Genomic DNA, 55,174 nt, shown 5'->3' with positions numbered 1-55,174 from the left:
GGAGCGGGTACCCCGGCGGCAAGCCGCCGGGCAGGGAACGCCTTCGCTTCGCTTCGGCGGAATTCCCCCGCAAGCGGGGGAATTGAATTCCGCAAGCGGAATTCTAGGGGCGGGGAAAACCCGCTTCGCCGGGTTTTCCAGGATTCCCGCAAGCGGGAATCCGATGGCTGACTGAGAAGGGTGGGTGCATCACGCGCGGCACTGTGTAGTCCCAGGAATCCCGGGCTATCCCCACTCTCTCACGCTCCGTGACCTCACGCCCGGTCAAGGCCGGCACCCCCTGTCGAGCCCGGTGGACTCCGCTTCGCTCCGCCCACCCTGAACGCCCGACACCATCCACCCCGAAACCGACACCACGAGAGAAGCATACCACCGGAAGTGCGGGTTCATGCCCGAATAGCATCGCGCATCACTCCGGAGTGGGAACCTTGGACAAGCCTAGTGCATCATGATGATGCACTGTGTAGATTCAGGACTCGTAAGCCGCCCCCATTGAGGATAGGGATTCGGGCAGTTTGCTCCAGACAGAGAATCCGGATGGTGGCAGGCGGGGAGATGGAGAAAATGGCTGGTGGAACGACGTCTGAATTCAATGGGTCACCGTCGAAATGTTGGGCCAGTGCGTCGGGCTGCACTTCCGTCGGCGTGTGCGCAGCGGCCAGCGCCCGTGCCGGATCCGGCGGGGGCGGGGTCCGGAGGAGCCCCTGCCGGGGCTTCCGCGCGGCTGGAAGCCAGGCACGTCCGGCGGCAGGGCATTCCTCCCGCAGTCCGGCCGGGCGCAGCGAAGCGGGCGCGGCACTGCCGGATCGGCCCGGAGGGCCGATGTTGTGGCAAGCGCCGCGGCCCCGTCGCGCTGGCCCGCGACACCTTAGAGGGGGGAGATGCTGCATTTGCGCTGGTCAGCGTAGGTGTCGGTTCAATGATCTGTCCCCTGAGTCGGGACAGATCTCCTTCGGTGTGTCTCGACTGGGGGTGCAGATCGCCCGGGAAATGTCGGTGGGACTGACAGTAATTGCGTCAAAAGGTCGGCCTGGCTGACATTTTGACGTAGGGTGCGGTGCTTCAGCGGTGATCGGGCGGGTGCCGGCCCGGGCATACAGCGAGGCCCCGCCGACCGGTGGATCCGGTGGGCGGGGCCTCGGGCTGGGCTGCTAGCCGACGGCGTGAAGGGTGCCGCGACGCTTGGCCGCGGCGGCCTTCTTGGCGGCCGCCTGGGCCGCGCGCTTCTTGCGCTGCTGGGCGAGCTGGTCTTGGTAATTGGCAACGGCGCGGTGGTAGGAGGCGACGAAGTCCGGGGCGTCCAACCGGTCCTCCTTCGGCATCGCCGCGACGGCCGCGACGGCGTCCTCCAGGGCGTTGTACCCGGCCAGCATTGCGTTGATCTGGTAGATGCCGTTGCGGACCTTCTTGACGAGCTTGGCCAGCTCCAGGGTGCGCAGCGCGGCGTTGGCGCTGGGCCGGCTGAGGCCGAGGAGTTCGCCGACGCTGGCTTGGTCGATGTCGATGCGGCCGCCGGCCTCGCTGAGGGCGCGGAGCTTGAGGAGGGCGCGGTAGGCGGCCGGGGGGAGGTCGAGGTCGGCTAGGAGGCCGTCGGCGTTGACTGCGGCGAATCGGAGTTGGCTCACTGCAGCATTCCTTCCTCTTGGCGGGCCTCGCGTTCGAGGCGGCGCTTGGCGCGCTGCTCCGAGCGCTTCTTGCGCAGGTCCTCGATGGCCTTGCGCATGTGCTCGAGCGACGGGTACCGCACCAGCTCCGGCAGGGTCGCGTCCTTGCGGATGGTGGTGAGGGTCTCGTGCTGCTCCACGCGAATGTACTCGGGCTTGCCGCCGGCGGTCTCGGTGCCTGGGATGAACTCGGCCGCCCGGTAGGAGAAGGGTGGGTTGAACTGGTAGACGCCACGCTTCACCTTGAAGGCGATGCCATGGCCCATGATCTCCTGCAAGGCCTCGGTGGCCTTCGTGCGGGAGACGTCGAGGACGGTGGCCATCTCCTCCTGGGTGAGGTGGATGCGGCCGCCGGCGCGTTGGCAGGCGATCAGCAGCAGGATCAGGCGCAGCGGCAGGGCTTCGCGGAAGTACTGCGCGATCAGGAAGAAGAACTCCAGCGAGTCCATGGCGAAGGCGTTGGGGCGGTCCGGGGTGCCGTAGAACTCCAGCTGGTTGCGCTCGCCGTCGAGGGTGAGCTTCCGGCCGGGGTAGCGGCGGGCGACTTCGTCCAGGTCCTTCACGGGGGCCAGGGGCCTGCTCCACGCCTGGATGGCGTCGTCGGCCGGTGGCAGCGGTCGCGTTGCGCGCTTGGCGGTCGGCAGCCGGCCCTCCTTGGGCTCGGGGGCCACGTGCTGCTCCTCTCCTGGTTGATCGCGTGCGGCAGCAGTATGTCAGTCGGGCTGACAGATACGTCGGTATGGCCGACGTTTCGCGCGTGTTGTGTCCCCCCTGGGGGGACACAACATCTCGTTGTCGTCCGGCCCGTGGGTGGGTGCGGCCCGTGTACATCGTTCCCCTGGAGGGGAAAGCCGCAGGTCAAGGCGGTAGGCACTGGCACGCGGGTAGCACTGGGGGTACCGGTTCGTTCTGCTCCGGCAGAACGAACCGCAGGTCGCGTACATCGTTCCCCTTGAGGGGAAAGCCACAGGTCAGCGTGGATGCGCCGTCCTCGTCGCTATCACAGGGTTGATCGGTTCGTTCTCCGCAGCGGAGAACGAACCGAGTGCGCGGATGGCGGGTTCGGCATGGCGCCCGACGCCGTCCACGAGGTCCTCGTCGGCCTGGCCGGGGTGAGGTCGTAGAGCCGGCCTTCGCCGATCAGGCGGAGCACCTGGTCGCGGCGCTCGGTTCCGGGCGCGATGGCGTCGTTGTTCATGGGCGGTCAGCCCCTGGCCTGGCAGTAGGAGTCCCAGCGGTCGCGTTCGAGGAGCAGCGAGAGGTCGAAGGTGGCCTGGGCCTGGGCACGGTGGTCGGCGCCGGAGCAGGACTGCGGGCAGCCCGGGAGGCCGTCGGCGGTGGGGCAGGGGTAGAGCCAGGCGGCCCGCTCGCGGACCATCGTGGGCAGTTCGGAGAGCACGTGGGTGTGGGGGTTGGCGTAGCAGCCGCGGCGGTCGGTGTAGGCGGTGGCGAGCCAGGCCTCGATCGCCAGGTAGTCCTCGGTGGTCCGGATGCCCGGGATGCGGTCGGCGAGGCGGTCGAGGACCATCTCGTCGGCCTGGGTCGGGTCCAGGGTGGCGTTCAGGGCGCCGTGGCGGTGGTGGTGCTGGAGGTGGTGGAAGCGCTGGTGCAGTTGCTCGTCCAGGTCGTGGTCGTGGTGGCTGTGCCCGCAGTGGTGGTGCTGGGTCATGGTGTGGTCCTCGGTGTCGGTGCTGGTCGCGGGCGGGGTCAGAAGGACATGTCGATGTACTCGATGTCCCGGAGGTGGACCTTGAGGTTGGCGGTGCGGTTGCCTTCGTTGCGGAAGTAGGCGTCGGCGAGGGCTTCGCCGACCATGTCGGTGAGCTGGTCGTCGGTGGCGCCGGCTTCGCGGGCGGCGATGATGGCGGCCGCGTGGGTGCCGGAGATGCGCTGGGTGAGCAGGCGGGGGCGCGGTGCGTCGCTGGTGCCGGCCCCGGCGTCGAAGCCGAACACCGCGCGGGTGCTGATCGTGAACCCGGTGCCGGCCGCGCGCTGCCGGGCCTCGGCCCGCACGTCCTGCTGCCAGTGCTCGCATGTCTCGTCCTCCAGCGCCTCCCGGGCGGCCGCACGCGGCCGGGTGACGGTTCCGGCGCGGTAGCGCTGCACGGTGCGCTGGGAGACGCCCAGGCGGGCCGCCAGGGCCTTCGTGCCGCCCGTCAGCTTCCCGAGCAGGAACCCGACCCGCCCCTGGGTGGAGGCCGGGATCGGCTCGGTGAACTGGGCGCGCTCGGCGCGCTCCAGGCCGTCCGCGATCGTCCCGCGCTTCTCCCGCCCACCGGCGGTTTCATCGCTTATGCCGTTTATGTCTTCGTTTATGTCGTCTAGCACCCGAGCAGCGTGAAGCGGTCCGCCTGTGGACAGAGTTCCGCCATTCCGAGCACAAACGGCCCTGAATCAGGGCAACTTGGAATGTTCCGGCGCAGCGGGGCGAGGTCCGGGGAGAATCCCGGGGTGACTGCTATCGCGCTGTACGCGCCGGAGAACCAGGACGTCGTCGAGCCGGGCCGGTGCGCCGTGCCGTGGGGTGTGTGCCCGGACCACGGGGGTACTCTGCGCTCGAACGTCGACCGCGGCAGCTGGTGTACGGACCCGGTGTGCTTCAACGTCTGGCCGTACGACCGCCTCGACACGCCGTGCCCGGAGCCGGCCACCCACACCGTCCGGGCCGACGACGGCTCCACCGTCTACGGCGTGTGCGACGGCCACGCCATCGCCGCCCGCGCGCAGATCGTCGCGGGCCGGGTCCTGCCCGGCGCCCCGGACTGAATCGTCGATTGTCCGTTCACCAGGACGGCAGGTGAGCAAAGTCGATCGCGCTACTGGACGGGGCGGGAGGAGGATGGCGCCTGGTAGGAAGCGAGAGGATTCCCGTGATCATTTTCGACACGAACGCCATCAACCGGATCAACCCGAGAAGCCCGCGGGCGGACATCGTGCGCGCCCTACGTGCCTCAGGACAGCACAGGGTCGGCATCCCGGGAACGGTCCTGGAGGAACTGGCCGCCCACAAGGCGAAGGACTACATCGCGCAGTGCGAGACGGCCGCGTCCGCGCTCAATGCGTTGCGGCGGATGATGCCGTGGAAGCCAGTGGCCAAGTTCGAAGAGCCGCAGTTGGAGCTGGAGGAGTGCCAGGAGCACTGGCGGAAGGTGTATTCGGAGCTGTTCGAGGTGGTGCCCACCTCGGGCGAGGCCGCGCTGAAGGCGCTCTCTCGGGAGGCGCTTGCGCTGCCCCCGGCCAAGCAGGGTGAGAAGCGGGCGGAGGGCGCGCGGGACGCCGCGATCTGGTTCACAATCCTCGACTTCCTGCGGGAGTATCCGAACGAGGACGTGCACTTCGTCACGGACAACACCACCGACTTCGGTAATGGCACCGTCTACCGCTTCCCCATGGACGAGGACCTTGGGAACTGTGCCGGGCGTCTGAAGCGGCTGACGGACTTCGACGCCGTCGTGACTGCCTTCACCGTGCCCGTCGACGGCGACTCCGCCGCAGCGGACGCGAAACGCTACCTGGACTCGGAGACGGTGGCCGCGACGATCGGGGAACTCGCCCTCGCCTCACACCGCGCCGTAGTGAGCTTGCCGGGAATCACCACGACCGGCGCCCCCGTGGCATGGATCGCCTGGCTCAGGCCGCCGCGCACCACGCTGCTGAAGGCCGACAAGGTAGCCGGCCACCGCATCGGCGACGAGGTCTGGTACACCGCCGAAACGACCTGGCTGCTGTACGGCCTGGCGGCCGCCGTCGGCCAGGGGGTGGAAGGCGTCTCGTGCGCCTGGACGGTCAAGCTCCTGTTCTCCGTCGGCGGAGACGGAGGCCAAGGAGCGCCCACCCTGCTGTCACCTGAGGACCCGTCCGCCCCCGACATGCAGGACAAGCCGACCGCGGACGCCCTGGCGGCGCTCCACAAAGAAGTTCTGCGCGAGCTCATCACCCCGCGAAAGCCCGGCTCGACGGTTGACGTCAACCAAGACAACAGGCCGACCGGCCCGTCAGACGCCAGCCTTGTGGCCGCCCAGTTCGACCACGCCTCGGGGCTGGCCGATGCCGTCAGAGCGGCGGTCCTACCCAAAATCGACTATGCCTCACTGTTTCCCCGGATCGACTATGCCTCACTGTTTCCCCGGATCGACTACGCCTCGCTGCTTCCCCATATCGACTACGCCTCGCTGTTCCCCGAAGCTGCCAAGGCCGCCAACATTGCCTCCACCCTGCCCAACTACTCCGATCTTCTGCACTCGGCGAACCTGTCTCCGCATGTTCAAGCGTGGTCGCGCGGCGACGTTGACGCGGTCGACGAGTCCAGGGAGAACCTCGGCCCGGACGAGCCGGAGGCGTTGGGCGAGAACGATGGCTGACCCGACACTGGCCAGCCTCTGGGGCCGTCACCGTACGCACCGGGGCTGATCCATAGGCGTGCGGAGTGCACTGCGGGCCTGTTCCCGGCAGCTCCAATGCTGGGAACAGGCCCGCGTGCTTCTCCTACCGGCCGTGCGGTTCCATGCCGTCGGCCATGTCATGCAGGTGGTGGACCGCGTCGTCCCAGCCCTGGCCGTACCAGTACGGGCCGGTCAGCGCGGTCGGCTGGTGCGGGACGGCCGCCAGCTGTACGGCGGCCTGCCTCCACGAAGCGGCGACCACCGCCCGCATCCGGTCGAACTCGGCGACCAGGGCGGCCAGCTCCTCGGCGGGCGGCAGCTCGGCCTCGCCGCCGGCGGCCAGGGCGCGGCGCAGTCCGTGCGCGGCGAGGCCGGCCAGGCGTTTGGTGTCCCCGTCGGCGTCGGCCGGGACGGTCGGCGATCCGGCGGCGTCGGCCCGGACTTCGTCGGCGTAGGCGTCCAGGGCCTCGCGAAGTTCCTGCGGGGACCGGACGGTCATGTTGCCGCGGTCGGTGCGGACCATCGCTTCGAGGCGCTCTCGGGCGTTCACCGCGGTCCCGTTCAGGCCGTCGGGGCGGCGGCCCACGGGTCCGGGACGGGCGTGGCGGTGATCCACCCGGTGGGCGTCTCGTACGCCATCTGCGAGGTGACGTGGCAGACGCTCGGCGTCTGGTCGCCGTCGAGCAGCACCTTCAGCCGCTGCCCGGCGGTGTCCACGATGGTGCCCGCGCGGCCGTCGTGGCGGATGCGGCCGCCGAGTTCGACGCGGATGCCGAGGCGGCTCTCCAGCGCGTAGTAGGCGCGGATGTGCTCGAGGTCGGCGGCCTGGCGCTCGTCGGGCCGCCGGCGGGCGGCCGCGAGGTGCACGCTGTTGATGTCGGTGCCGGGGACGGTGTGGTGCATGATGGCTTTCTCCATCCTGGGGTCAGTAGGAAACGTCGATCGCCTGGATTCCGGTGAATTCGACTTCCAGGTTTTCGGCGCGTGATCCGCCGTTCTGGAAATAGATTTCCTGGAATCCTTCGGCCATGATGTCGCGCATCTGTTGGTCGCCGGCGCCTTCGTCCTGGGCGGCGAAGAGGCGCTCCGCGTACTCCGGGGGCAGATGGACGGTCAGGTGCCGCAGGCGGGGCTCGTCGGTAGTTCCGACCGGGGCGGTGTAGCCGAAGTACGCCCACACCTCCACCGTGATGCCGGTGCTGGCGGCGGCCTTCTTGCGGGCCTGGCGGCGGATGCCGGGCTGCCAGACCTTCTTCAGCTCGCGCAGCAGGGCCTCGCGCAGCGCGGCGCGCGGGTGCTTGCGCTCGCCCTTGAGGTAACGCCGGACGGTGTTCGGGTCGACGCCCAGGCGGTCCGCGACGGCCTTCTTGTCGCCCTTGACGGCCTTGACCAGGGCCCGCATCTGGGCCTGCGCGGACTTCGGCAGGGCCTGGGTGAAGTGCTCGGGCGCGGCCCGGTCGATGGCGTCGGTGATCTCCTCCACGGCCTCTCCTACTTCCCGTCGACGGCGTTGGCGTCGTAGCCCTTGATGTGGCGGGCCGGGTTGACGGGCTGGTCGCGCTCGAGCCAGTCGACGACGGTCAGCATCTGCTGCACGCCCTCGACCTTGGACAGGCCCGGGGTGGCGCCGAGGCGGAACGTGCCGGGCAGCACCTTGCCGGCGCCGGTAAGCGGCAGGAAGTCCAGCGGCGAGGCGCCGGGGGAGGCGTAGACGACGCAGTCGTTGTTGACGCCGAGCGGGTAGCGGCCGCTCGCGCGGGCGACGTTGACCATCTTGCGGTGCATGTTCACCCGGGCCTTGGCGATGACCGCGGCCCGGATGTCCGGGCGCCAGGTCGGCCGCTCCAGCGCCGACCAGGGCTCGCCGGACCTGTAGGTCAGGCCCTGGGGGCGCTCGCGCAGCTTGCCGATGCCGAACTTCACCGTCGACTTCACCGCGGACAGCACCATGGCGATCTGGTGGTGACGCCACGCGGCTGAAGAGAGCTGGTCGTCGCCGAGCTCCGCCAGGTGCCCCAGGCCCTCGGCGGCCAGCGCGGTCCGCAGCGCGCCGAGGTCGGTGCCCGCGCTTTTGAGGAGGCGGTGGGCGGTCATCGCGGCGAGGAACTGGCGCTCGTCGGCGTCCTTGTCGGTGGGGATGCCGGCCTCGGCCATGGTGGTCACGTAGGCCTCGCGGAGCCGGTCGTGCCACGGGTCCAGGTAGGCGCCGGCCTTCTCCCGCAGGTAGGCCTCGATCGGAGCGACGTCGTGGCCGAGCTCGACCGCGTACGCCACCGTGGCGGTGGTGTACCAGGCCGGGCCCTCGGGGGGCTTGCCGGTCGGGGTGAACGGGGAGGGCAGGCGCGGGTCGGCCGGGACGTGGGAGAGGTCGACGAACCAGGAACCCGGGACCTTCTTGTCGAAGACCGGCCGCTGGACGTGGACGGGGCCGGACAGGCCGACGGAGAGCCGGGCGGCGGCGGCGAGGTAGGCGGTGTTGATGTCGATGCCCACCGCGAACGGCTCCACCATCTCCGCCTCGGAGAGCGTCTCCACCGGGCGGATCCACTGGTACGACTCCTCGTCCAGGAACCCGCCGGTCCAGCCCTGCGCGGCCGGGTGCTCCGTCAGCACCTCCGGCGGCGCAGCCTCGTAGACCTCGGTCAGCGCGCCCGGATTCGGCGCGGACACCCACCCGCCCGTCGCCTCGTCGCGCACCGCCCGCGTCGGCGGGCGCAGCGCGGTCATCAGCTCCAGCCCGCAGGTCGCGGTGGAGCCGCGCGGGGTGATGACCCGCTGGGCGTAGATCCCGAGCACGCGGGCCAGGTCCGGGGCCGGCAGGTCCGCAGCCGCGCCCCAGGCCCGGGTGTCCAGGGCCCGCCACGGCAGGATCGCGAGCTGCACGCACTGCCGGCGCCCGTCCTTGACCGGCCGGTAGATGCGGGCCCACGGGCCGAAACCGCGGCGGGTGAGCTGCCACTTCGAGCGGGCCAGCGCCTTGACCACCTTGTGGTCCTCCGACAGCCGCTGCGAGCGGCGGGTCGCCGGGTCGTCGTCCAACGTGGCCGGCAGCCCGAACTTCTCGGCCGCTTCGGCGGTCAGCACGACCAGCGGGTCGCCGTCCCGGCCGTTGCGGTGCAACCGCGCCGTCCCCAGACCCGACTCCGTCAGCGCCCAGGTCACCAGCTGCGCCAGCGTCGTCGCCAGGCACTCCAACAGCAGGCCGCCGACCCCGTACGCGGTGCCGTCCCCGTCCAGCACCACCAGCGGCCCGTTCGGGAACTGCCCGTCGAAGTACGGCGCCGGCCGCGCCGCGCGGCGCAGCACCGGGCCGCCCGCACGCACCGCGGCGGGCCGGGACGCCGGGACGGACGGCGCCTGCGGGGCGTCCCCGGCGGCCTCCACCACCGCGTCGGCCGCGTCGGCAGCCGGCTCCGGCGCGCTCTCCACCGGCGCCGGGGCAGGCGCCGGAGCGAACGCGGCCGGCACCTGGTCGACCGTCGAGGCGGCCGGGACGCTCTCCGGGGCCGGGTACTTCGCCGCCCAGCCCTCCAACAGCCTGACGTACGCCTCCAGGCGCGGCGGCTTCGGCTGGCTACGGCCGTTCTCGTAGTTTTTCACCGTCTGCACGGTCGACTGCAGCACCTTCGCCAGCTGCGCCTGGGTGACCCCGGCGGCCTCCCGAAGGCGCGCACGCTCGGCCGGCTCCGGCAGCTGCGGCCCGGGCTCCTCTCCGGCCAGCAGCGCGTCCACCGCCGCGAACAACTCGTCCTGCGTGGGCATGAAGCCTCACCTCCAGGACCAACCTAACACATCATTACCCATCTCGATTACCCAATTTCATTGACCCATTAATTTAACCCTTGTTGAATATGATTTTCATATTGGCGCTCGCTGATCCCGCCATTGCGCGAACAGCTCCAGCCAGTGCCACCGCGCCCGGCTCGGCACCGCCCACGCCGCAGACGGCAGTGCCCCCGCGAGGTCCTCCAGCACGATCCGTACCGCCAGGTCGAGCCAGCCGGCCATGTAGCCGTAGCGCAGCAACAGCTCCCGCAGCTCTTTCTCCGTCGTCGGCAGCTCCTCGCGCTCGAGCCAGTGCGCGCCGCGGAACTGCTCCGCTGTCAGCGGCCGGCTCAGCAGCACCGGCACCGCCAGCTCGGCGAAGGCGCGGTCCCTGGCCTCGTGGCGGCTCATGTCGACGGGGCCGCGTAGCTGCTGGTGGAGCTCGCGGGCGCCCTCGGTGGAATCGGCGACCACGACCAGGGCGCGGGGCACGGGGCTGTTGACCCCGTCGTCGGGTTCGCGCGTCGCCCACACCCAGTACGGCGCGGGCCCGGCCACCAGCCGCGTCCGGTGCCGCTCGGCCTCCTCGTCGTCGCACAGCGGCCCGATCTTCGTCCACTCCCGCGTGCGGATCGTCGCCTCCCGCGTCACCGGCGCCCAGTACACGTACGGCAGCACCAGCCGCTCGTGCACCGCCCGCAGCCGCCGCTCGTACTCCCCGACCGTCAGCCCGAGATAGTCGAAGTCCCCGGCGTACTTCTCCAGCTCCACGGCCCCGGCACGCCACAGCGCCCGGTGCAGGTCCCCCGCCAGGCTCTGGAACATCCTCGCGGGCAAGCGCAGCGCCGCCTCCAGCGACCCGAGCCGGGAATTGCACCGCCGGCACAGCGCACCGCGCACCTCGTGCGAGACGTGGTCGTGGTCGATCTGCACCGACGGCCTGGCGCACAACCCGCACCGCGGGTGCTTCGCCAGGAACGCGGCCTTCGCCTCCGACGACATCCGGTGGTACTCCACGGCGACCTCCCGCAATCGTAATATGACGTTGCGTGACAAACGATGGCAGTCGGTACCGACAGCAGCATCGCCCGGCCGTGGACCGGACCCCGTCTCCCCGTTCGCGCCCGAGGCACCCCGGCGGCACCGTAGCTTGTCCGAGGGGCTGCTCTCCGACCCGGACGTGTTCGGGCGGTCCCCGGTCGAGGAAGGCAGACCAGAGCCTGAGACAGGACGATCAAGTGGCGAGTGACCAGGATCCCGCGTTGGCGGTGCGATGCCCGCAGTGCAAGGCCCAGCCGGGCCTCATGTGCGGCGGTCGCAGCAGTGTCCATCCCGTACGGCGCGGTGCGGCCCGCGGCGGCCTCCCCACCCCGCGTCCCTACCAGCCGGCCGTTCCCGCGCCCGCCGTCCGCGCGCCGTGGGACGGCTACACCGGCCCGGACACCCCGCGCTGGGACGACGACTTCAGCAGGCCCGACCCGACCGAACTCCGCGCCTCCGCCCTGGGGCCCGGCGAGCACGAGATCCTGTGCTGCGCCGAGCTACGGACCGAGGACGGCTGCCCCGTCTGCGACCGGGCCTGCTGGCTGTGTGATGCGCGCGCGGGCCGGGCCTGCCGCAGCATCCCGTCGACGCGACGGATCGCCGGCGTCGCCCACGTCGCCCGCCTGTGGGACCTCGGCTGGGAGGAGACCGAGGACTACCTCGACGCGATGACCCGCCCCTGTCCCTACTGCCGGGCCCAGACCGGGCAACTCTGCCGCTCAGTCCCCAGAACCGACACACGCGTCCACCTCGCCCGACGCCCCCACCGGCAACGCTGCTGAGCCCGCTCCGGAGCAGGCGCCGCGCACCACTCTCGACTGCTGGGACTGCAAGGCCACCATCCCTCTCCGGCACAGCCCCCGGCGGCGACCGACCGGCCCATCACAGTGAGGCCCGGCGCCCCTTCCCAGCGGCCGGGCCTCACCTTCGTGCGCCGGCCCTACTCGGCGTCGGCCTTCGGCGGAACCGGGTCCGAACCGCAACGGGGCCCGCCCTTCCGGGTCCCGCGGTCGCGCAGCGCGCGGACGGCGAGGACGGTGTTCGCCGCGCCGGTGGCGGTGAGGCCGAGGTTGCGGGCGAGGGCGGCGAGGTAGTCGGCCTGGGGGCCGGCCGGGTCGGTGAGGGCTTCGGTGAGGAACTGGAGTACGGGCGTCATCGCGCCCTCCTTCGGGAGAGGAGTCGTCCTTCACCCCTTCGAGGCGCGCGGAGTCCACTGGACAGGACCCGGGCGCGAGAAACGTGTACGGCCTTGGGCTTCCCTCAGGATCAGGCGGCGAAAATCGGTCCTGATACTGGGCGGCTCCGTCGCTGGTCCGGCGCGGGGGCGTGCCGGACCAGCGGGGTTGTCAGCTCAGGCCGGCGTATTCCTCGAGGCGGTCGGCCAGGCGGCGGTCGGGGCAGGAGACCAGGCCGTCGGTGTCGTCGCCGGTGTGCATCACCAGCCGGTCGACCTCGCGGGCCAGCGCGCCGACGGGGGCGGCGGCCGCGGCGGTGCGGGTGTCCATGGCGAGAGGGGCGGTGCGGAAGTAGTCGGGCATGTCGGGGACCGCAGGGGCGGGGACGCCGGGGGCGAGGCCTTCGGCGGCTTGGACGGCCTGCTCGAACCAGAGCCGGGCCTCGCCGATCTCCCCGCGGCCGAGGTGGTGGAGGTACAGGCACCAGGCGGAGATGCGGTCGCGGGCGCCGGCGCCGATCTTCCACCAGAACTCCGCGCTGACCGGGTGCCCGGCCAGGTAGAGGACGCAGCCGAAGAGGCGGAAGCCCTCGATCTCCTGGGTGATGTCCTCGACCCGGCCCCGGTGGCGCGCGCGCCGGCGACCGGAGCCTGCGGCGGCCGGCTGCTCCACTAGGTCCGCGAGGTCGGCGAGCGCGGCCAGGTCGGCGATCCGGGCGAGCGGCGTGGTGCTGAGCTCGGTGGCGACCACCGCCTCCAGGCACTGCCGGGCCTGCTGCTGCTCGGCCCACCAGCCCGGCGGCGGCTGCTGGCCTCGGCGGATCCGGGCGACGTCGGCGGAGATGCGGCGCAGCTCGGCGGGGACGTCGAAGGTGTCGTCCGGCTCGGTGCCGGCGGGTGTGGTGGGGGTGGGGATGAGGTCGTGGAGGAGGTGTTCGGGGTTCATCGGTCGGCTCCTTCGCGGCGGGGGCCGGGGACGGCGGCGGTGCGGCGCAGGACGTGGCGGTCGGTGAGCAGACGTTCGAGGCCGGTGAGCGCGCGGCGGTGGTGGTAGTCGACGGTGCGGGGGTGGATACCGAGGATCTGGGCGGTGTACTCGGCGGTGTAGCCCATGGTGGTGCGCAGGATGAAGGTGTCGCACTGGCGGGCGGGCAGGTCGGCGAGGGCGGCGTAGAGGCCGGCGCCGCCTTCGACGCGGGCGAGGGCCTGGTGCATCTGGTCGAGCTTGCGGCGGGTCTGGCGCAGGCGGGCGGCGAGCTCGTGCTCCCGCCGCAGGCGGTGCACCCGGTACATGACGGCGCCGGTGAGGACGTCCCAGGTGTGGGACTCGAAGTCGGGGCCGGCGAGGACCTGGTCCCAGTTCAGGGCGAGGTGGGTGAAGACCTCGCGCACCACCTCGTCGCCGACCGCCTGGTCGCCGAGCATCTCGGCGGCGTAGCGGCGGAAGCCCTTGTTCTTGACGAGGAAGTAGGCCTCGAAGTCGAGCGGGAGGTCGACGGGCTCGTGCACGGCGGGGCCTATCCCGTTGCCGGTGAAGGTGTCGTCGTTCATCGGGCCGCTCCCGCTCGGGACAGCGCCGCGGCGTCCGCGGCGCCGGGTGCCGGTCGTCGGCGGTCGCGGGTGCGGACAGGCCGCCCGAGGGCGGCGGCCGTGTCATGGTGGACGTCCATCTGACTCTTTCGGTCGGATACGGCGTCAGGTCCTGCACGCCGAGGCAACGTTGTGGTCTGCCTCCACACAACCAAATGACCCTGCCCGTTCACGCATACGGCCCACAGAAATCTCACCCTAAGATCGCAAATAGAAACTCACAGTGATGGGCGATTCGGAGGGGCGCATCAACTCCAGCCCTGGGTAGGCCAGTCGGACATTCCTTTCCGCATTCAACTAAGCACGAAGCGTAGCGAGTGTGAGCGGCATCACTTCTCCGTGCTCCGACTTCCTGACCGAGTCGATCGCCGGCCGGCAGCTCCACTCCGCCGCGCACGGGACCCTGATCGCCCGCCGCCGCCCCGGCCACCTCCCCGTCCGGCGGACGGACGCGGCCGTGCGGCAGCCGCTCATCCGGGCCGAAGATCTGCTCGTCAACCTTCAGGCTGCGGCACGCCGCCCGCCGGGTGACGGGCCACCACCGCTCCGCAGCCGGCTGCTAGCCGTAGACCATGATCACCACGAACTGGTGGCGCCGCGGCGCCACCGCGCTGACCGCCACCGCCCTCGCCCTGCTCGCCGTCCCGGCCCAGGCCGCCCCCGTACCCACCGCTGCACACCGTGTCGGCAAGACGCTGACTGTGCCCTTGCTGGAGGCGATCGAGGCGCTGCCCGTCGCCGACGAGGACCGCACTGGCTACGTCCGGACCGCCTTCCGGCACTGGATTGACGCGGACAAGGACGGCTGCAACACCAGGAAGGAGGTCATCCTGCGTGAAGCCGTCGAGGCGCCACAGATCGGGCCCGGCTGCTCGCTGACCGGCGGGACCTGGTACTCGATCTACGACGGCGTGGTGGTCACCGACGCCTCCGCCCTCGATGTCGACCATGTGGTGCCGCTCGCCGAGGCCTGGGACAGTGGGGCCTCGGCCTGGAGCGCGGCCGAGCGCCAGGCCTACGCCAACGACCTGGACGAGCCCCGTGACCTGGTCGCCGTCACCGCCCGCTCGAACCGCAGCAAGAGCGACAAGGACATCGCCGAGTGGCGCCCGATCGAGGAGGAGACGTGCGACTACCTCACCCGCTGGACCGTCTCCAAGACCCGCTGGCGCCAGAGCGTCGACACCAAGGAGAAGACCGTCCTGCGCGACCTGGGCGCCACCTGCCCCAACGAGCCCCTGACCATCACCCTCGCCCGCTGACCCCCAACCCGACACCCACACCCAGTAGGCCGTGGACCGGCACCACCGACACCGAACCGGGGCGGCCGCCGCCCCCCAGGGCGGCGGCCGCCAGCCGGGTAGCGGGTCCCCCTCCCGCTACCCGAAGGCGACAACGACGTCCGGCTTCTCCCCGCCGACGACGGTCCCGGGCGTGGCGGTGGTGACGGTGCCGTCCCCGGCAGGCAGCCACAGTTCGGCGGTGCAGGGGCGGTGCGCGCCGCCGCGCCCGGTCGCGCGAACCTCGGCCCGGCGACCGGTGAGCTGACCGAACCCGTCCCCGAGGCCGGACCACCGGGACGCGGTGACCTCCAGGCGCAGGTGGGCGCCGGGCCAGGGGCCGGGGGTGAGCAGGACGGTGCCGGTGCGCCGCAGGTGCGCGACGAGGCGGTCCAGGGCGCGCGGCGGCACGCTGGTGGGGGTGGCGGCGAGGACGACGGGGCAGGCTGCGGCGAGCGCGGTGATGACCTCGGCGGCGTGCTCGCCAGGGTGATCGGCGACGACCAGGCGGCGCAGGTCGATGCCGTAGCCGGCGGCCGCGGCCTGCCCGAGCTCGGGCAGGCCGACGGCGGCGGTCCAAGCGTGCGGGTCGGCGGTCACCGGACCGGCGGCGAGCGCGAGCAGCAGGCTCATGTCGGTGGCCTCGGTGATGGTGCCCTTCGCCAGGCCGCCGTGGGGCAGCAGGCTGGCGAGCGGGTCGAGCACCGGCAGCGTCGCGGCCTGGGCCTCGCGGGCGCGGGTCGCCGGTGATGTCGCCTCCAGCAGGCTGGCAAGCCGTGCCTGGCGGTCGACGCCGTGCCGGATGTCGGTGGCGGCCAGGGCCTTCACGCGCCGCCCGCCCGCTCCGCTGTTGCCTGCGCGCCGGTCGGGTGCCCGGCCGGCGCCGGGTCGGTGGCCTCGGACAGGGGATGGAGGACGACAGGGTCGGCGATCACCCAGGCCGCATGCCTGTCCTCGCCCCAGCGGGCGTGCGCGATCCACGGCAGACCTGGGCCCGGGCGGCGGCGGGCCGTCACCAGGGTCGAGCGCCACAGCCCTCCGGCGCGTAGCCAGGCCAGGCGCCAGCACCCGTCGGCGCCGTCCGGATCGGGTGCGCCCACCAGTTCGCCCGGCACGGCGACCGCGTCCCGCCACCGGCCGAAGTACGGGGCTGCGGCCGGCGGCGCGGCGGTCGGCTCGGGCAGCGGGCGGATCCGCTCGGAGTCGAACAGGAACCAGCCCCAGCCCTGCCCGCCGGCCGCCGGGCCGTCTTCGGCCCAGCGCACATGGACCACCCACATGGCGGCGCCGGGCGGGCGCCGCCACACCGTGAGCATCCCCGGCAGCCATGCGCCGCCGATCCGGATCTCCACCAGCCTCCACCGGCGCACATCGCGGTAGTAGCCGGGCAGCGTCATCAGCTCCCGCGGCGCACGCTCGGCATCACCCGGTGCTGGCTCGGAGCGCATGGGGCGGGAGAAGGGAACGGCTGCGGTCACACCTCCAGATTATCGCTCGAATGTTCGATTGCTTCCTCAGGAGGTCGCTCCGTCGCAGGTCACGCCCTCGTTGTACCGAAGCACGACAGGCGTCACCAAGGCAGGCTTGTTGTCACCAAGCCCAACGGGGGATCGATCGGGGCGTCACCCCGGGCGGGCGGAAGGATCGCCTCCGCGTGCAGCAACAGTGGGATCGACTGCCATGGCGCCAGCGGCTGAGCGGCAGAGGGCACACGGGATTTAGTTGCTCTAGCGTTATACAGCCGCACACTGGTATTTGAATTAACGGATATTTGAAAGGAAGGGCCTACGCGGTCGCCATGGATCCCGCGCTCACCGCCCTCGCCGGCGACTGGGCCGCCCTGTCCCTCTTGCAGGGTTGGGTCGAGGTGCGCGTCGAACATTCGCTTCAGGCCCGGCACGGCCTGAGCATGCGGGAGTAATCGTTGCTGGAGGCGCTCAGCCGCCAGCACGACGGTCTCGGTGGGCGACTGGCCGCACGGTCGGCAGGCCAACCCCGACGGCCGTGTCTCTCTGCGGAATCCCCGTGCACCCCATTGTTGACGGTGCTTACATCGCGACCTATAGTCATGTGTACACCGCTTACATGACTAGTGAGGAGCCGGACCATGTCTTCGGCGCAGAAGGACACCACCGTCAAGGTCGACCTGGGCGGCCGCACGGTCACCGTCCCCAAGGGGGGTCTGTACGACCGGTACCGGATGAACCCCGACCTGGATGAGATCGCCCGGGACCCCCGCGTCAGCGGGGTGGACTTCTTCCGGCAGCTGCCCAAGATCAAGGTCGACTCCCCGATCGGCCCCACGCTCACCCCGAACTTCTACTACAGCGTCTCGACCGCCCGGATCACCATGCTGGCGCCCTCCAGCGCGATCCGGACCCGGCTGCCCGGCGAGCTCGCGCCGCTGGAGATCGCCCCGGGCCTCGGGCTGATCTCGGTCATGTTCTTCCGCTACGACGTGTGCGACATCGACTTCTACACCGAGGCCGCCGTCGGCATCGCCGTGAAGCCCGCGCGGCACGGCAAGCTCGGATTCTTCGACCTCGTCGCCGGCCTCAAGAACGAACACCTCGACTCCTACGTACTGTCCCTGCCGGTCAGCACGGAGATCGCCCAGGTCCGCGGCCACGACGGCTACGGCTTCCCCAAGTGGGTCACCGGCCTCGACGTCGACATCGACGAGCGCCGCACCACCGCCCGGGTCACCAACGACGCCGGCGGCCTCGACCTGTCGCTCCAGGCGACCACGCCGAAGCAGACCGCCCACCTGAGCGGCGACCGCGTCAGCTCGCTCACCTCCTACACGACGATCAACGGCGCATGGCACTCCACCCTGAGCCAGACCAACGTGCTGAACGCCGGCACGACGCGCCTGCCGCGTGACGTCCGCCTCCAGCTCGGCGAGGGCCGGATGTCCGACGACCTGCGCTCGCTCAAGCCGATGCGGACCATCCAGTTCGACGTGATGACCGAAGGCCAGCTCGCCCTCCACATGCCGGTCCCCACCTCGGTCCAGCGCCGGAACAAGTAGCAAGGAACCCTCGCCATGGCCACCGCACAAACCGCCAGCCCCACGGCCGCCCGCGCCCAGGGCCTGCCCGCCTCCATCACCCCGGCGCTGATCGAGCGGCTGACCGCACGGGTCTCCGCCGCACCGAACGCCGCGCGCGTCACCACCAGCGCCCCGTACTCCGGCCACCCCCTGGGCGACTTCCCCATCTCCACCCCCGACGACGTCGAGGCCGCGTTCGCCCGCGCCCGCGCTGCCCAGGCCACCTGGGCGGCCACGCCGATCGCGGAGCGCAAGAGGATCATGCTGCGCTTCCACGACCTCGTCCTCGCCCGCCAGGAGGAGGCGCTCGACCTCATGCAGGCCGAGAACGGCAAGACCCGCCGCGACGCGTTCCTCGAAGTCGTCGACATCGGGATCGTCTCCCGCTACTACGCGCGCAACGCCGCCAAGTACCTGAGCCCAAAGCGCCGCCGCGGCGCGATCCCGCTGCTCACCCACACCACCGAACTGCGCCACCCCAAGGGCGTCGTCACGGTGATCTCCCCGTGGAACTACCCCCTGAGCATGGCCGCCAGCGACGCCATCGCCGCGCTCATGGCGGGCAACGCCGTCGTCCAGAAGCCCGACACCCAGACCGCGCTCACCGCCCTGTGGTCGCTCGACCTGATGTACGAGGCGGGACTGCCGGCCGACGTGTGGCAGATCGTGGTCGGCCGGGGCAGTGCCATCGGCGGCGCCCTGATGGCAGGCGCCGACTACATGATGTTCACCGGTTCCACCGCCAGCGGACGCCAGATCGCGAGCGACGCGGGCCGGCGCCTGATCGGGGCCTCCCTCGAACTCGGCGGCAAGAACCCGATGATCGTCCTGGACGACGCCGACATCGACAAGGCCGCCGCCGGCGCGGTCAACGCCTGCTTCCCCTCCGCCGGCCAGCTGTGCGTCTCCGTCGAGCGCCTCTACGTCGCCGAGTCCGTCCGCGAGAAGTTCGTCGCCGCGTTCGTCGAGCGCACGAAGAGGCTCAGGATCGGCGCCGCGTACGACTACAGCGTCGACGTCGGCTCCCTCACCACGCCGTCCCAGCTGGGGACCGTCACCGAACACGTCGACGACGCCGTGGCCAAGGGCGCCACCGTCCTGGCCGGCGGCAGGGCCCGCCCGGACCTCGGCCCCCTGTTCTACGAGCCGACCATCCTCACCGACGTCACCCCCGAGATGACGGTGTACGACCACGAGACCTTCGGCCCGGTCGTCTCCATCTACTCCTTCCGCCACGTCGAGGAGGCGATCGCACGGGCCAACGCCACGCCGTACGGCCTCAACGCCAGCGTCTGGTCCCGCAACGGGGCGCGCGGCCGAGCCGTCGCCGCCCGCGTGCACGCCGGCACCGTCAACGTCAACGAGGCCTTCGCCGCCGCGTGGGGAAGCATCGACGCGCCGATGGGCGGCATGGGCGACTCCGGACTCGGCCGCCGCCACGGCGCCGAGGGCATCCTCAAGTACACCGAGGCCCAGACCGTCGCCCACCAGCGCATCCAGGGCTTCTACCCGCCACAGCGCGTCAGCCCCGAGACCTGGGCCGCCCTGCTGACCGGCACGCTCAGGGCCATGAAGGCGTTCGGCGTCCGCTGAACAGTGTGGGGCCGCTCAGTCGCCGTGGAGCGCCGTCCTGAGGGCATCGATGGCGAGTTTGCGGGCGACGTTGGCGGCGCGGGTGTCGCGCAGGCTGTCCAGGAGCAGGAAGTCGTGGACCATGCCGGCCACGCGGACGGACGTGACGTCGACGCCGGCCTCGCGAAGCTTGTTGGCGTACTGCTCGCCCTCGTCGCGCAGGACATCGGCCTCATCGGTGATGACCAGGGTGGTGGGCAGCCCCCGCAGCAGCTCCAGTGGGGCCTGGAGTGGCGAGGCGTGCGGCTCGGCACGCTGGGCCGGGTCGGTGGTGTAGGCGTCCCAGAACCACCTCATCCCGTCGCGGGTGAGGTAGTAGCCCTCGGCGAACTGCAAGTAGGACGGGGTGTCGAAGTCGGCGTTGGTCACCGGGTAGAGCAGGACCTGGGCCTTGAGGCCGATGCCGCCGCGCTCCTTGTTCATCAGCGCGAAGACCGCGGACATGCAGCCGCCGACCGACTCCCCGGTGACCGCGATGCGCGAGGTGTCCAGGCCGTGTTCCGCACCGTGCTGGAGCACCCACTGGCCTACGGCGTAGTTCTGCTCCACCTGGGTGGGGTACCTGGCCTCCGGCGCGCGGTCGTAGACGGGGAAGACGCCCGCCGCGCCCGCGCCGACGGCGAGCTCCCGGAAGAGGCGGTCGTGGGTCTTGTCGTCGCCGAAGACCCAGCCCGCGCCGTGGATGTAGAACACCACGGGCAGCGGTCCGGTGACGCCCTTGGGGCGGATGATGCGGGTTCGCACGGTGCCCCACTCACCGGTGTCCACCTCGACCCACTCCTCGTCGACCTCGGGACGGGGCACGCCCGGGTCGGACTGCAGGCCGAGGAGGATCTCTCGGCCCTTCTCCGGCGGGACCTCGTAGAGCCGCGGGTGCGGATCGGTCGCGTCGCACAACTCCTTCGCGGCGGGCTCCAGGTACGGCGTGATCGGCGCAGGAAGCTCAGTCATCTTCTCTCCATGTCGCGGGCACACGTGTGCCGTGCTCGTGCGGCCTCACCGGCCGCGCCTGACGAACCCCCGGCCGAACCTCCCCTCCTCCTATCGTCGGATCCCGCGCGCGAGGCGCAACCTGTAGCCCTGGCCGCGGACCGCGGCTCTCACCGGGCGGGCGCCCACGGCGGCGCCGAAGATCGAGACAAACGGAACACGACGGCAGCCGTTCGGACGGACGGCCCCGTCATCACCCGGAAAGGCGAGAACATGACCCGTGCCCTCTTCGTCGTCACGGCGGCCGACCACTGGACGCTGAAGGACGGCACCAGGCACCCCACGGGCTACTGGGGCGAGGAACTGGCGATGCCGCACAAGATCTTCACCGAGGCCGGATGGGAGATCACCATCGCGACCCCCGGCGGGAAGCGACCCACCCTGGACAGGATCAGCATGGGCCGCACCGCCGGCCTTCCGGGCACCCTCCGCGAAGTCGCCGACTACCTCGCCACGATCCAGGACGCACTGGACGCCCCGGCCTCCCTCAGCGACGTGGATCCCGACGACTTCGACCTCGTCTTCTACCCCGGGGGACACGGCCCCATGGAAGATCTCTCCCACGACGAGGTCTCGGGAGCGCTCCTCACCAGGCAACTCGCCTCCGGCAGGCCGCTGGGTCTGCTGTGCCACGGCCCTGCCGCGCTGCTCGCGGCCAGGACCAACGACGGTTCCTGGCCCTTCGCCGGATACCGGATCACCGCGCTGTCCAACGTCGAGGAGAAGCTGAACAGCTTCGGACGCAAGGCGTCCTGGTTCCTGGAGGACCGGCTGCGCGAGAGCGGGGCGCACTACGCCAAGGGAAAGCTGCCGCTCCTGCCCCACATCGAGGTCGACCGCACTCTCTACACCGGCCAGAACCCCGGCTCGGCCAAGCAGCTCGCCCACCGTATGGTGGCCGACCTGGCCCACTGACACGGGCGCGAGCCCGGTTCTTCAGGCCGGGATCGCGAACGGTCCGAACAAGCGGAGCAGGGTGGCGGACCGCGGTCCGCCACCCTGCTCCGGCTTCGGATCCGTGCTTCAGCTCTTCGGCGCTTTGGACGCGGCGAGCTGGCCGGGCATCTCCTCCATGGACGTCTGGGCGGGCCGGTAGCGCACGACGGCTCTTGGCCCTGTCGCTGCGGAGGTCGAAGCCGATGTTGCGGCGCACGTACTCGCGCGGGAGTCCGATCACCGGCGCGAGGGCGACCGCGAGGGGCTCGGGAACGGCTCGGCGCGGCAGCCCCGGCTCGGCCCCGTGGACGGGAAGCAGCCTGCGGCCGGGGTCCACGATGTCGGTGGTCTCCGCCACGACGAGGTGGCGGCCCTCCGCCTCGGGCAGGGAGGCCGCCGTAAGGTGCGCGTACGCGGCCTCGCGGACGTCCACGACGGCCCGGGCGATGCGGGGTGCGCCGAAGCGGGCCCCGCCACTGGCCGTCTGCCCGGCGATGGCGAAGCTCTCGCTGGTGGGGTCGGGGGTGAGCGAGGGGCCGGTGTCGGTGGAGTTCCTTCGCTCAGTCGTTGACGAGGATGATCTTGCCGGTGTGTCCGCCCGCCTCCATGAGGCGGTGCGCCTCGGCGGCGTCGGCGAGCGGGAGGGCGCGGTCGACGACGAGCTTGACGGTCCCGTCCTCGATCATCGGCCAGACCCGTTCGCGCACCTCGGCGATGATCGCGGCCTTGTCGGCGGCGGGGCGGGTGCGCAGGGTGGTGCCGTGGACGGAGGCGCGCTTGAAGACCAGCTCGGCGAGGTTGAGCGGGGCCTCCAGGCCGTCCTGCAGGCCGATGACGACCAGGCGCCCGTCCGCTGCGAGGGAGCTGATGTTGCGCTGGAGGTACTGGCCGCCGATGACGTCGAGGATGACGTCGTAGGGTGCGTGCTCGGCGAAGTCCTCGGTGCGGTAGTCGACGGTGACGTCGGCGCCCAGCTCCCGGGCGCGGGCGGCCTTCTCCGGGCCGCCGACGGTGGTGACGACGCGGGCTCCGAGGGCCTTGGCGATCTGGATGGCGGCGGTGCCGATGCCGCCGGCGCCGCCGTGGACGAGGAGGCTCTCGCCGTGATCCAGGCGAGCGGTCATGACGAGGTTGGACCACACCGTGGCGACGGCCTCGGGCAGGGCCGCCGCCTCGACGAGGCTGAGGCCCTTGGGGACGGGCAGGAGCTGGCCTGCGGGAACGGCGACCTTCTGGGCGTAGCCGCCGCCGGTGAGCAGGGCGCAGACCTCGTCGCCGATCTTCCAGCCGGTGACGCCTTCGCCGATGGCGCTGATGCGCCCCGACGCCTCCAGCCCGGGGTAGGGGGACGTGCCGGGGGCGAGGGGGTACAGGCCCCAGCGCTGCATGATGTCGGCCCGGTTGAGGGCGGTGGCGGCCACGTCGATGACGACTTCGCCCGCCGCAGGGGTCGGGTCCTCGACCTCGGTCCACTCCAGGACCTCAGGGCCGCCGAATTCCTTGATCGTCATTGCCTTCATGGTGCAAGTCCGTTCGCATGAGCCAAGAAATGTTTGCACTGCACACATTAGGCTCACTAAGTGTGCAGTGTCAACATCTACCCGCCTGGCTCGGCCGCCGCTAGGCGTCGACCTGCTCGGCCGTCGCGGTCTTCGGCTGGGGCTGCGCAGGAGTCGCGGTCAGCAGTGCCTGGACGGCGGCTCGGACCTGGGCCGACACCGCCCCGGGGGTGGAGGTGTCCAGCTTCCCGTCCAGGTGCAGGAAGGCCAGGCCGTGGACGACGGCCCACACGGCGGTGGACAGGGCCTCGGGGTCGGAGCCGGCGAAGACGCCGTGGACGATGCCGCGGACGTATTCCCAGATGGCGGCGGTCGCCGCGACCCGCTCCTCGCTCGTCGGATCACAGGGCTCGGCGAACATCACCCGGAACAACGCCGGACGCTCCAGGGCGAACCGGACATAGGCGACCGCGACCTCGGCGAGGTCCTCGGGCGTGCGCGGTGACGGGTGCGCCGCCGCCAGGTGGTCGGCGAGCTCGGCGTAGCCCTCGGCCGCGACCGCCGAGACGAGCGCGTCGCGGTCTGCGTAGTGGCGGTAGGGAGCGGTTGCCGACACCCCCGCCCGTCGAGCCACGGCCCGCAGGGACAGCCCGGCACTCCCGTCCTCCTCCAGGAGTTCCCGGGCGGCGCGCAGGCATGCGGCGCGCAGATCGCCGTGGTGGTACGAGGCACTCACTTGCGGCATGGGTCACTCTCTCCAATGTTTGCGCCGCCTACATTATTGGCTTAATGTAAGCGATGTACACATCCTAGTCGATGGAAGAGGAAGAATCAGATGGCCAGCGAACTGTTCACGCCGCTGCCCCTGGGCTCCGGGGCGGTGCTGCCCAACCGGATCGCGAAGGCGGCCATGGAGGAGAACATGGCCGGCACCGGCCAGCTCCCGGACCAGCAGCTGATCGGCCTGTACCGGCGCTGGGCCGCCGGCGGCACCGGGCTGCTGATCACCGGCAACGTCATGGTCCACGCCGAGGCCCTGACCGGCCCCGCAGGTGTCGTCCTGGACGAGGCCGCGCCCCTGGAACCCTTCGCCGAGTGGGCGAAGGCCGGCAAGTCCGCCGGCGGGGCGATCTGGATGCAGATCAACCACCCCGGCCGCCAGGTCGCCTCCGACATGCCCGGCGTCGTCTGGGGACCGTCCGACCTCGGCGTCGACCTGGGCAAGCACAGCGGCCGCTTCGGCCGACCGAGCGCCATGACCGCCCAGCAGATCGAGGCCACCGTCAAGCGCTTCGCCGTCACGGCCGCGCGCGCCGAACAGGCCGGCTTCGACGGGGTGGAGATCCACGCCGCACACGGCTACCTGCTGTCGCAGTTCCTGTCACCGCTGGTCAACAAGCGCACCGACGCCTGGGGCGGCTCCCTGGAGAACCGGGCCAGGATGCTCCTGGACACCGTCCGCGCCGTCCGCGCCGCGGTCTCCCCGTCATTCACCGTCGCCGTGAAGCTCAACTCCGCCGACTTCCAGCGCGGCGGCTTCGACGCCGACGACGCACGCCAGGTGATCGAGTGGCTGTCCCTGCTCGACGTCGACCTGGTCGAACTCTCCGGCGGCAGCTACGAGAGCCCCGCCATGACCGGCCGAGCCACCGACACCCGCACGCAGGCCCGCGAGGCGTACTTCCTGGAGCTGGCCAAGGACCTGGTCACCACCAGCCCCGTCCCGCTGATGCTCACCGGCGGCATCACCCGGCGCACCACCGCCGAACAGGTCCTCGCCAGCGGCGTCGCACTCGTCGGCATGGGCACCGCCCTCGCCGTCACCCCCGACCTCCCCAACCACTGGCTCAACGGCCGCGAGGCCGACCGCCAGATGCGACCGGTCACCTGGAAGGACAAGCCCCTCGCCTCAGCCGCCAGCATGGCCCAGGTCCGCCGCCAACTGCGCCGCATCGCCCGCGGCAGCAGGCCCAGGCCCGGCATCCACCCGGCGATCGCCCTGCTCGGGGAGCAGCGTCAGCAGCGCCAGGCCCTGCGCCGCTATCGTGCGTGGCTGCCCACGCGCCTAAAGGCCGCAGGCCACCGACACCCGTAGCAGCCGGCACGCATCCTGGTCTCCGCTGTCCGGCGTCAGGGGCCCAAGATGCATGCGTATGTGCCTTTCCGGCCGAAGCTGCCATGACGGATTTCAATCCGCGTCGGCGGGTCTGATGGCTTCGACGGGGTCAATGAGCATCAACGTGATGTCACCAGGAGCGGGCGGACAACTTCCCAGCATCGCGTCCTGGATTATGAGGAGTCGCCCCTACAGCCGGTGAAAAGCAGGGGCTACTCGTCAAAGGCACTGGGCCCGCTGAGCCAGACCGTTCGACACGCGGCCGAGGATGACGGCCAAGGCGCAGGAGAAGCCCAAGACCCGGCGCCGGTGACAAGGGGGTCGTCGGCACACGCCGACAGCCTCTGCTTCGTCGCCCTTCACGTGCGGGGCGGGAGCCGGCCGCCCAGCCTGTGGGGTACGGGAATGCGCCCTCAGTTGCAGGGCCGATCAATCGCGGTGGCGAGATCGCGAGCGTACGCGTCGAGTTGTTCGGCGATCGGCCGTAGTTCCCAGGCGCGGCCGCAGCGGCGCTGGTAGCGAGTCTCCGTCAAGGATTGCAGGAGCGGGCTGCGGGCGGGAAGCGCAGCGGCGCGTGCCCGGTGAACGACGTAGGCCTGGTGGGAGTGGCTCTGGGTGATGTCCGTCCAGATCAGGACGGCGGCGGTATCGCGGCGCACGGCGTCGTCGAAGCGCCGCCCGGTGCGCTCGGGCAGGTTCTCGCTCAGGCGGCGCCAGTCGGCCTCGGAGAGAGACCAGGTAACAAGGGCCTGGCGGCGGCGGTGGTAGTCGACCAGGCATGTCTGCGCATCAAGGTGGTCGGCCAGCTTCTGGAGGCCGGCTTCCAACGCGTCAAGGGCGTCAGCGTCGGCGAGGCGGCGGCGGGCGTTGCCCATCGCCCACGCCGCCGTGCCGAACGGCACGCCAAGGCGTTCGGCGCAGTCCTGCACCGATCCGCCAGCGATCATCTTGACCAGGTGGACGGGCACGGCACGCCGCAGGGCCTCGTGTGTACCGGCGGGCGCATCGAAGTAGTGGAGCCACTCCTCGGGGAGGTACTGCGGGATGTGATGCCAGGTGAAGGCGCCGTGATGGCTGGGCGGGATCGGCGGTTGGGGCTTTCGCGGCTTCGGCCGGGGCCGTGGAAGGGAGTCGGCTTCCCGGATCAACCGGCTCAACAGGCGGACGGCCTCCCGGACATGGTCCCCCTGCGGGAAGTTCTCCCAGGGGACTTCGTCCAGCAGGAATCTGTCCTTGGCCTCGGGCCGGACCGCAGCCGCCACCGCGCGCACGTCGAACGGCCCGTCCGCGAACGAGGACAGCTCCGCCCCGTTCACCAAGGCCCGGCACATCGCGTACGTCGGGTCAGTCCGCCAGTCGCTCATGCCCTGTCTTCCGCCGTCGAGTCCGATCGGAGCAGATCATGCCCGAAGGGACCGACATCGAATGGCGAGGCACTTCCCGGACACTGTTCGGGAACGCGGTGCTTCCCCCGAACAAGCCGCGCGAACGCGTGATCGTCAGGCTCACCTGTTCGCAGCTGGACGTTAAATGACAAGCTGAGCGCCCGCCACCGAAGCTGGCGGCCGACAACGGGATCAGAGCGGGGCCTTCGGGACTGAAGCCCCGCCCCGCCGGTCCCGGTCCTGGTCCCCTACGGAGTCCGCGATATCCAGGTCCGCCACCTCACGCCTGACCAGCCCGGGCCCTGGTCAACGAGCCCGACCCGACGGCCTGAGGCGGGCTTGGCGAAAGCACCGGACCACCGCCCGCAGAGGGCATGATCCCCTCATGGGTGACAACGCGACCGCCCCGTGGGTGTACGACCGGGTGACGAAGTGGTGGGTCGACCTCTCCCAGGGCACCGCCGGCCTGGAACCCGGCGAGGCGGGCGGCCGGTACGTGTGCCGGGCCTGCCGGGAGAACCTGATCCTGCGCAGCGTCAAGCCCGGCGCCGTGAACAGGCCCGCACTTCTCCCACCAGCGCGGCACGGACTGCTCCGCCGCGTCGGCGGTGCACGAGCAGCTGGAGCTGGACGACCGGATCGTCATCGAGTTCCAGCAGCGGATCACCCGGGCGTGGCCCGGCGCGCACTGCGTGCTGGAGTTCCCCGGCGGCCTGGACGACGGCGGTGGCGCCGAGGGGCCCCCTGGGGGTGCTTCCGCCGGCGGTCGTGGTCCGCGGCGGGACGGCCGGCCGGGACGTGTCGGTGGTGGAGCGGCCCCGGTGCGCCGGGGCCGCAGAACGGGCGGGCCACTCACCAGTTGGGGTCGAGGCGCAGTACGGCTTCCTCGTCCGCCATCCAGAGGTCGAACTCGGCCTGAGTCGTGAAGACGGGCCTGCCGCCGACCGCGCGGGTCAGCTCGGCAAGGGACGTGAGCGCTCCGGCAGGGTCGCCCGACGCCAGTTCCAGGTCTACGTCCGAGAGTTGAGGCAGGATGACGGCACCCGCGGGCGTCGCCCGGACGCCGTCCAGCGTGCCGAGGGCGGTGCCGAGAAGTCCCGCGGTCGCGGCCGCGGTGAGGAGTTCGCGCTCCAGGAGGTCGACGCCGACGGCCAGGGCGCCTCTGTCTGAAGCGCCGCCGCTCTCGTCGCCGCTGTCCGCGCGGGCCGCGACCAGGGCGCCCTGGAGTCCCTGGACGATCAACACGGCGACGGCCTGGCCGACGAGCCCTCCGACCAGCGCCCCGACGACGGGAACGGGCAGGACCGCCTGCACCGCCGCGCCGCAGCCCCAGCTGAGGGCGGTGGTCAGGGTCGCCTCGCAGCTGCGTTCGGCGAACCCCGCCGCGTCGATCCGCCCGCGGGCGAGGTCCAGTCCAGCCTCCGCGACGGCGTACGCCGCGCCGACGGTCGCGGAGGCAAGTTCCCCGCCGCCGAGAACCGCCGGGAGGCGGCCGGCCGTGGCGGCGGTGCGTACCAGCGAGCTCAGGGAGGCCGCACTTCCCGAGCGGACCGCGGCCCGGGCGGCAGCGGCCGAGGCGGTGAGCGCCGCGCAGGCCGCAGAGATCTCGCCGGCGCGGAAGCGGGCGGCCTGCGTCGCGGCACTCGTGACGGCGCCGATCAGGCCGCCGACCGTGGCCGCCGCGGCTCCGGCGGCGGCCGCCTCGCCGCCCACCGCCCGGGCGGTCTGGCCTCGGGCCCAGCCAGCGGGGTCACGGGCAGCGCGGTGGGCGTCTGCGAGGTCGACCGGGGTGCTGCGCACGCCGCCGTGGTCGAGGCGGTCCGTCAGGTGAGCGCGGGCGTCCGCGAAGTCCGCGTACCGCACGCCGCCGGAGTCCATGGCCAGCCGGCGGTCCAGCAGATCCTCGACAGCCGCGGCCCGGTCGGCAGCCACCAGCCGCGTCATCCCCGCGTAGTCCGGCCGGGACAGCTGGGCGGCGGTGCCGGCGACGCGATCCATCAGCTTGGCCTGCACCTCGCCGACAACCGCCCCGCCGACGACGAACTGCAGATCGGCTGCGGCCGTCGGCGAACCGCCGACCGCCCACTCGGTGACCCTGGCCCGGACCGCGGAGCCGGCCATGATGGCCCGCCGGTTGAAGGACAGCTCGTGCATCACCTCGAAGAGGTGGCCCGCGCGCTGGGCGTTGCCGATGTTCACGTAGCGCTCGGCCAGTCGGCGCACCGTCTCTTGCGTCCGTAGCGTCTCGGCGGTCGCCGCCGCCCACCGCCGAGTGGCCGCGTCGGCGAGGGCCCAGGCTGCCAAGTCTGCGCCGTTCGGGATCGCCCGGCGCCACACCTGGCCAGGCTCCGGGCGCTCGGGACTCACGCCGCGGTGTCCATCGCCCGCAGCCGGGCCTCGGTATCGGCCACGACCCGCCTCGACTGCTCGGTCAGCCGTCCGTCCGCGTCGGTGATCGGGCAGCTCATCACCATGGCGGCGAGGGCTGCCAGGTCCACCATCGCCGCGACCTCGGCCCGCTGGTGGGCGTCGTACAGGGCGTAGTCGTCGCACCCCTCGACCAGAGCGGTGAAGGAAGGCAGCCGGCGCAGCAGCGCGAACCGCAGGTCCCGCAGGACGCGCCGCATGTCCATGCTGCGCTCGTGTACCTCGGAGGCGGCCTCCTCTGCCTCGGCCATATCCGCCTCGGCCTGGTCCAGCTCCTGTGCCGCTTCCTGCTGGCCGCGCCTGAGCCGGCGGCTCTGCCACTCCCCGACGGCGGCCAGTGAGAGGACCACCGGGGCCGCGACGACCAGGGTCAGCGCCGTCGTCCCGGCCGCCACCCCGCCGCCGCCGGCGGCCAGCGAGCCGCCGCCCAGCCAGGCGAGCGTGGCACTGGTGGCCGCCGCTCCGGACAGGCCCGAGATCGCTGTGCCGGTGGAGGCAGTGGCGAAGGCGCCCACGGTGAGGAAGGTTCCCATCCCGACGCTGTAGCCGGTGGCCGCGCCGCCGGCCAGCGCGCCGGCGAGAGCCTTCACTGCGCCCTCGCGCAGCAGCCTGAGCTCGACATTCACCTCGCCGCCCGCCGTCCGCGCCGGGATCGCGGCGAGCTCGGCCAGCTCCACCCGTTTGAGGCGCCGAAGGGAGTCACAGAAGGGGACGAGGGCGTCGTCGTAGAGCCGCTGGCGCGCCTCCTGTTGGCCGGTGTTCTCCGCGGCGGCCCGCTGGTCGAGTTCCTCCTTGCAGTCGCGCAGGCGCGCGTAGCGGCGCCTGTTCGTCTTCGCAAGCCTGGCGGCCTCGACGATCGCGATGGCCACGTTCCCCCCTCTGGCACTTGGTCTGCGGTGCCCGGTCCGCAAATCGTAGTGCCCCGGCGGACACCGTTCGGACCGTCCCCTGGACGGCGGGGTGCCGCGCGGGGCCGCCGCGCGTCCTTTCAGCGGCGGCCGCCTCGGATAGTCGGTGGCGGCTGTCATGATGGCTGATCATGAACGACACCGCTCAGCGCCTACGCCAGAGCCGCGGCAGCGGCTGTTCGGGCCACTAGCGGTTACTACTCCGGCGGTGCTCTGCCGTTGGATGACGATGATTACGGCGCCTGGTGCGCGCGATCGCCGGTGACGAGCAGGAGTAGTCGGACGAGGCCCTGCCTGACTCCCCCACCGGAAAGGTCGCCGGTGGCGCGGTCCTCGGCGATGTGCCGCACAGCGTGCCGGTGCTTCCGCTGGACAACGTGTTCTAGACCGAGGAGCTCGCCGAATGGGCCACCTTATTTGGAGCCCGAGTTCGCCGGCGTGGCGGTGGCGGCCGGTACCGCGCCTGGTACCTGCAGCAGAGTTCATCTGCGGAGATAGCCTGGCCGGCGAGGGCGTCAGCCACGCCGCCGACGCGGCCACCAGCCTGCCCGCCTCGCTCACCGGACCCATCCGGGAGGGCGGGATCGAGGCCCTCGTGCACGTCCTCTACGAGGCCTCGCCCGTCATCACCCGCGTCGAGGTGGTGGAGGACGCGACCTGGCTCCTGGGTCACCGACGACAGTACTCGTCCCCTGACGTCGTGTTTCATTCCGAGGGGGAGAACACCGGTGTCCCGTCGGCGCGGAAGCCCTCCACGCGGAATCCCAGGACCTTTCCGAATACCATCAACGGATCACTGGGGTCGTTGCCACCAATCATGTCGAACCCGATGACTGCGGCGCCGACCCGAACCGAGCGCACGGGGACCGGCAAGGCGGTCGGCCACAGCGGCGGATCGGCCCGCGCGCCCTCCCTGAGCACTTGGCGAAACGGCCCGGTGGTACCCCGCAGGCTCTTCCCTTCCACCCGGACCTCGTCCGCCGACACTCGGCCGCCCTGCTGGACGGCGGCGCGCAGGATGTCGCGGGCGCGAGGTGGCAGCCGGTCGTAGTAGGCGCGCGCTCGTTCCGGGGTCCAGTGGCCGTCCGGGATGGCGGACACCGCGGTGCCGGGAGCGGCGGCGATGGCGAGCAGGTGCTCCAGCACTTCGGAGGTCGGATTCGTGACCGAGATCGTGATCGTCATGTCCGTACTCATGGTCCGCACTGTTCCACACTACGGCGTTTTAACACAAAAGACGTCAGTAAACGTTTGATAGACATTCGGCTCAACCGGCCGGACCCCGGTCAGGCGCAGCAACTCATCGGCATCGGGGCGGAGTTGAGTGAGGGATCGTCGTCCCCTCTTCCTGGAGGGACGGCAGCGGCCCAGGGGCGGCACGAGCGCCGAACGCGTGCGGCGCCCGGCGGGTGTGCCGGGCGCCGCACGCGGAACGCATGAAGGTATCGCGGATCAGGCTGGCTGCGGCTCGGTATGGCGCCTCAGAAGCTCCAGCAGCTCGGAGGCGACCTGGACTGCCTGGCGGTGGCCCATCGCGTCAAGGATGGTCTGCGCGCTCGTCCGGGGGTCGGACGGCAGGAGACGGACCGTGACCGCCGGCGTCTCGTCGGCGCTGCTCTCCCGCTGGTCCGGCACGCTCGCCGTACAAACGGTGTCTACCTCTTCGGTCGGGGCTGTCGGACCGTCCGCCGGGGTTCCGATGGAAGCCGGAGGGTAAACGGCGTTTACCTCACGAGCCTCCCCGCTCTCGCTCCCGCCACCGCTCGGCGAGGCGCTCTCGGACGATCCCGCCCGGCCGTCGGCCGGCGTGCGGGCCACACTCGTGGCCTTGGCTGCCGTCTTCGCCGCCTGCCTGTCGGCTGCGGCCTTCTTCGCCGCCTCCGCTCGCTCGGACTGTTCGGCAGCGGTCAGCTTCCCCGCCCGCGCCTCGGCTCCGATCCGGCGGGCGTCCGCGATGGCCAGTTCGCCGCTGCTCGCCTGTTCCTGAAGCTCAGTGGTCAGGTGAAGCAGAGCCAGTCGCTGTCCCACCCAGACCTTCGACTTGCCGAGCTTCCTCGCGACCGCGGCCTGATTCCCGTCGTACACGGTCTTCAGGAGCTGCTCGATCGCCTGGGCTTCTTCCAGCGGCGACACGTCCTCACGATGGGCGTTCGCGATCAGGGCGGCCTCGACCATGTCCGACGCGGTCGAGATCAGGTCGTCGTGGAGGTCCACCCGCAGGGATTCGAGGCCGGCCCGCTGCGCGGCGAGGAGGCGCCGGTTCCCGTCGAGCGCGACGAAGTCCGCGTCACCGATCGCCTCGGCCTGACCCGGGTGAGCGTCGAGGAAGGCCCCCCGGCTGACGACCGTGATGGGAACGATCTGCTGCCGGCCAAGGCTGTCGGCGAGCTCGGCGATCGACTCGTCATCGATGGTCCGCCGCGGGTTGAGCGGGTTGAAGACGATCGCCGAGACGGGAGCGGACGAAGCGCGCCGCACCCTTCCCGTCGCGTCGAGCGCCTCACTGCGGGCCAGCACCTCTCCCCCGCGCGCGCCGCCCTGGGCCAGCGCCCCGAAGGATCCGCCTCCGCCCTGGAGCTTCTTGGCGATGCTCATGCGAGCCTCCGTCGGATCTCACGCATGCGCTGGGCCTGGGTCGCGGTGGGTGCGTACATGAGCAAGGGCTGCTTGAGGTGGACGGCCTCGCGCTGCTCCTTCAGATCGGGGACGATCGAGAGCACGGGGGGTGTCCCGAGGGACTTCCACTTCTCGAGGGAGTGGGTGGCGACATAGCCCTTCCTCCTGTCGTATTTATTGACGACGAGGCCGAGCCGGTCGATGCCCACCTCGTAGTCGAGGCTGACGGTACGGATCTGGCTGTCGAGCATGGCGTAGGCGTCCGCGGAGGAGTCCTCGGCTTCCACGGGGATGAGGACGCCGGAGGCCCCGGCCGACTCGTTCTTCCGACGGTGGCCGTAGTAGAGGCCGGCGTCCATCGCCAGGCCGAGGTTCGGGGGAGCGTCGATGACGATGACGTCGAAGTGCTCCTCGAGCGGCGCGAGGGCCCGCTGGAGGCTGGTCTCCCGGGGGCCACGGACGGAACCGAGGCGGGAGTCGAGCAGGAAGGCGTCGAAGCTGGAAGGAAGCAGGCTCAGGCGCCCGTCGAAGTGGTCCGGCTCGATCGCGACGACCTGGTCGAGCAGGGAACCGGCGACCCGGTCGCGGTCGACCATGTGCGTCACCAGGCTCTCCTCTCCCGGCGAGACCTGCTTGACCCCGAGCTGCGAGGTCAGGTGACCCTGCGGGTCGTAGTCGACAAGGAGGGTACGCAGCCCCGGCAGCGCGGGCAGCTTGGAGGCACCAGTGGTGGCGGGCAGGCCCAGCGCTATGGCCTGGCCCACACCTGCGGCGACGGTGGTCTTGCCGACGCCGCCCTTCTGATTGCAGACGACGATCCGGCGCGTGTAGCGCGGGATCGTCAGCTCGGACAGCGCGACGACGTGGGAGTCGATCCACACGCGCAGGGCTTGGGCGAGGCCCTGGACGAAGGAGATGTCCCGGGCGACGCAGTCTGCCTTGAAGTCCTCGTACAGGCCGGCGGGCAGCCAGGTGTTCCAGCTCTCGGCACCGGAGGTGTCGATGACGGGGTTGTCGCCTGCGGGGCGGGCGCGCCACTGCTCGACCGCTTGGGCGACGGCGTCCTGCATGTCGATGCCGAGCTGGGCGGCCCGGGTCTTGAGTTCCTGACGGAGGGACACAGGAAGCTTCGACGCCACCTTTTCCCGATCGCCTCCGGAGTTTTGAGATGCCATGGCGTCACCATAGTGGCGCCGAGGTCATTTCGGCACATCCGGGTCCGGCGTGTTCCCTGCTTCTCCCCGCCAAGGAGTAAACGGCGTTTACCTGAGGCCTCGCCGACCGGCCCACAGCATGGGTGTCCTGACAAACAGAAAAGGGCGCGTCTTCCCCGGCGTCGATACTGAGGAAGACTCGCCCTTCGCCACGTTAGGTATCAGGCTGGGACTGTCACGCGGTCAAGGCCGATCGCGCGACCGACGAGGGCCAGGGTGACAGTCCAGTCGCCCGCGTGATGGACAGCGCGGTCGTCCACGTAGCAGGCCGCGCCGAGCTTGGTGCTGGTCACGAGCACCGGTCCGCGGGTGGTCCAATACGCCCTGCCCTCGGAGGGGTCGACGAAGGCTTCCAGCCCGGAATACCAGGTGACCCAGTCCGCGATCTCAGGCAGCCAGCGCTCGGGGCGGGCGGTGAAAACGAAGACGGCGCGCTGCCGGGCGACGGTGCGCAGCGCGTCGATGGCGCCGGGCTGGGGCAGGCCGATGCGGCCGCCCTGCCATCCCTGGTCGATGGCGAGGGTGCCGTCCAGGTCGAAACCGACGGCCTGCGAGGCGGGGCTGTCCGGGCTAGGGGCGATGACGGTGCGGTGCATGCGGTCCTCCATCGGATGCCGGGCGGGTCTACAGGAAGGTGAGCTGGTTCTCGTCCGGGGTGAGGGCGTCCTCGGTGCGCGCCTGGGCGCGGGCGTCGTCGTGGGCGTCGTCGGTTCGATCGCAGACCAGGCGGCCGTCGGGAAGCTCGCCCCATTCGCGGCTGCCGACGGCGTCGTCGGCCGCGGCCTCGGGGGAGTCGTAGTGGGGGATGAACTCGTCCTCGACGACGTCGCCACACACCGAGCACTTGGCGGTCCAGCACAGCGACGGCGCCGCGATACCGGCGCCCGAGCGGGCCGCGCCCTCGCGGCGCCAGGCGTAGCCGTGGTGGAGGACCAGGGGGTGGGTGGCGGGCTGGAGGGGGGAGCCGTCGTCGAGGTCGGCGGCCACCGCGTTGTGTTCGGCGGCGGCCATCAGCGCGGTGACGAGGTCGGGCATCGGCAGCAGGGTGTCGGGGCCGGTGAGCCACAGTTCCCAGGCCTGCTCCGGGGAGCCGGGGCGCAGCCTGTCGGCGGGGTCGGTGGTGAAGAGGCCTCGGCGGGCGGCCGGGGTGAGGGCGGGGGTGGTGGTCATGTCGGGGTGTCTCCTTCGACGGGTCGGCCCCGGCTCGCTGGGGTGCGGGCCGGGGCCGGGGTGGTGGCGAGTGGTCGGGTGGGGCGGGTGGCGGCGGGCTGCGGTCGGCTACAGCAGGCCGGCGGCGTGGGCCTCGGCCTCCTGGTCGATGTCCTCGTCCTCGTTGTCCTCGTCGGCCTGGTCGTCGGCGGTGGCCGGGCCGCGGAGTTCGGCGATGGCGAGGTCCCGGCCGATGGCCTGCCACGGGTCGCCGTCCTCCTCGCCGTTGGCGGGCTGCGCCGTGTCGGCGGCGGGGGCGTCCAGGAGTACGGCGAGGTCGCCGATGGTGTGGATCTGCACCGGCTGCTCGCCATCCCGGATGACCAGGTAGGTGCGGCTGTTGTAGCCGTCGCGGTCGGTCGGGCGGGGGACGGCCAGCAGGCGCGCGGTGGGCGTGATCTCGCACGTCGCGCTGCCGTCCGGCTCGCCGCTCCAGTTCTCGGCCTTGGTGAGGGCGCCGTGGCTGTAGTCGAGGCGGGCCGCGCCGGAGGCGGCGCGGTGCGCGGCGTCGGCGCGGGCGTCGGCGGCCAGCTGCTCGCGGGTCGGCGCCGGGGCCGCCTGGCGGGCCGGGGTGTGGTGCTCGGCGCCGAGGCGGCGGCGCAGCGGGGTGAGGGCCTTGTGGGCGTGGTGGTCGGTGAGGACGGCGGCGAGGGTGCCGGTGGCGAGGGCGAGGGTGATGCGGATTTCCGTCGGGCGGGTGGTGAGGGTGCGGTAGGTGGTGAGGCCGGCTGCGGCGCCGGCGGTGACGGTGGCGATGCTGTCGGCGGTGTCGAGGGCGGTGCGGGCCAGGCGGGTGCGCAGGGTGTCGGTCACGGTGCCTCCGAGCGGGGAGCGGGGTGGGTGCCGGCCGGGCGGCCGCGCCGCGCACCACGGCGCCCCGCCCGCCCGGGCCTGGCTGGCACGGGGGCGGGGTGCGGTGGTGGGCAGCGTCAGTGCCCGGTGCGGTGGTGGCGGATCTCGTCCCAGCCCTCACGGGGGAGAAGGTCGCGGGCGTCGCGGGCCATCCGGTGCTGGTAGCGCAGGACGTCCTCGGGCACTCGCGCCTGGGCGGCGCGCCGCGCGTTGCGCGCGAGGCAGTCCGGGAGTTCTCAGGTGGTCGCCGATCCTGAGGCGGACTCCTAATCGGGTCCTCGCAGCTCAGTGGCTATGACCGAGCAAGGTATGCAGTGCAGCAGGTGTGGCGCAAGGGATGCTGGCTGGCTTCACTCGTCCGTGGTCGTCGGCCGTGTCCGGGGGCCGAACCAGGCGAAGGTGGCCGGTCCGAAATTCGAGTGTCCCGGTGGTGGGGCCGTGCGAGCATCGGCGGGTGATCAACGATGAGGAGCTGTTTGCCGCCGACCTGATCGGGAGGCGACTGCTGAAAGTGACCACGGCTTGGCATCACTACGCGGACGACGATCCGTCGTTGCTGCACCTGTGGCTTCACTTGGAGGGGCTGGGCCCGGTCCTGTTCCACACGCCCTCAACAGGCTTGTCTCTGCGGGTCGACCAGCCGCACGGACCGTACTCGATGGAGGAGTACGGAAGCGTCTCCGTGGTCGACGATTCGCCGGATGTTCCGGTGACCCGGTTTGTCGGACAGCCGATCCGCTCGGTCTGGGAGATCGACTACAACGACGGCCGGGTCGGCTTCGCGGCCGGCCTCACGCTCCGGTTCCCCGGCGGCAGCGTCCGCCTGCTCGGTCTCGTGGACGACCTCCTCATCGCCCACGATCAGGACTTGGGCGCTGTCGAGGCCCATCTGCACGAGGATGTGACCCTCGCGCGGGTGGTGCAGACCTCCGGAGGCTGCCCGTCGCAGTGGGACGCTTGGACGACCAGGGGCCAGTACCTGTACTTGCGGTACCGGCACGGCAAGGGGACTGTCGAGCAGCATCCGAGCGAGGACGTCGACACCTGGGATGGCGAGGAGTCGAGGCTCTGGACGAGCTGGGACGACGGAACCAACGACGGCTGGATCGAACTCGCCGAGTTCCTCGCCACGGCCGGCCTGCAGCTGACCCCGGACGCCGAGGTCCACACCACACCGCCGATCGACCCGAAGGTCTGAGGACGTTGGTCACCCACCCCAGCCGTGACTACGCGATCACCGCGATGTACTCCGTGCCCGACGACGCCTGGTACCTGGAACTGGACCTCGTCCGGGAGCAACGGGCCGTGGTGACCGCGGTGATCCCCGACGAGGACCCGGCGCGCGAGCCGACGGTGTGCTTCGATCCCCAAGGACGGCACCTGGACATCCCGTACGAGGTCATGCGCTGGTTCATGGACCAGGTCGCGGATGAGATCCGGACGTCCCGCGCCTGGATGCGGCTGCGGCCCGAGCTGGTGGAGGTCATCCACCGCTTGCGCCAGGAGTATCTGGGCGCCATCGACGACGCCGACTTTCCCGACGTCCTCGCGGAGCTACACGTCGCTGTCCCCGAGGCCGATCTCCCCGCCGTTCTTGCGGCCGCATTCGGGCTGCATCCCGATGGCACCCCCATGGATGGCGTGCAGGCGTTCCAGCTCGTCACCGCGGGGGAGGTGGGAAGTGATCACTGTCCCACCTCCCCCGCTGCCGAGGTCAGTGGCTCGTGTTGAGCCGACTGATCAGCTGCCTGTTGGCAGCTCGGGCGGCCTGGAGTTCTTCGTTGCGCTCTTCCAGTTGACCGGCAAGATTGACCGCTTGCTGTTCGAGGATGGTGATGCGTCGCTTGAGCTGGTCGACGTCGTCCGGTCCGCCGAGTCCGGAGTCTCTCCACGCCTGCTCGCCGAGGAGCTCGGAGAGCTTGCCCTCCAGGGTCCGGATCCTTGCGGTGAGACGGCCAGCGCGTTCTTGGGCGTTGGCCAGGTCGGCTTGGAGTGAGGCGCGGGTGACGAGGGGGCCTGTGCTGTCGGTCCTCGGCTCGGAATCGGCGGCGTGGACCTGGGCGAGCAGATCCTTGTGGCGGTAGAGGTAGGCACGGTCGACGCCGGCCTGACGGGCGATGCCGGAGACGGTGATGGGTGTGCCGGCTTTGACGGCGGCGGCGACAGCCTTGATGACGCGCTGGCGCCGCCGGGCCGAGTCGGCGCGGCGGCCGTCGGCCATGGATGTGGTGGTCACGGGGTCCTGTCCGGTCGGAAGTCGACGAGTGGCTGGCGGACGGCTGGCAGGCCAAGGTGGACGACGTTGTTGCGAGCGCGTCGCACCACGGCGGTGGCCTGCTCGATCTCGGTGCGCTCTTGTTCGGAGAGCTCGCTGACGGAGTCCTTCACCCGGCCGATCAGGCGGCGGACCCGGCGGATCTCCTCGTCGGAGGGCATCGCCTCGGCCTTCGCCCACGCGTCGGCGTCGATCACGGCAGCCAGGCGCTCGCGGTTGCGCAGGAGGTCGGCGAGGTATGCCTCCAGGTCAGGCAGGTAGGACACATCGGTGCTGAAATGGCCGCAGCCCACGCAGCGGAAACGGACCGGGCAGTCGTGGCCGCCTGCGGCGACGTTGGACGGTTCGCTGCACAGCCCGTACGGGACGGCGACCTCGCCCACGGCCCGGCGCAGGCGCTCGGTGTCCAGCAAGGCCTTGACGGTGCGCCAGACCCGGTTGCCGTGACGGTCGAACTGCATCGCGGTGACCCGTTCAACGGCCTCGCGGCGCCGCTGCTCGCCGACCCGGTAGTACTGCTGGGTGGTGACGGCTTCGTCGTGGTCCATGAGCTGCTGCAGGACGTCCGGGGGAACGCCGGCGTCGGCGTGGCGCTGGGCGTAGGTATGGCGGTAGGCATAGAGGAAGATCTTGCTCTTGTCGAAGGCCAGCAGGTGGGTGACAGGCTGCCCGTCGACTTCGACCTTGGTCGGCACCCTCAGCTGCGGCAGGCTCTCGACCCACGCCCGGTGAAGTGCCTGCAGGCGCGCGACGCTGATGGGGCGGGTCCCGTCCAGGCAGCGGTAGGACGTCGGCAGGAGCTTGAGGCGACCGGTCGGTGTGTCCGGGTACTTGGCGCGCAGGCGGTCCTGTTGGGCAGTGATCAGCCCGGCGGTTGCCTCGGCAATCGGCAGGCGCCGCCCGTAGCGGTGGGACTTGAAGTTGTCGTAGACCAGCACCGGCTTACCCGCCCCGTCGCGCTCCAGGCAGTCGAAGGCCAGCCGGCAGATCTCCACCGGGCGGCGCCCGGTGTCGATGACCAGCTCGACAGCAAGCCGGATCTCGCGCTCGTGGCCCTGCTCCAGCCACGGCAGGTGCGCGCACAGGGCCTGCATGACCTCGACCGGCAAGTCTCGCCCGACTTCGTCCTCGTCCGGGACGGCCGGGACGTCGTCCACACCGAGGGCGAAGTCGTCCGCGAGCCCGTGCAGGAGTCGGCCCGGGCGAGTGAGGCTCATCGCCCTCATCCGCGTCAGCATCCTGCGCAGGTCGACGCAGTGCTCCCGCCGGGTCTTGAGAGTGACCGTCCCCTGCTGTTCGAGGTAGGCCATGCGGTTCAGGTAAGCGACGATGTCGTCGCGCCCCAGCAGCGTGAGGTGCTCGCCCCGGTCGGGGCGCTGCAGTCTCAGGCTCTCCGACAGACGGTTCAGGGCGCGGATGTGGGACTGGACAGCGGTACCGACACTGCTGCCGCGGCGGCGCGGCATGTCGTCCAGCGCCCACTGCTTGGCTGCCTCGCGCAGCCAGGGCTGGCTGATCTTGGTGAAGTAGAGCCAACCGGTCTGCCCGAAGGCCAACAGGTCCCAGACGTCCTTGCGGCGCTCGCTCTCCGGGGTCATTCGAGCTCGTTCGCAGTCCCGGACGATCGTGGTGCGCAGCTGGCGGTTCAGGCCGTGCAGACCATCGACGACCAGGTCCTCGACCGCGGCGACCTGACGCTCGCGCAGAAGGTCGCAAAACGGACGGAGCTTGTAGTAGCAGGTGCGGGCGCCGTCGCGGACTCGCTGTTGGAGGCCGAGAACGACCTCCGCGACCACCCGCTCCGGCAGTCCCCGCAGGTTGACCTCCCGGCCCACGTCGATGGGCGGAGCGGTGTGCCGCCAGCGTTCCTCGTCGACGGTGCCGTGAAGTCGGCGCAGGGCTCGCAGCCGGGACAGGTGGGCCTCGCAGTACGGCGCGACCTCGCTGGAGCGCTGGCGCAGGCACGCGGCGGTCCCGCAGCGCCCGATGGCCGGCAGCGGAGCCGTGGTGGGGTGGGCGAGGAAGTCCTCCATGGACAACTTGAGGACGGTGATGCGCCGGTGATGGTGGGCGGTGCACAGCTGGATGGCGGAGGTCCGCCAGGGGCGCGGGCAGTCCGGCACGATGCACTCGCCGATTCCCCAGTGGCGCCCGGGCCTGACTTCGGCGGTCGCCAGGTACTCCTCGATGGGCAGGTTGCTGCGCTGCCAACGCGGTCTGCAGCCCGAGCACAAGCCGCAGGAGTAGGTGGTGGCCCGGCCGCATCCGGGGTGGATGCAGACGGGGACACCCATCTGAGGGTGATCCTTGGGAAAGTGGAGCACTCGGACGTCGGCGTCCCAGCCCAGCAGCTCCAGGAACTCCTGCTCGACCGCCGCCCACAACGCGGTGACGATCGGATCACCGCTCCCGACGCCGGTCCGGGTCGGCAGAGCGGCGGTCACCGGGTGCCCTCTGCGGTCAGCTCGCGCGGGCTGGCGACCCGTTCGACCGCTTCCCGCAGGCGGGTGGGTGCCGGGTGCAGGTACGGCTGGGCAGAGGCGGGATGGTTCTGGCCAAGCAAGGCCTGGATCTCATCGAGCGTGCCGCCGGCGTCGGCGACGTTGCTCGCGAACCCGTGCCGCATCCGGTGCGGCGCGACCGGCCCTTCCAGACCGGCCCGGGCGGCCAGAGCTTCGATGAGGTCGCCGATCGCGTCCGGGGTGACCGGTGATCCCAGCGGCGCGCGGAACAGGTTCACCAGCAGGAAGTCGCTGCCGCCGGCCCCGAGCCGCTCGTGGCGTTCGGCGACGTACTGGTCGAAGGCCTGCACCACCAGGAAGTCCAGCGGCTGAACCCACCGGCGCCGCGACTTCGACCACGCCCCGTTCGAGTTCTCCCGGCGCACCACGTGCAAGTGGGCTCCCTCCGACGTGCAGCCCAGCGCCCGCGAGTCGATCAGGAGGTGGCAGTCTTCCCTGCGCAGCCCCGCGACCTGACCGCGGCGCAGCCCTACGCGGGAGAGCAGCAGCACGATCAGGCGGTCCCGGGCATTGCGGCACTCCCGGAACATCGCCACCACCTGCTCATCGCTGGTGCGGTCAACCGCCGACACAGGCTCCTGGAGTCGATGCCGGGCCTTCAGCCGGTAAGCCAACCCGGTCCCTTCGCCCCGCGCCTCCTGCGGCAAGCCTCGGGTGTCGGCGAGCTCGTAGAGCACGCCCAGCACCCATTTCGGCGCCGCGCCGTCGCGGATCGCGTGGGTGAGAAACCCCCGGACGCCGGTCAGGATCCGGTTGACCCGGCGCTCGCCTCGCACCGGCTCGGCTCCCGGCCCCATCCGCACCGTGCCGATGGTGCCGTCCGGCTCGATCGGGGTGTACTGCAGCCACACCATGAACAAGCCCAGGTCCTGTGCCGCCTCCGGCCACTGCCGCCCGGTCCGCACACACCAGGTGAGGTACAGGGCGGCATCACCGGCGTAGCCCTTGGTCGTTAGCTCCGCCCGGTTCTGCCCGAAACGCAGATGGCGAAGCCAACGGTCGGCCGGATGTACAACCTCCAAGCGGTCATCGACAACTGTCCAGTACCGCACTCCGGACGGCATTCGAATCGGAAACGCTCGCACTTCTCACCTCGGGCTCTGTGAACTCAGCAACGACCAGCCACAGAGCAACACCCCCCGAGAACCGGCTCCCGACTCCCAACGAGGCGCTCTAACCCAACGTCACGCCACAGGGCCGAGACCCCCCGAGAACGGGAGGGGGAGGTCGAGGTGGATCGCGACGGCCCGGCAGCCGTGCTGGTGCGCCAGCTCCACCAGCTGCGCCCGGTGAGCTGCTTCGGTGGAGGTGTTGTCGACGTAGGTCGTCAGGCCTCGGCGCAGTCGCATGGTGAGGATGTGGTGCTGGAGGAGTACGGCGTCGGGGGTGGCGCTCTGGTCGCCCGGTTCGGAGACGGTGGCGCGCAGTCGGTCGAGGGAGACGATCCGGTGGGAGGGGATTCCGGCGGCGGCGAGCAGCGTGGTCTTGCCGGAGGCGCTGGCGCCGATCACGGCGACGAGGTCGCCGGCGGTCCGGACGGTGTCCAGGGCTCGGGTCTGGGTGGTCGTCATGCTGGTGGTCTCCCGGGTGGTGTGCGCTGGTGAGTCAGCAGGCGAGGACGGCGGCGGCGATGGTCTCGAAGCCGTGGTGGACGGCGCCGTCCATGCAGTACGCGCCGTTGATGCCGTGGTCGGCGAGCCGGTAGAAGCGGCCCTTGCCGGTGGCGTCGGCGAACCGCTGGAGAACGCCGTTCGGCACCCTTCGGTCGATCGCGTAGTGCGTCAGCCCCGAGATGGCGAGGGCGGCGGCGACCGGGCCGGGGCGCAGGCGCAGGCCGAGCGCGCGGGCGCCGAGCAGAAGGGCAGCGGCCTGGGTGCCGGTGTAGGTCAGGCAGTGGACCGCGCAGGCCCGGCGGCCGGCGGCGGTGCCGTGCGTCGCGATGACTTGTCCGTCCTCGTCGAGGACTTTGGCGGGGGCGGCGTCGGTGGCGCCCTTGGTGCGGGCGCAGTGGTCGGACTGGACGAGGTGGTCGCCGATGTCCGCCCCGGCGCGGAGCAGGGCGTAGGCGGCGGCGAAGCGGGCGGTGCGGGTGGTGGTCATGGCGGGTGCCTCCATGGTTGGTCGGGGTGCCGGCCGGGCGGCCGCGCGGCTCGCCGCGGCGCCGCTCCGTCGGGCCTGGCTGGCTCGGAGGGTGGGGCGCCGTGGCGGGCAGCGTCAGCGCCTGGAGGGGCGGGGGCCGAGGTCGGTGTGCCGGGCCGGGTGTGGGCGGCGGACCGTCACCGGTAGGTCCACGGTCGGGTGGTGTCGATGCGGTCGGTGTCGAGGACGACGGCCAGGCCGTGGTGGTCGCTGGCGCCGCGCGGGTCGTCGAGCAGGGTGTAGGAGTCGATGACCGGCGCCAGCGGGGTGGAGACCCAGAGCTGGTCGATCCGGTCGTCGTTGCCGGTGCGGCGTAGCAGGTCGGTGTCGCCGGTCTGCTGGTGGAGGTGCCAGGCGACGTCGGTCAGGCCGTTGGCGGCGAGTTTCCAGGCGACGCGTCGGTCGGGGGCGGGTTGCTGGTCGAGGGCCGGGTCGGTGAGCAGGGTGCGGGAGCCGCGGTTGTAGGGGCGCATGCGGTGCCAGGCGGGGTCGGGGCCGGCGGCGGGTGCGTAGTTGATGTCGCCGCCGAGGATGCAGTAGGCGCCGAGGCGGTAGGTGCGGCTCGCGGCGAAGTCGGCTTCGGCGACGGCTCGGTCCGCGCTGTACGGGGTGAGGTGCACGCTGGTGACGGCGAGTGGGGCGGGCAGGCCGGGGATGGTGAAGCCGGCGGTGCCGAAGCCGTGATGGGTTTCGTCGGCGGCGTAGTCGGTGGTCCAGCTGGTGCGCTGGCCCAGGGTTTCGCGCCGGTAGAGGAGTGCCGTGCCGCGGCCGGAGCGGGCGGGGGCGAGGAGCGCGTCCAGGCCGAGGTCGTGCTCGGCGCGGACGAGCTGGCGGTGTCCGGCGTCCGCCCAGCCTTCGGCTTCCTGGAGCAGTACCAGGTCGGGGTCGGCTTTGGCGATTCGCTCGGCGAGCAGCGGCCAGCGGTCGTCGGGGGAGCCGTCGCCGGCGTGCAGGCCTCCGCGTTGCAGGTTCTGGACGACGATGGTCAGCTTCATGGTCCTCTTCTTCGGGTGTGGCGGATCGGATCTGGGTGTCGGTCGCGGTGGTGTCGGCGCCGGTGGTGCTGGCCGCGGGGTGGCCGTGAGGTGGGCGCTTGGTACGGCGTCAGCGCGGGATGGAGACCCGACCGGTCTTGGACGTGGCGCGGACGTCCGGTCCGCTGGCCGGGGCGTCGGGGGAGGCGGTGACGGTGACGTCGCCGGACATGGAGCCCGCGGTCACGGCGCCGGGGTTCGCCGCGCACACCCGGATGTCGCCCGACATGGTCTGCAGCTCGGCGAAGGCCGGTGTGCTGCAGCAGTACTGGTGGTCTCCGATATTCGGTGGTGCTGAATAGGTCAGCACCAGGCGCTCGGATGCAGTGGTCGGCGAAGGTTCGTCAGCACCATGTCGTAAGGTCCACGGCATGATCACGCGTCCCACAGGGCAGGCGGATGGGCCGTACGACGCCGCCTTCCTACCGCGCCAGCAGATAGTCCTTCGGGCGCCCGAGCGACCGATCACTGATCCAGTGGCGAAGCTCGGCGGAGAGCCTGTCTGGCTCTCCGAACCAACCTGGCCCGTGGACCCGCGCACCAAGGTCCCCTTGGTGTTCATCGGTCAGTTCCCCATCCCCGGCGACGAGCTCCGTCTGGCCTACCTCTTCCTCGACGAGGAGGACCAGATCATGGGTGGGATGAACCCGGAGGCCGGAGACGGCGTGCTGCTGATTCAGCCGGGCGGCCGTATCCCCTCCTTCGCCGTCATCGGGCCGCCGGGAACGCACGGTCGGACGCTCTGGCGCTGGGGGCCTGACGAGTCGGAGATCCCTGTCGAGTGGCACGTCGACCTGCAACTGGTATCGCCAGAGGTCGACCGTTCGATTGATGAGCAGGCCGCATGGGAGCGGAGCATGCGTGGCGAGGGTCCTGACGTCGAGCTTCCTGGCGGCGAAGATCTGCACGACTACTTCGGCGGTTCCGCCTGCTACCCCAACTGCGACGCGCGGGTCGAGTCCCCCTGGCAATTCCTCTTCAAGATCAGCGACGCTGGCGAAGCTGAGGACGATCCGTACTTCCTCAACTTCGGCTACGGCTACGGATTCGCTTTCGTCAGCCCTGATCACCGCGAAGGACGCTTCTTCTGGGAATGCTCATAGTCGCCGAGCCAGCTCAGCTGCGTACTCGTTCCTGTTGGCTCCTGCCGACCAGAACTGACCGCTGGCGATGCTGATCCCCAGGAGCCGATGGAGGACGGCGGGAGGCATCTGAGCGGAGAGATCAAGCAGAGCTGCCTTCCGACCGACCCCAGGTGGAAGGCCGATCGTTCGAAGCCGGGCGCCGAGGCGGCGCGCGGTCAACGGTCGTGCCGGCCGCTGGCTCGGGAAGAGCCAGGGAGCGTCGTGCTCGTTGCCGACGGCCGGATGGTCCCGGCACTGGTCGACGAGTTGGAGAACAAGGCTGTCGAGGGGTTCGGGTAGCTCAAGGGGAAGCTGTTGGAGCTTCAGGGCGACGCCTCGCTCGCTCTGGATCACGTGCGCGGTGGTGAGCTGGCAGATCATGGGGGCCTTCTGGGCGTAGAGCAGGACCAGCAGGCCGGCGAGCCGGAGCTGGTCGATCAGCCAGGTGCGGTCCCCGCCGGTGAGGTCCGGGGCGGCGGCGATGGCGCCCAGGCGGTGGACGTCCTGCACGCCCGCCGCGAGGAAGGCGTCGACCCGCGCGGCTTCCGCGGCGGTGAACTCCTCGCCGATCCGCCGGGCCTCGTCCGCGAGCGGGTCGGCGGCGTAGCCGGCGGAGCTGCGCCGGTCGAGCGCGATACGGGCCAGCTCCCAGTCGGTGGCGTCGGGCAGGACGCTGTCCTTGCGGAAGGTGCGCTCGGGTCGGACGAACGGCTCGTAGACGGCCGGGGTGGTGTCGGTGGTCACGGTGTCCTCCGGTGTTCGGTGCGGCCGGGCGGCCGGCGTCGCGTACCACGGCGCCCGCCGCCCCGGCCTGGCTGGCACGGGGGTGGCGGGCGCGGTGGTGGGCAGCGTCAGCGCCCGGTGGTGGTACAGACGGCGGCCAGGATCCGGTCGTGGTCGAAGGCGAGATGCTGCGCACTGGGCAGGCAGTCGAGCCGGATCCACTGGACGGATGCGGCGTCGTCCCCGGCGCGTGCCTCGGCTTCGGCGGGCACGCCGACGAGGTAGGCGACGCTGACGTACCGGCCGCGTGGGTCGCGGTCGGGCTCGTCGTACACGCCGATGAGCGTCAGGTCGGTGGCGTTGACCAGGACGCCGGTCTCCTCGTGGAGTTCGCGGACGGCGGCTGTCCGGGAGGTTTCGCCGATGTCGATGTGGCCGCCGGGCAGGGCGAGCAGGCCCTGGTGCGGCGGCCAGCCGCGCTTGATCAGCAGGACGCGACCGTCGGGGCGAACCGCGACGACATCGGCGGTGTAGCGGATCGTCTCGGCCCTCTCGTGTCCGGACTCGGTGGCCCCGTCGGTGCTGGTGGTGTCGGTCATGGACTCGCTCTCCAAGGGGTGGGCGGGTGTCGGCCGGGCGGCCGGCGCCGCGCACCACCGCGTCCTGCCGTCCGGGCCTGGCTGGCCGGGGTGGCGGGCGCGGTGGTGGGCAGCGTCAGCGCCCGGAGGTGAGCAGGTTCCAGAGGATGAGCGCGGTGATGCCGATGATGATCAGCAGCATCTGCGGGGAGAGGCTGCGGGAGTTCTCCAGCCGCTGGATCTCCGCCCACAGGGCGTCGGCCTTGGCCTGGAGGCCGGTCCGAGACGAACTGCCCTCCTCCAGGCCGGCGATGGTGGCGGACAGGGCGTGCAGCTTCGCGTAGGCGGCGGCGATCTGTGCGTCGCGGGATATCGCCCAGGACAAGAGGGTGCTCCTTCGGTCATGGTGCTCGGCGGGTACGGGCGGGTGATACGGCGCGGGCGGCGGCCGGGCCGGCCGCCGCCCCGGGCGGGGGTCGGTCAGTGCTGGTCGTCGTCGGGGCGGCTGGTGCGCCGCCCGTCCCGGTCGACGACCAGGACCGTCTCGATGCGCGGCTCGGGCCCGGCCACCGCGACGGCCGGGGCCTCGACCGTCACGCTCGGCGCCTTGGCCGCTTCGTTGATGACGGTCGTGTGGGTGGTGATCCACGAACCGGTCAGCGCGAACGCGACCAGCGCGCCCCACAGCACCACGACCAGGCCCGCGGCGACCGGGCGGCCGGGACCGGCGGTACCGTCCCAGACCGTCGCGCACGTCACCGCGCCGAACGCGAGCGCGCCGAGCTGCGCCCCGGCGGACCCGGCGGTGCGCAGCGCCCGCCACAGGATCAGCAGGCCGGTGGCGGCCCAGGCGCCGTAGAGGGTGCCGGGTCCGGCGGGCAGGCCCTGCCCGCGTTCAGTGAGGCTGCGGTGGATCGGGTCGTCGACGGTGTGCCAGACCTCGGCGGCCGGGTGGGCGACGTTCGCCGGGTCCAGCAGCCACCGCGCGGCGGCGAGGACGTACGGGCCGACGGCGAGCAGCAGGACGACGACGACGGCCAGGGCGCCGAGGGCGGCCAGGACGAGCGCGGTGCCGGTGTGGTGGGCGAGCCGGCCGGGCACGACGTCCCGCAGCCGGCTGCGCGGCTGGGGGCGGTGCCAGATCATGTCCGGCCGCTCGTCCTGCTCGGGCGGGCCGGCCGGGGGCAGGGCGCCGAGTGCGGGGAAGACCAGGTCCTCGTCGTCGTGGTCGTCGCGCTGGGGCTGGTCGGGGGTGTGCTGGGGCACGGCGGTGGCTCCTCGGCGGTCGGCTGGGGCGGGGGTGGTTCAGAAGAAGGCGAGCTGCACGCGCTGCGCGCGGGCGGGGGCGAGGTCGGGCAGGCCCAGGAAGTCGGCGGGGGCGGGGCCCTTCTCGCCGGCGATGTGCCAGTCGGCGAGGGCCTGGGCGTCGGAGACGGTCAGCTCTCGTCGTCGGTGTCGTCGGGGCCGGAGAGCTCGCAGGTGGAGTAGCCGGTGTCCAGGAGGAGGCAGTCGCCGTAGTCGTTGGCGTGCTCCAGGACGAGTTCGGCGGTGCCGGCCCAGCCGGGGACGACGGCCGTCACGGGGGCGTGGTCGGGCAGGCCGGCCAGGACGGCGGCGAGGTCGCCGACCGTCAGCACTCCGGCCAGGCCCGCACGCCGGGCGACGGCGGGCTGCGGGCACGGCGCCTCGCCGTGGGCGGCGGCCAGGGCGGGCAGGTGCAGGTCGAGGGCCAGCGCGTTCGGGTCCCGGTCAGGTGCGATGGTGTGCAGGACCAGGGCGCCGTCCCAGACGGCGGAGCGCACCGGCCAGGCCGCGCGGCGGTTCCACTGCGGGACGCCGCAGACGACCAGCAGGTGGTCGGGCAGGCGCGTGATGCGGACGGCGAGGTCGCCGGCGGTGAGGCGGGCGGCGCTGTAGGGGGTGCCCTCGATCCGCCAGGGCGCCTGGCGGTCGACCAGGGGGCGCTTCGCGGCGGCGGCCTTGAGGGCCTCGGTGATGGCGGGGAGCGCGGCGGCACCCATCTCCTCGGGGCTGGCCGGGTCGGCGGTGACGGTGACGGTGGTGTTCACGACGTCCTCCAGGCGGATCGCGGTGTCGGCCGGTCGGCCGGCGACGCCCCCGGACGCACCGCGCCCGCCCGGCCGAGGTTCGGCGGGGCGGGCGGTGCGCGGGCCGGGGACGAGACCGGACGGCCGGTCAGAACATCGGGAGAACCTCCGCGGCGGGCAGCTCAGCGGCCGATGCGCCGGGGGCGGCAGGGGACGGGTCCCACTCGATGCGGGAGTGTGCCCAGTTCATCTCCAGCATGTCCTCCAGGGACAGCCAGCTGACCAGGGTCCGGCCGCCGAGCTCCATGGTCATCCGGCCGTCGGGATGGAGCGTGCAGTCCTGGGGCTCGCAGCCGTCGGTGTGGACACGGAAGCGGCGCGGGCCGCTCGCGCCGGTCGGGTCGGTCATGTCTACCCTCAGCTGATGTTGTTGGTGATGGAGCCGCGCCACCCGGCGGACTGGCGGCCGATGGTGGTCTGGTGGGTGCGGTGGACCAGGGCGAGGACGGTGCCGGTCGCGGACGCGCCGTCGCCGCGGGCGCCGGCGCCCGCCCCGGAGGCGGAGGCGGAGGCGGCCGAGCGGAGCTTGCCGAGCAGGCCGGCGACGCCGAGCACCACGGCGGCGACGAGCACGGCCGCCCACTTGAGGAGGTCCCCGAGGGCGTCGGCGTGCGGGGCGACCTCGGCGACGGCCGCACCGAGCATCCACACCGCGCCGCCGGCGGCCAGGGAGGCGATGGAGCCGTACAGGACGTACTGGCGCACCGCCAGCGACAGGCCCGGCTCGACGGCCGGTACGGCCGCGGGGGCGGGGGCCAGGGTGTCGACGGCGCGGCGGTGGTCGGCCAGGCGGGCGGCCATGGCGTCCAGGTGGGCGCTGACGTCGAAGACGGGCACTGCGGTGGCCTGGCCGTCGACGATCGCGGGCACGCACGTGGCGTCCCCGTGGTCCGCGTTCAGCGGCACGGCGACGAGCTGCCCGTCCAGGGTCGTCGGCGCGTAGCCGCGCTCCAGGAGGATGACCTGCGAGTTGTTCGGGGTGTCGGTGCCGGGCACGGTGGTCTCCTTCGGGGAAGCGGGTGGGCGGGGCGCCGCGGCGCCTTCTGGGGCTGCCGGACCGGCCCGGTGGCGGGTGGGTCCGGCAGCCCCCGGAGAGGCCGGGAGACAGGTGTTCAGGGGTGCCGGTCAGTCCTCCTCGCCGCTGTGGCGGCGGGGCAGGTGCTCGGCGGTGTCGGGGCTCAGGTAGTGGTCGCGCAGGTCCGCCCACTGCCAGGTCTGCAGCGTGGTGTCGCGCACCGCGAGGGCGGTCCCGACGGCGAAGCGGCGGCCGGTGGCGACCAGGCGGAGCAACTGCTCGACGGTCGGCTTCTGCTGGGCCATCAGTTCGTCGGCCTCGTCGATCAGGAGCAGCACGCGCGGCTCGGCTTCGGTCGGGGTGTGCTCGTCGCTCCGGGCGGCGCGCGCGTCGACCAGGGCGAGGGCGTCGGCGAGCATCTGGGCGGCGCCGTCGTGGCCGGTTCGGCGGTCGGCGCCCACCAGCTGGGTGTGGGGGTCGATGGCCCAGATGACGGCGGTCGGGTCAGCGGCGTAGGCGGCGGCCAGGTGCTGGAGGCGGTGGGTCTTGCCGGAGCCGGTGGGGCCGACCAGGAGGAGCTTGTGCATGAGGGGGTCCTTTCTGAGGCAGGTGCTGTGTAGACGGGCGACAACGGCGTGCTGTGGTCGTGGAGGGACCGGCTCGCGGTCAGGGCTTGACGGAGCTGGTGACCTTGGCTCCGCCGTCGAGGGCGGAGCGGATCGGGTCGGCGAGGCCGGTGGAGGCGAGGAGGAAGCCGAAGACGGCGGCCACGATCGCGGCGCCGACGGTGGCGCGGCGGTTGCGGACCAGCAGGACCAGGACGACGCCGGCGAGTACGACGCCGGAGACGGAGACGACCACGGAAGGGCTCCTTCGGGGTTGCGTGGAGCGGGCCCGGCCGGTCGGCCGGGCCCTGTTGGCGGGTGGTGGGTGGTCAGGCGTCGGCGGGCTCGGTGACGAGCTGGTAGACGCCGCGGCCGACCGGCTCGACCCAGCCCTCGCGCTTGAGTTCGCCGACCTCGGTGTTGACGGACCCGGGGACGTACTCCGGGCACAGCACGTCGCGCAGCTGCTTGAGGCTGCGGGGGCCGTCGGCCAGCAGGTCGAGGATCCGCTCGCGCAGGGTGGGCCCGCTGTCGAACAGGGCGCCCAGGTCCGGGCCCTCGTCGCCGCCGGCGGCGGGCACCTCGAAGGTGAGCTCCGGCACCTCCGCCGGCGCCGGGGCCGGGGCGGTGCCCGGGCTGCTGTCGGGGGTGGGGACGCCGTCCGGCACCGGGCCGGCGGGCGGGTTGTCGCGCAGCGCGTACGCCTTGCCGGCCGCCTCGGCCTCGCTGTCGGTGATGGCGGTCGGCGGCTCGTCGCCGTACAGCTCGATCAGGTCCGGGTAGATGCCGTTCTTCTTCTCCGCGTAGAAGGTGCGCATGAACTTGGCCCGGCCGTCCAGGAACATGTACGCCATGCCCGCGGTCGACTGGCCCTCGTCGTCGTCGGTGCCCTCGAACAGGGCCTCGATCTGGCCGTTGTCGTAGATGCGGGCGGGGATGTTCTCCAGCTGGAATCCGGGCGGGGCGACGCCGTCGAGGCCCATGTCGCGGGTGCTGCTGGAGGTGGTGCGCATGAGGAACAGCACGCCGACCTTGCCCTGCTGGCGGATCGCCTCCTCGTCGCCCAGGTCCTTCAGGTGCAGGGACTGGACGGCGAGCCGGATGCCGATGCCGACCTTGCGGCCGGTCTTCTGGATGTCGGCGATCAGGTAGGCGGCGACCTTCTTCTTCTTCTCGTCCGGGTGGGACAGAAGCCGGTTGATCTCGTCCAGGGTGATGTTGATCAGCGGCCAGGGCTCGCCGAGGGCGAAGTCCCCGCGGCCCAGCATGTTGGAGACGCCCTCGCGGAACTTCATCACCCGGTGCGCGGACCAGAGCATCTCCAGGGCCTCGTCCTCGCCCTTGGCGAACCAGTTCACCCGCCCGTCGGCCTCCGGGAGGCTCATGCCGCCCTGGATGTCGGCGACCCAGGAGACGACGCCCGAGCGCTTCTCGGCGGCCAGGATCAGGTTCAGCAGCACACTCTTCCCGGCGCCGGTGACGCCGGCGACGATGCCACGCAGCGCGCCCTGACCCGGATCCCACAGCCGCATCACGGCCGGGCGCCCGTCGTGGCACACCCCGACGGCGACCCGGCCGTGGTCGTCCATCGTCAGGTCGGCGACGGTGGCCTTGCGGACGCTCATCAGCGGGTTGATCCGGTACACGGAGACCACGGCCTGGCGCAGCCCGTCGGTCTCGATGACCAGGCGGGTCGGGTCGTCGACGTCCAGGGCGGAGCAGATCTCGCTGTGGGGGAGGCGGATGCGCTTGCCGCGGGGGGCGGCGGCGAGGATGACGATCCGGTTCTCCTCGATCCGGGCCCGCACGAACTTCATCCCGGGGGCCGCGCCGCCGGGGCAGCTGACCGCGCTCTCCCACAGCGCCTCCAGGCTCTGGAACTGCCGGGTGGTCTCGCCGACGGTCGGGGTGACCTGCAGCACCATGCGGCCCGGGCCGGAGCCGGGCAGCGAGGTGAAGGAGACGCTCTCCTCGGGCACGTCGAACGCGGCCGCCAGGTTGCGCAGGCTCAGCTGCGGGACGGCTTTGCCGGGCTGCGCGACGATGACCGCCCGGAAGTCGGGCAGTCCGTCCTGGAACTGCTCGACCGCGTCGAGCCGGGTGCCGGGCGCGAGCGCGACCTGGTCCCACAGCCGGGCGAGGAACGACGGGTAGTCCTCCGGCTGCCCGAGAACGGCGGCCTGCTGGGGGAGGGCGGCGACCAGGCCGGGCAGCGCCTCCTCCGTCAGGGCGGCGGAGCGGGTGAACGGCGCGGCGGCCGCCATCGCCGCGCCCCACAGCGCCGGGCCGGCGATCTCCCACCAGGCGGTTCCGGGGGCGGCGAGCGCGGCCGCGTAGACGGCGGAGCCGGACAGCGCCGGCAGCGCGCGGAACGCGGAGCGCAGCAGACCCAGGCCCGGCGCGCTGCCGTCCTTGGGGGTGGCCTTGCAGTACAGCCACAGGCCGGTGCCGGCGGCGGTGCCGAGCGCGCCGAGCCAGGAGAGCGGGCCCTGGTCGCACTGGGGTCCGATCGCGGTGCCAGCGGCGGCGACGGCGTAGGCCAGGCGCTCGCCGTTCATGCGGCGGCGGATCGTCCCCGGGGGCACGGTCGTGGTGGTGGCGTCGGTGGCCGGCGCCTGGGTCTGCTCGGTGACGGTCACCGTCGCCTTCCTCTCTTGCGGGGTGTGGGGCGGGGCCGCACCCGGTGGTGGGTGCGGCCCCGTCGGGGTCGGTGCGGTGGTGCGGGTGGGTCAGCGGACCTCGTAGAAGCCGGGCTTGGCCATCGGCACGTCGGAGGCCTGGGCGGCCTCGTAGATGCCCCGGTACTCGCGGTCGTGCGCGGCCTCGAAGCCGCGGGCGGCGCTCTCGGTGGCGTCGGCGGCGGACGCCATCTCCCCGGACGCGGTGGCCACCCGGCTCAGCGCGGCGGAGACCTCGAGGATCTGCGCGGTGAACCGCGGCGCGACCTCGGCCTGGCCGCACATCTCCGACAGCTCCCGCGCCTGGCCGGCGTTGTTCTCCATGTGCCGCTGCAGCGACCACATGCCCTCCTTGAGCTTGAGGGCGCTCGCGGTCAGCTTCACCGTGCGGGCCGCCAGGGCGAGGAACCCGAGTGCCCCGCCGCCGTGCCCGACCTCTCCGCCGTCGTCGTACGGCTCGATGTCGCTCATCAGCTACTCCTTCTCCGTCTCAGTTCTCGTTGTGGACGCGGGCGGACGGGGTGCGCAGCCCGGCGTCGGCGGTCGCCTGCTGGATCGGTTTGTAGTGGTCGTTCATCGCCTGGTCGGCGCTCTCGGCCTGCTCGGCCGCCTCCAACGAGCTGACCTTCATCTCGTCGGCCTTCGCCGCGACCACGTCCATCGACTCCGCGAGCCGGTTCATCGCCGCCGAGGTCAGGTTGCCGATGACGTTGTTCCTGGCGCGCAGGTCGGCCGCCAGGTCCTCCAGCTCGTAGCGGACCCGGCGGGCCTCGGCGGCCAGGGTCACGCAGGTGTCGTGCGCGGCGAAGCCCTCCTGGGCGAGCCTTTCGAGCTTGTCCAGGACGTCGTCGAGGGTGATCTCGGTGGCGTGCTCGGAGGACATGCCGTCCACCTGGCTGGATGCGGTGGTCGTGGGCAGGGACACGGTGGTGCTGCTCCTCGTGTTCGGCCCGCTCTGCGCGGGGACCATGGCCGCCGCGGCTGCGGCGGCCTGCTGGGCCGGGGGCCCGGCCGGCACCGCCGACGCCGTGGCGACCGGGGCTGCCTGGGCGGGGGCCGGCTCCGGAACGGGCGGCATCGGGATCGGGCGGCGGGTGCCCGGCCGCTTGGTGTGCGTGACCGGCGCCGGGCCGAGCGCGGCCGGCCCTGTCGAGGGCAGGCCCTTCTCGGCATCGTGCTCCGGCGGCCGGTTGCGGGAGGCCCCGGCGTCACCGACCTGGTCCTCCCGGACGATGGTGAACACCTCGCCGCCGGCGCTCGCCATCCCGGCCGCCGCGAACGGCGTGCTACGCCCCGCCGTGCTTCCGGCGGGGCCGGCGGCGGAAGCGCCGGTGTAGACGCCGTGGGTGAAAAGGTGGTCCCTGGTGAAGCCGCCGGTGAAGAACCCGCCGGCGGAGAAGCCGCTGGTACCGGGCGGCGGGGCCGTCGCCTTCTTCGCCCGGGACCTGGCCCGGGCGAACGCGGCTCCCCAGCCGCCGCGCGCGCCCTTCTTCCGGGAAGCCGGCCCGGCGCCCGCCGCCGACGGCGCACCGCGCCCGACGGTCGTACCGCCGGGGCCGGCGGTGAATCCGCTCCCGGTCGGGGCAGTCGCCCCACCGGCTGGCCGGCGGGCCTTGGCCCTGGCCCGGCTGAAGGCCGCGCCCCAACCGCCGGGGGCGCCGGGACCGGTGGCGTGCATCGCGGAGGCCGCCGCCGCGACCCTGCGCGCCGCCTTGTTCTTCTGGGCCCGGCGGCGCTGCTTCTTCGAGAGCTTCGCGATCACCGGCGTGTGGCTGCGCATCCGCTTCGCCCACCGCTGCGCGAAGGCGGCCCCGACGGCCTGCCGGAAGCCGTGCTGTGCTCCGCCCTTGCCCGGCGCGGCGGCGCCGGACGGGCCCGCACCGGGCTTGCCCGGTCCGGGCCGGCCCTTGGCCTTCTTGCCCTTGCGCAGGGTCCCGGGCGCGCTGGACGTACCACCGGGCGCCTTCACCCGGCCGCCGCCCTTGACCGGCGCCGTGCTGCCGGACTGCCCGTTGCTGCCCGGCCGGCCAGCTCCGCTCCCGCCCTTGGACTTCCTGCGCTTGCGCAGGGTGCCCGAGGCCCCACCGGAGCCGGACGCACCGGTCGGCGCCTTCACCCGGCCGCCCTTCCCACTGCCCGGCTTGCCCGGCGCCCCGTTGCCGTTCGGACCGGGCCCGGACTTACCGGGCCCGCTCTTCCCGCCACCCTTGCCCCGACCCTGGGTGTTCCCGCCGTTCTTGCCGCCCGGGCCGCCACCGCTCGACCCGCCGGTACCGGCGGCGTTCTTCCCGGTGCTCCCGTTCGTCCCGTTGCCGTTCGGACCGGGCCCGGACTTACCGGGCCCGTTCTTCCCGCCCCCCTTGCCCCGACCCTGGGTGTTCCCGCCGTTCTTGCCGCCCGGGCCGCCACCGCTCGACCCACCGGTGCCCGCGGTGCTCTTGCCGCGAGTCTTGCCCTGGGCGGCAGGCCCGCCACCCTGCGACGTGCGGCGCACCGGACCGGACGTGTTCTTGCCCGGGCCCGCTCCGCCCTTGCCGGTCTCCTTCTTGCCGGTGTCGTTGCCCTTGGACGAGCCACCACCGGCGGAAGCACCCGGACCGGAACCCCCGGAGCCGCCCTTACCGGTGTCCTTGCCCTT

57 protein-coding genes are annotated in these 55,174 nt (G+C 71.9%); 11 read left to right on the top strand and 46 right to left on the bottom strand.

Translation table 11 applies throughout. The features are described 5' to 3' along the window. Positions 1-1,151: 1,151 nt before the first annotated feature. The 5 genes from ABT238_RS26980 to tpg (ABT238_RS26960) form a co-directional block, all read right to left on the bottom strand. Positions 1,152-1,625, bottom strand: coding sequence for a MarR family transcriptional regulator (locus ABT238_RS26980; protein WP_350794563.1), 474 nt, complete (start codon positions 1,623-1,625; stop codon positions 1,152-1,154). Then, on the bottom strand, positions 1,622-2,335 hold the full coding sequence (locus ABT238_RS26975; protein WP_350794554.1) for a hypothetical protein: 714 nt from the start codon (positions 2,333-2,335) through the stop codon (positions 1,622-1,624). Before ABT238_RS26975 ends, ABT238_RS26980 begins: the two co-directional genes overlap by 4 nt. A 329-nt stretch (positions 2,336-2,664) precedes the next feature. Next, positions 2,665-2,862 carry a hypothetical protein gene (locus ABT238_RS26970; protein WP_350794548.1) on the bottom strand — a complete coding sequence of 66 codons (198 nt, stop codon included), beginning with the start codon at positions 2,860-2,862 and terminating at the stop codon, positions 2,665-2,667. Positions 2,863-2,868: 6 nt separating this feature from the next. After that, entirely contained in the window at positions 2,869-3,333 is a 465-nt protein-coding gene (locus tag ABT238_RS26965) for a hypothetical protein (RefSeq protein ID WP_350794542.1), read from the bottom strand. Positions 3,334-3,371: 38 nt separating this feature from the next. After that, positions 3,372-3,992 (bottom strand): telomere-protecting terminal protein Tpg, encoded by a 621-nt coding sequence (gene tpg, locus ABT238_RS26960; RefSeq protein ID WP_350794537.1) that lies wholly within the window; start codon positions 3,990-3,992, stop codon positions 3,372-3,374. 123 nt (positions 3,993-4,115) lie between these two features. On the opposite strand from tpg (ABT238_RS26960), the gene ABT238_RS26955 reads away from it, so the two are divergent. Together ABT238_RS26955 and ABT238_RS26950 are read left to right on the top strand one after the other, a co-directional pair. Continuing rightward, entirely contained in the window at positions 4,116-4,430 is a 315-nt protein-coding gene (locus tag ABT238_RS26955) for a hypothetical protein (protein ID WP_350794530.1), read from the top strand. A gap of 104 nt (positions 4,431-4,534) precedes the next feature. After that, positions 4,535-6,025, top strand: coding sequence for a PIN domain-containing protein (locus tag ABT238_RS26950; RefSeq protein WP_350794522.1), 1,491 nt, complete (start codon positions 4,535-4,537; stop codon positions 6,023-6,025). A gap of 124 nt (positions 6,026-6,149) precedes the next feature. Here ABT238_RS26950 and ABT238_RS26945 read toward each other — a convergent pair whose 3' ends face one another. The 5 genes from ABT238_RS26945 to ABT238_RS26925 all read right to left on the bottom strand — a co-directional run bounded on the left by ABT238_RS26945 (position 6,150) and on the right by ABT238_RS26925 (position 10,828). After that, positions 6,150-6,596 (bottom strand): hypothetical protein, encoded by a 447-nt coding sequence (locus ABT238_RS26945; protein WP_350794513.1) that lies wholly within the window; start codon positions 6,594-6,596, stop codon positions 6,150-6,152. Positions 6,597-6,607: 11 nt separating this feature from the next. Further along, the gene (locus ABT238_RS26940; RefSeq protein ID WP_350794504.1) at positions 6,608-6,949 is read right to left on the bottom strand and encodes a hypothetical protein; all 342 of its coding nucleotides are present in this window, start codon (positions 6,947-6,949) and stop codon (positions 6,608-6,610) included. Positions 6,950-6,971: 22 nt separating this feature from the next. After that, positions 6,972-7,529: a telomere-protecting terminal protein Tpg gene (tpg, locus tag ABT238_RS26935; protein WP_350794497.1), complete on the bottom strand. Its 558-nt coding sequence runs from the start codon at positions 7,527-7,529 to the stop codon at positions 6,972-6,974. An 8-nt stretch (positions 7,530-7,537) separates the two neighbouring features. Continuing rightward, a complete protein-coding gene (gene tap, locus ABT238_RS26930) occupies positions 7,538-9,808 on the bottom strand; it encodes a telomere-associated protein Tap (protein ID WP_350794493.1) in 2,271 nt (756 codons plus the stop codon). A 96-nt stretch (positions 9,809-9,904) separates the two neighbouring features. After that, complete coding sequence (locus tag ABT238_RS26925) at positions 9,905-10,828, bottom strand: endonuclease domain-containing protein (protein ID WP_350794486.1); 924 nt, start codon at positions 10,826-10,828, stop codon at positions 9,905-9,907. A 221-nt stretch (positions 10,829-11,049) separates the two neighbouring features. Between ABT238_RS26925 and ABT238_RS26920 the strand changes: the two genes are divergently transcribed. Further along, entirely contained in the window at positions 11,050-11,637 is a 588-nt protein-coding gene (locus ABT238_RS26920) for a zinc finger domain-containing protein (RefSeq protein WP_350794478.1), read from the top strand. 158 nt (positions 11,638-11,795) lie between these two features. On the opposite strand, the gene ABT238_RS26915 is transcribed toward ABT238_RS26920, so the two are convergent. The 3 genes from ABT238_RS26915 to ABT238_RS26905 all read right to left on the bottom strand — a co-directional run bounded on the left by ABT238_RS26915 (position 11,796) and on the right by ABT238_RS26905 (position 13,580). Further along, positions 11,796-12,011: a hypothetical protein gene (locus ABT238_RS26915; RefSeq protein ID WP_350794472.1), complete on the bottom strand. Its 216-nt coding sequence runs from the start codon at positions 12,009-12,011 to the stop codon at positions 11,796-11,798. Between the two features lie 190 nt (positions 12,012-12,201). Next, positions 12,202-12,975, bottom strand: a complete 774-nt coding sequence (locus tag ABT238_RS26910; protein ID WP_350794465.1) for a hypothetical protein — start codon at positions 12,973-12,975, stop codon at positions 12,202-12,204. After that, positions 12,972-13,580 (bottom strand): RNA polymerase sigma factor, encoded by a 609-nt coding sequence (locus ABT238_RS26905; RefSeq protein WP_350794457.1) that lies wholly within the window; start codon positions 13,578-13,580, stop codon positions 12,972-12,974. Before ABT238_RS26905 ends, ABT238_RS26910 begins: the two co-directional genes overlap by 4 nt. A gap of 611 nt (positions 13,581-14,191) precedes the next feature. On the opposite strand from ABT238_RS26905, the gene ABT238_RS26900 reads away from it, so the two are divergent. Continuing rightward, the gene (locus ABT238_RS26900) at positions 14,192-14,881 is read left to right on the top strand and encodes an HNH endonuclease family protein (protein ID WP_350794449.1); all 690 of its coding nucleotides are present in this window, start codon (positions 14,192-14,194) and stop codon (positions 14,879-14,881) included. A 117-nt stretch (positions 14,882-14,998) separates the two neighbouring features. On the opposite strand, the gene imuA' is transcribed toward ABT238_RS26900, so the two are convergent. Beyond that, complete coding sequence (gene imuA', locus ABT238_RS26895) at positions 14,999-15,727, bottom strand: DnaE2-dependent mutagenesis accessory factor ImuA' (RefSeq protein WP_350794442.1); 729 nt, start codon at positions 15,725-15,727, stop codon at positions 14,999-15,001. Next, on the bottom strand, positions 15,724-16,377 hold the full coding sequence (locus ABT238_RS26890; protein WP_350794436.1) for a hypothetical protein: 654 nt from the start codon (positions 16,375-16,377) through the stop codon (positions 15,724-15,726). The genes imuA' and ABT238_RS26890 overlap by 4 nt, the downstream gene beginning before the upstream one ends. Before the next feature lie 629 nt (positions 16,378-17,006). Between ABT238_RS26890 and ABT238_RS26885 the strand changes: the two genes are divergently transcribed. Both ABT238_RS26885 and ABT238_RS26880 read left to right on the top strand, forming a co-directional pair. Further along, positions 17,007-17,930: an acetoacetate decarboxylase family protein gene (locus tag ABT238_RS26885; protein WP_350794430.1), complete on the top strand. Its 924-nt coding sequence runs from the start codon at positions 17,007-17,009 to the stop codon at positions 17,928-17,930. Positions 17,931-17,945: 15 nt separating this feature from the next. Continuing rightward, a complete protein-coding gene (locus ABT238_RS26880) occupies positions 17,946-19,544 on the top strand; it encodes a succinic semialdehyde dehydrogenase (protein ID WP_350794423.1) in 1,599 nt (532 codons plus the stop codon). Between the two features lie 15 nt (positions 19,545-19,559). On the opposite strand, the gene ABT238_RS26875 is transcribed toward ABT238_RS26880, so the two are convergent. Further along, entirely contained in the window at positions 19,560-20,534 is a 975-nt protein-coding gene (locus ABT238_RS26875; protein WP_350794416.1) for an alpha/beta hydrolase, read from the bottom strand. Between the two features lie 252 nt (positions 20,535-20,786). Between ABT238_RS26875 and ABT238_RS26870 the strand changes: the two genes are divergently transcribed. Beyond that, a complete protein-coding gene (locus tag ABT238_RS26870; RefSeq protein ID WP_030394832.1) occupies positions 20,787-21,488 on the top strand; it encodes a type 1 glutamine amidotransferase domain-containing protein in 702 nt (233 codons plus the stop codon). A 581-nt stretch (positions 21,489-22,069) separates the two neighbouring features. On the opposite strand, the gene ABT238_RS26865 is transcribed toward ABT238_RS26870, so the two are convergent. Together ABT238_RS26865 and ABT238_RS26860 are read right to left on the bottom strand one after the other, a co-directional pair. Beyond that, on the bottom strand, positions 22,070-23,029 hold the full coding sequence (locus ABT238_RS26865; protein ID WP_350794400.1) for an NAD(P)H-quinone oxidoreductase: 960 nt from the start codon (positions 23,027-23,029) through the stop codon (positions 22,070-22,072). Positions 23,030-23,129: 100 nt separating this feature from the next. Then, entirely contained in the window at positions 23,130-23,753 is a 624-nt protein-coding gene (locus ABT238_RS26860; protein ID WP_350794393.1) for a TetR/AcrR family transcriptional regulator, read from the bottom strand. A 90-nt stretch (positions 23,754-23,843) separates the two neighbouring features. Between ABT238_RS26860 and ABT238_RS26855 the strand changes: the two genes are divergently transcribed. Beyond that, positions 23,844-25,103: an NADH:flavin oxidoreductase/NADH oxidase family protein gene (locus ABT238_RS26855; RefSeq protein WP_350794385.1), complete on the top strand. Its 1,260-nt coding sequence runs from the start codon at positions 23,844-23,846 to the stop codon at positions 25,101-25,103. A gap of 434 nt (positions 25,104-25,537) precedes the next feature. Here ABT238_RS26855 and ABT238_RS26850 read toward each other — a convergent pair whose 3' ends face one another. The 9 genes from ABT238_RS26850 to ABT238_RS26810 all read right to left on the bottom strand — a co-directional run bounded on the left by ABT238_RS26850 (position 25,538) and on the right by ABT238_RS26810 (position 35,696). After that, positions 25,538-26,488 (bottom strand): hypothetical protein, encoded by a 951-nt coding sequence (locus ABT238_RS26850; protein ID WP_350794377.1) that lies wholly within the window; start codon positions 26,486-26,488, stop codon positions 25,538-25,540. A gap of 873 nt (positions 26,489-27,361) precedes the next feature. Further along, positions 27,362-28,813, bottom strand: a complete 1,452-nt coding sequence (locus ABT238_RS26845; protein ID WP_350794371.1) for a hypothetical protein — start codon at positions 28,811-28,813, stop codon at positions 27,362-27,364. Between the two features lie 59 nt (positions 28,814-28,872). Continuing rightward, a complete protein-coding gene (locus ABT238_RS26840; RefSeq protein ID WP_350794368.1) occupies positions 28,873-29,805 on the bottom strand; it encodes a hypothetical protein in 933 nt (310 codons plus the stop codon). 744 nt (positions 29,806-30,549) lie between these two features. After that, a complete protein-coding gene (locus ABT238_RS26835; RefSeq protein ID WP_350794360.1) occupies positions 30,550-31,029 on the bottom strand; it encodes a hypothetical protein in 480 nt (159 codons plus the stop codon). 267 nt (positions 31,030-31,296) lie between these two features. Continuing rightward, on the bottom strand, positions 31,297-32,439 hold the full coding sequence (locus tag ABT238_RS26830; RefSeq protein ID WP_350794354.1) for a ParB/RepB/Spo0J family partition protein: 1,143 nt from the start codon (positions 32,437-32,439) through the stop codon (positions 31,297-31,299). Then, positions 32,436-33,635 carry a ParA family protein gene (locus tag ABT238_RS26825; RefSeq protein ID WP_502891466.1) on the bottom strand — a complete coding sequence of 400 codons (1,200 nt, stop codon included), beginning with the start codon at positions 33,633-33,635 and terminating at the stop codon, positions 32,436-32,438. Before ABT238_RS26825 ends, ABT238_RS26830 begins: the two co-directional genes overlap by 4 nt. 200 nt (positions 33,636-33,835) lie before the next feature. Continuing rightward, complete coding sequence (locus tag ABT238_RS26820; RefSeq protein WP_350794338.1) at positions 33,836-34,270, bottom strand: HAD family hydrolase; 435 nt, start codon at positions 34,268-34,270, stop codon at positions 33,836-33,838. A gap of 28 nt (positions 34,271-34,298) precedes the next feature. Further along, positions 34,299-34,844: a hypothetical protein gene (locus ABT238_RS26815; RefSeq protein ID WP_350794332.1), complete on the bottom strand. Its 546-nt coding sequence runs from the start codon at positions 34,842-34,844 to the stop codon at positions 34,299-34,301. A gap of 108 nt (positions 34,845-34,952) precedes the next feature. Continuing rightward, a complete protein-coding gene (locus ABT238_RS26810; RefSeq protein WP_350794326.1) occupies positions 34,953-35,696 on the bottom strand; it encodes a hypothetical protein in 744 nt (247 codons plus the stop codon). Positions 35,697-36,189: 493 nt separating this feature from the next. On the opposite strand from ABT238_RS26810, the gene ABT238_RS26805 reads away from it, so the two are divergent. Both ABT238_RS26805 and ABT238_RS26800 read left to right on the top strand, forming a co-directional pair. Further along, entirely contained in the window at positions 36,190-36,933 is a 744-nt protein-coding gene (locus ABT238_RS26805; protein WP_350794319.1) for a hypothetical protein, read from the top strand. Between the two features lie 5 nt (positions 36,934-36,938). Next, a complete protein-coding gene (locus ABT238_RS26800) occupies positions 36,939-37,466 on the top strand; it encodes a hypothetical protein (protein WP_502891465.1) in 528 nt (175 codons plus the stop codon). Here the strand turns inward: ABT238_RS26800 and ABT238_RS26795 are convergent. The 7 genes from ABT238_RS26795 to ABT238_RS26765 all read right to left on the bottom strand — a co-directional run bounded on the left by ABT238_RS26795 (position 37,450) and on the right by ABT238_RS26765 (position 44,015). Further along, on the bottom strand, positions 37,450-37,971 hold the full coding sequence (locus tag ABT238_RS26795; RefSeq protein ID WP_350794314.1) for a DUF6262 family protein: 522 nt from the start codon (positions 37,969-37,971) through the stop codon (positions 37,450-37,452). The two genes, ABT238_RS26800 and ABT238_RS26795, sit on opposite strands and share 17 nt — an antisense overlap. Then, positions 37,968-40,454 carry a tyrosine-type recombinase/integrase gene (locus ABT238_RS26790; RefSeq protein WP_350794309.1) on the bottom strand — a complete coding sequence of 829 codons (2,487 nt, stop codon included), beginning with the start codon at positions 40,452-40,454 and terminating at the stop codon, positions 37,968-37,970. Before ABT238_RS26790 ends, ABT238_RS26795 begins: the two co-directional genes overlap by 4 nt. Further along, on the bottom strand, positions 40,451-41,554 hold the full coding sequence (locus tag ABT238_RS26785) for a tyrosine-type recombinase/integrase (RefSeq protein WP_350794303.1): 1,104 nt from the start codon (positions 41,552-41,554) through the stop codon (positions 40,451-40,453). Before ABT238_RS26785 ends, ABT238_RS26790 begins: the two co-directional genes overlap by 4 nt. Before the next feature lie 162 nt (positions 41,555-41,716). Next, positions 41,717-42,103 carry an AAA family ATPase gene (locus tag ABT238_RS26780; RefSeq protein ID WP_350794293.1) on the bottom strand — a complete coding sequence of 129 codons (387 nt, stop codon included), beginning with the start codon at positions 42,101-42,103 and terminating at the stop codon, positions 41,717-41,719. A 34-nt stretch (positions 42,104-42,137) separates the two neighbouring features. Further along, positions 42,138-42,632, bottom strand: coding sequence for a hypothetical protein (locus tag ABT238_RS26775; RefSeq protein ID WP_350794285.1), 495 nt, complete (start codon positions 42,630-42,632; stop codon positions 42,138-42,140). Positions 42,633-42,808: 176 nt separating this feature from the next. Further along, positions 42,809-43,666, bottom strand: a complete 858-nt coding sequence (locus ABT238_RS26770; protein WP_350794278.1) for an endonuclease/exonuclease/phosphatase family protein — start codon at positions 43,664-43,666, stop codon at positions 42,809-42,811. Between the two features lie 109 nt (positions 43,667-43,775). Continuing rightward, positions 43,776-44,015, bottom strand: a complete 240-nt coding sequence (locus ABT238_RS26765; RefSeq protein WP_350794266.1) for a DUF4097 family beta strand repeat-containing protein — start codon at positions 44,013-44,015, stop codon at positions 43,776-43,778. A gap of 61 nt (positions 44,016-44,076) precedes the next feature. Here ABT238_RS26765 and ABT238_RS26760 point away from each other — a divergent pair, with 61 nt between their 5' ends. Next, complete coding sequence (locus ABT238_RS26760; protein WP_350569963.1) at positions 44,077-44,808, top strand: hypothetical protein; 732 nt, start codon at positions 44,077-44,079, stop codon at positions 44,806-44,808. Here the strand turns inward: ABT238_RS26760 and ABT238_RS26755 are convergent. From ABT238_RS26755 to ABT238_RS26700, 12 genes are all read right to left on the bottom strand, one after another. Further along, positions 44,803-45,573, bottom strand: coding sequence for a hypothetical protein (locus ABT238_RS26755; protein ID WP_350794258.1), 771 nt, complete (start codon positions 45,571-45,573; stop codon positions 44,803-44,805). The genes ABT238_RS26760 and ABT238_RS26755 overlap by 6 nt on opposite strands. 107 nt (positions 45,574-45,680) lie before the next feature. After that, positions 45,681-46,151 (bottom strand): NUDIX domain-containing protein, encoded by a 471-nt coding sequence (locus ABT238_RS26750; protein ID WP_350794254.1) that lies wholly within the window; start codon positions 46,149-46,151, stop codon positions 45,681-45,683. 115 nt (positions 46,152-46,266) lie between these two features. Then, positions 46,267-46,515, bottom strand: coding sequence for a hypothetical protein (locus ABT238_RS26745; protein WP_350794245.1), 249 nt, complete (start codon positions 46,513-46,515; stop codon positions 46,267-46,269). 95 nt (positions 46,516-46,610) lie between these two features. After that, complete coding sequence (locus tag ABT238_RS26740; RefSeq protein ID WP_350794240.1) at positions 46,611-47,396, bottom strand: hypothetical protein; 786 nt, start codon at positions 47,394-47,396, stop codon at positions 46,611-46,613. A 170-nt stretch (positions 47,397-47,566) separates the two neighbouring features. Beyond that, positions 47,567-48,199 (bottom strand): hypothetical protein, encoded by a 633-nt coding sequence (locus ABT238_RS26735; protein WP_350794234.1) that lies wholly within the window; start codon positions 48,197-48,199, stop codon positions 47,567-47,569. A 127-nt stretch (positions 48,200-48,326) separates the two neighbouring features. Next, on the bottom strand, positions 48,327-48,587 hold the full coding sequence (locus tag ABT238_RS26730) for a hypothetical protein (RefSeq protein ID WP_350794227.1): 261 nt from the start codon (positions 48,585-48,587) through the stop codon (positions 48,327-48,329). Between the two features lie 8 nt (positions 48,588-48,595). Continuing rightward, positions 48,596-49,234 carry a hypothetical protein gene (locus tag ABT238_RS26725; RefSeq protein WP_350794222.1) on the bottom strand — a complete coding sequence of 213 codons (639 nt, stop codon included), beginning with the start codon at positions 49,232-49,234 and terminating at the stop codon, positions 48,596-48,598. Positions 49,235-49,363: 129 nt separating this feature from the next. After that, positions 49,364-49,840 carry an AAA family ATPase gene (locus tag ABT238_RS26720; RefSeq protein WP_350794216.1) on the bottom strand — a complete coding sequence of 159 codons (477 nt, stop codon included), beginning with the start codon at positions 49,838-49,840 and terminating at the stop codon, positions 49,364-49,366. Positions 49,841-49,919: 79 nt separating this feature from the next. Continuing rightward, positions 49,920-50,114, bottom strand: a complete 195-nt coding sequence (locus ABT238_RS26715) for a hypothetical protein (protein WP_350794209.1) — start codon at positions 50,112-50,114, stop codon at positions 49,920-49,922. A 73-nt stretch (positions 50,115-50,187) separates the two neighbouring features. Beyond that, complete coding sequence (locus ABT238_RS26710; protein ID WP_350794201.1) at positions 50,188-52,497, bottom strand: hypothetical protein; 2,310 nt, start codon at positions 52,495-52,497, stop codon at positions 50,188-50,190. Positions 52,498-52,587: 90 nt separating this feature from the next. Beyond that, positions 52,588-53,007, bottom strand: a complete 420-nt coding sequence (locus ABT238_RS26705) for a conjugal transfer protein TraB (protein WP_350794194.1) — start codon at positions 53,005-53,007, stop codon at positions 52,588-52,590. A gap of 19 nt (positions 53,008-53,026) precedes the next feature. Further along, the coding region (locus ABT238_RS26700; RefSeq protein ID WP_350794188.1) for a hypothetical protein at positions 53,027-55,174 on the bottom strand (2,148 nt) is incomplete at its 5' end.

It is taken from the genome of Kitasatospora sp. NPDC001527, assembly GCF_040298605.1.
Taxonomy (GTDB): Bacteria; Actinomycetota; Actinomycetes; order Streptomycetales; family Streptomycetaceae; genus Kitasatospora.
Note: the sequence above shows the minus strand (reverse complement) of the source record. Positions and strands in the feature narration are given on the sequence as shown.

What these genes read in the sequence shown, in the direction of transcription:
- tap (WP_350794493.1), bottom strand. Translation starts at nt 9,808, where the DNA reads ATGCCCACGCAGGACGAGTTGTTCGCGGCGGTGGACGCGCTGCTGGCC.
- ABT238_RS26865 (WP_350794400.1), bottom strand. Translation starts at nt 23,029, where the DNA reads ATGAAGGCAATGACGATCAAGGAATTCGGCGGCCCTGAGGTCCTGGAG.
- ABT238_RS26900 (WP_350794449.1), top strand. Translation starts at nt 14,192, where the DNA reads ATGATCACCACGAACTGGTGGCGCCGCGGCGCCACCGCGCTGACCGCC.
- ABT238_RS26850 (WP_350794377.1), bottom strand. Translation starts at nt 26,488, where the DNA reads ATGAGCGACTGGCGGACTGACCCGACGTACGCGATGTGCCGGGCCTTG.
- ABT238_RS26885 (WP_350794430.1), top strand. Translation starts at nt 17,007, where the DNA reads ATGTCTTCGGCGCAGAAGGACACCACCGTCAAGGTCGACCTGGGCGGC.
- ABT238_RS26965 (WP_350794542.1), bottom strand. Translation starts at nt 3,333, where the DNA reads ATGACCCAGCACCACCACTGCGGGCACAGCCACCACGACCACGACCTG.
- ABT238_RS26860 (WP_350794393.1), bottom strand. Translation starts at nt 23,753, where the DNA reads ATGCCGCAAGTGAGTGCCTCGTACCACCACGGCGATCTGCGCGCCGCA.
- ABT238_RS26880 (WP_350794423.1), top strand. Translation starts at nt 17,946, where the DNA reads ATGGCCACCGCACAAACCGCCAGCCCCACGGCCGCCCGCGCCCAGGGC.
- ABT238_RS26910 (WP_350794465.1), bottom strand. Translation starts at nt 12,975, where the DNA reads ATGAACCCCGAACACCTCCTCCACGACCTCATCCCCACCCCCACCACA.
- ABT238_RS26835 (WP_350794360.1), bottom strand. Translation starts at nt 31,029, where the DNA reads ATGACGATCACGATCTCGGTCACGAATCCGACCTCCGAAGTGCTGGAG.
- ABT238_RS26875 (WP_350794416.1), bottom strand. Translation starts at nt 20,534, where the DNA reads ATGACTGAGCTTCCTGCGCCGATCACGCCGTACCTGGAGCCCGCCGCG.
- ABT238_RS26820 (WP_350794338.1), bottom strand. Translation starts at nt 34,270, where the DNA reads ATGCACCGCACCGTCATCGCCCCTAGCCCGGACAGCCCCGCCTCGCAG.
- ABT238_RS26780 (WP_350794293.1), bottom strand. Translation starts at nt 42,103, where the DNA reads ATGACGACCACCCAGACCCGAGCCCTGGACACCGTCCGGACCGCCGGC.
- ABT238_RS26705 (WP_350794194.1), bottom strand. Translation starts at nt 53,007, where the DNA reads ATGAGCGACATCGAGCCGTACGACGACGGCGGAGAGGTCGGGCACGGC.
- ABT238_RS26855 (WP_350794385.1), top strand. Translation starts at nt 23,844, where the DNA reads ATGGCCAGCGAACTGTTCACGCCGCTGCCCCTGGGCTCCGGGGCGGTG.
- ABT238_RS26720 (WP_350794216.1), bottom strand. Translation starts at nt 49,840, where the DNA reads ATGCACAAGCTCCTCCTGGTCGGCCCCACCGGCTCCGGCAAGACCCAC.
- ABT238_RS26815 (WP_350794332.1), bottom strand. Translation starts at nt 34,844, where the DNA reads ATGACCACCACCCCCGCCCTCACCCCGGCCGCCCGCCGAGGCCTCTTC.
- ABT238_RS26730 (WP_350794227.1), bottom strand. Translation starts at nt 48,587, where the DNA reads ATGACCGACCCGACCGGCGCGAGCGGCCCGCGCCGCTTCCGTGTCCAC.
- ABT238_RS26830 (WP_350794354.1), bottom strand. Translation starts at nt 32,439, where the DNA reads ATGAGCATCGCCAAGAAGCTCCAGGGCGGAGGCGGATCCTTCGGGGCG.
- ABT238_RS26870 (WP_030394832.1), top strand. Translation starts at nt 20,787, where the DNA reads ATGACCCGTGCCCTCTTCGTCGTCACGGCGGCCGACCACTGGACGCTG.
- ABT238_RS26775 (WP_350794285.1), bottom strand. Translation starts at nt 42,632, where the DNA reads ATGACCACCACCCGCACCGCCCGCTTCGCCGCCGCCTACGCCCTGCTC.
- ABT238_RS26940 (WP_350794504.1), bottom strand. Translation starts at nt 6,949, where the DNA reads ATGCACCACACCGTCCCCGGCACCGACATCAACAGCGTGCACCTCGCG.
- ABT238_RS26770 (WP_350794278.1), bottom strand. Translation starts at nt 43,666, where the DNA reads ATGAAGCTGACCATCGTCGTCCAGAACCTGCAACGCGGAGGCCTGCAC.
- ABT238_RS26970 (WP_350794548.1), bottom strand. Translation starts at nt 2,862, where the DNA reads ATGAACAACGACGCCATCGCGCCCGGAACCGAGCGCCGCGACCAGGTG.
- ABT238_RS26905 (WP_350794457.1), bottom strand. Translation starts at nt 13,580, where the DNA reads ATGAACGACGACACCTTCACCGGCAACGGGATAGGCCCCGCCGTGCAC.
- ABT238_RS26750 (WP_350794254.1), bottom strand. Translation starts at nt 46,151, where the DNA reads ATGACCGACACCACCAGCACCGACGGGGCCACCGAGTCCGGACACGAG.
- ABT238_RS26915 (WP_350794472.1), bottom strand. Translation starts at nt 12,011, where the DNA reads ATGACGCCCGTACTCCAGTTCCTCACCGAAGCCCTCACCGACCCGGCC.
- ABT238_RS26760 (WP_350569963.1), top strand. Translation starts at nt 44,077, where the DNA reads ATGATCACGCGTCCCACAGGGCAGGCGGATGGGCCGTACGACGCCGCC.
- ABT238_RS26825 (WP_502891466.1), bottom strand. Translation starts at nt 33,635, where the DNA reads ATGGCATCTCAAAACTCCGGAGGCGATCGGGAAAAGGTGGCGTCGAAG.